Genomic DNA, 57,671 nt, shown 5'->3' with positions numbered 1-57,671 from the left:
CATTGCAGGAGGGAGCCATGGAGGGGACGTATACATCAACGCACGGGCTTGACGGTTGCAGGGAACGCCTTCGTTATGAACAGCAACTCGTTTCGGATTTGGAACGGGTTGCTTTTTTTCTTCATGACCAATTTACTTCGGGAGGGAGAAAGAGGATGTCACAGAAAGTGGATGAGGGGACGATCAGCATTGTTGACCGCTGGATCATGGAGATGCAGGACGCGGAGGTGGCTACCGTTCTTCGCTTGGACCGTGGTCCGGCGGGCGACCCGGATGAGTATCGGACATTTAGTCGTACGTTCGAAAATGCATCGTCCGATCGCTTTCGTCAGCTTTGCGGCATGCGCAGGGTTCAAGTAAGCACCGTGCTTTATACGGCATGGGCCGTGTTGTTGCAGCGCTATTTGCGTACCGAGGAGGTACGGTTTGCGGCGGTCGCGCCCGAGGAAGACCGGATCGTGCTTGTCCGAATCGCAAGCGAGGCTTCGCTGCCGTTCGAATCGCTGGTCGCCCGGGCGGAGGAAACGCTGGTCCAAGGGAAAGCTTACGCGCTTACACACAGCGAGCTTCGCGACTTGAGCAGGTCCGGCTTACTGCCGCTTCCTTTCAATACAGCCGCAGCCGTGGAAGCTCCCGGTGCTGTCCGGGCGTGGCCCGTTATTCCGGGGTGCGACCTCGCGATCCGGTTCGTGCTTTCGGACGTGCTCGAAGTCCGTGCGGAGTACAAGCCGGACGTGTTTCAGTCAACGACGATCCGCAGGCTGCTGGGGCATGTGGAAAATATCGTCCTGACCTGGATCGAATCTCCCCATATGCCTGTCGGCCGCATCGCTTTGCTGAGCCAAGACGAGAGAGAGCAACTGCTCGTTGGGTTCAATCAAACGGATACGCCTTTTTCCTCGGATGCGACCATTCACCGGCTGTTTGCGGAGCAAGCGCGGGGCACGCCGGATCGCCCCGCGATCGTCGATGGGACCGACTGCTTGACTTACCGGCAGCTCGACGAACAATCGAACCGGATGGCCAGAATGTTGATCGAATGCGGAGTACAAGCAAATGCTCTTGTCGCCGTCATGACGCGCCCCACGCTGTCGATGTTCGCCGGTATTTTGGCGGTGCTGAAAGCGGGCGCGGCGTATGTGCCGATCGATCCGAATTATCCCCCGGACCGCATACGCTACATTTTAGAGGATAGCGGAGCGAAGCTGCTGCTCACGGAGGGACAATCGGCGCTTCCGTTTGCCTTTGAGGGGCAAGTCGTCGATCTCGCGGACCGGCGGATGCATGACGGGGATGCGTCCCCTTTGCCGGAGCTTGCGGAACCGTCCGGTTTGGCTTATGTCATCTATACGTCCGGCTCCACCGGTCAGCCGAAGGGCACGCTGATCGAGCATCGGTCGCTTGTCCATTTTTGCGAATGGCATTGCTCGTATTTTGGGGTCACGATGGAGGACCGCAGCAGCAAATATTGTAGTGTCGGGTTCGACGCCTCGATGGTGGAAATTTTCCCTTATCTTATTTCCGGGGCGGCGGTTTATGTCATTCCGGAGTACATCCGGCTTGATGCTGCGGAGCTTAACGGGTACTTCAACCGGCACGGCATTACGATTAGCTTATTACCGACTCAGCTCGGCGAGCAGTTCATGAAGCTTCCGAATCGCTCGCTTCGCGTGCTCGTGGCGGGCGGGGAGAAACTGAAGACATTCCATCCGCAGAGCTACCTTATTTACAACGCATACGGTCCTACCGAAAATACGATCTTCACCACGACGCATCTTGTCAAGGCGCACTCGGATAACATTCCGATTGGGAAGCCGCTGAACAATGTTCGGCTATATATTTTGGATGCCTGCGGCGAGCCGCAGCCGGTAGGGGTTCCCGGGGAATTGTGCATTTCCGGCATCGGTCTGGCCCGGGGCTACTTGAACCGGCCGGAGCTGACAGAGGAGAAATTCGTCGCCCATCCATTCTGCGAGGGGGAGCGGCTATACCGGACGGGGGACTTGGCCCGATGGCTGCCGGACGGATCCGTCGAATATGTGGGACGCCTCGATCATCAGGTGAAAATTCGCGGTTTCCGGGTCGAAACAGGCGAAATCGAGCAGCGTCTCCGGCTGCATGACCGGGTGCTCGATTGCATCGTAATCGCGCGCGAAGACGATGCTGGCCGTGCATACCTGTGCGCATACGTCGTATCCGAAGAGCCTCCCACTCACAGTGAGCTGTCGGCGTTTCTGACGGAGCAGCTGCCGGACTACATGGTTCCGTCCTGGTTCGTCATGCTTCCGAGGCTGCCTGTCAATGCGAACGGCAAGGTGGACCGGCGCGCGGCGCTACCCGAACCTGAGAGAGAGGCGGAGTCGGCTTCTTACGCGCCTCCGGCCAGCGAGGCGGAACAGGGACTGGCGGAGCTGTGGAAGGAGCTGCTCGGCTTGCGGACGGTCGGCGTTCATGACGGCTTCTTTGACGCCGGGGGTCATTCGCTGCATGTCGCCGTTCTGCGCGGACAGATCGAACGGCGCTTCGGGGTCCGGCTGTCGATCGCGGAGTTGTTCGAGCATGCGACCATCCGTAAGCAAGCGGAGCGGATCGGTCAAGCGGGCAAACCGGCCGGAGGTGGTCAGGCGATTGAAAAGGCGCCCGAGCGGGAGCATTACCCCCTTCATCCGGCGCAAAAGCGCCTCTTCTTCATCGGGCAGATGGAGCAGGTGGGGACGGCCTATAACACTCCGCTGCTGCTCAAGATCGAAGGGAGCGTCGACCGGCGGCGGATGGAGCGGACTTTTGAGCAAATGATCGAGCGGCACGAATCGCTCCGTACGGCTTTTGCATGGGTGGACGGGGAGCTTGCGCAGACCATCTGGCCCCGTGTGGCGTTTCAAATGCAATTTCATGCGGCGGCGGAAGAAGAAGCGGAGCGGCTGATGTCCGCGTTCGTCGTCCCGTTCAATCTCGGGAAGTCGCCGTTATTCCGGGCCGGACTCATTAGCTGCTCCGAGGAGCTTCATTATCTGATGCTGGATTTCCACCATATTATTGTGGACGGCGTCTCGATGCACGTGTTTTTCGAGGAGTGGAGCCGGTTGTACCGGGGGGATGTACTGCCTCACCCGACGATCCACTTCAAAGATTATGCTTTCTGGCTGAACGGCCGCAAATCGGAGGAGGAGAAGGAGCAGCGCGAGTATTGGATGGCGGCCTTGTCCGGGGAGCTCCCGATCCTGCAACTGCCGACCGACATGGAAAGACCGGGCCTCCAAAGCTTCAAAGGCGATACTTACCCGCTTCGGCTGGATACCGATTTGACCGAGCGCTTGAAGCAGTTCGCTCTTCAGACGGACACCACCTTGTACATGATCCTGCTAGCTGCTTACAAGGTGCTGCTCTCCCGGTATTCCGGTCAGGAAGACATCATCGTTGGCGTTCCAGTCGCCAGCCGCCCGCAAGCCGAACTGCAGCCGCTGATCGGCATGTTCGTCAATACGCTGCCGATCCGAAGCTTTCCAGAGCGGACCAAGACGTTCGCCGAATATTTGCAGGAGCTGAAGTCGATTCTGCTTACCGCCTTCGAGCATCAGGACTACGATCTGGAACGGATGATGCAATCGCTGCGCATTCCCCGAGTGCCGGAACGCAGCCCGCTGTTTGATACGATATTCGTCATGCAAAATACGGGCCGCACGACGACGCCGTCGATCGACGGGAGCCGGATCACCGTTCAGCGGTACGTAGACCCGATCTCCAAATACGATCTGATACTTGATGCGGAGGAAATGGAAGAGACGCTCCGGATCGATTTCCAATACTGCACCGATCTGTTCGTGCGGGATACGGCCGAGCGGATGGCGAACCAGTATGTGCGGATATTGGAGGATGCGTTGGCTTCGGAGGAAAAGCGGCTGTCCGAGCTGCGATTGCTTTCGGAAGCAGAACTCAAGGAGCAGGTGGAGGGGCGGAATCAAACTGAATCCGAGTACGACCGCGACTTGACGATTCACGGATGGTTTGAGGAGCAAGTGCGGCAGACGCCGGACCGGCCGGCTGTCGTATTCGGGGACGAAGCGCTCACTTACCGGCAGTTGAACGACCGGGCGAACCGGCTGGCGGCCGCCTTGATTCGCCACGGCGTGCAGCCGGAGCAGCTCGTCGGACTGATGACCGAGCGGTCTCCGGACATGATTGTCGGTCTGCTTGGCATTTTGAAGGCGGGAGGGGTCTACCTTCCGATCGATCCGGATTATCCCGCCGACCGTATAAAATATATGCTTGACAACAGCCGCACCCGTGTCTTACTGACACAGACGCATTTGGCCGACCAAGTCGAATTTGACGGGATGAAGCTGTGTCTGGATACGGATGCCGTCAATGAGGTGGCGGCGGAAAACCCTCCGCCCCGCAGCCGTCCAAGCGATTTGCTGTATGTGATTTATACGTCGGGAACGACCGGAAAGCCGAAGGGCGTCATGATCGAGCACCGCAATATGGTCAATCTGCTTCACCATCAGTTTCGGCACACGAGCGTCGATTACAGCGGCAGCGTGCTGCAATTTACGACGCTCAGCTTCGATGTCAGCTCGCAGGAAATATGGTCCGCCCTGCTGGCGGGGGGCGCCTTGCATCTCGTGACGAATGAAACCCGGCGGAGCCCGGATAAGCTGCTGCGGCTTATCGAAGAACGGCAGATTCAGGTCCTGTTCCTACCCGTCTCGTACTTGAAGCTCATCCTGAACGAGAGCGCGTATGCCGACAAGCTTCCGGCGTCGGTGCGCCACATCATAACGGCTGGAGAGCTGCTGGCCGTCCCGGACAAATTCAAGGCGCATCTGCGGCGGCATCAGGTGTTCCTGCACAATCATTACGGCCCGTCGGAGACCCATGTCGCGACGGCCCATACGATCGACCCGGGCGGCCCGATCCCGGAGCTTCCGCCCATCGGAAGGCCGATTGCGAACACGCGCATCTACCTGTTGAACGACCGCTTGCAGGTTCAGCCGCCCGGCGTGCCGGGAGAGCTGTACATCGCCGGGGAGGGCGTAGGCAGGGGCTATTTCAACGACGAGCGCTTGACGGAGGAGAAATTCGTGCCCGACCCGTTCGCCGGGGAGGGACGCATGTACAAGACGGGCGACCTCGCGCGCTGGACGCCGGAGGGCACGCTGGAATTTTTGGGCCGCTTGGACCATCAGGTGAAAATCCGCGGGTTTCGGATCGAGCTCGGAGAGATTGAGAATGCGCTGCTGAACCATCCTTCGATCCGGGAAGCGGTCGTGGTCGCCCGGGAGGACGGTAGCGGCGGCAAGGAGTTGTGCGCTTACTTCGCCGGGACGGAAGAGCTCCCGGTTAAGGCCGTCAAGGAGCACTTGTCCAAGGCGCTGCCGGAGTATATGCTGCCCTCGTATTTCGTCCCGTTAAAGAACATGCCGCTCACGCCCAACGGCAAAATCGACCGCAGGGCGCTGCCCGAGCCCGATCCGGGCGAGCGTACCGTAGCGGGGCGCGACCGCGTCGCTCCGCGCACGGACATTGAGAGAAAGATCGCAGTCGTATGGGAGCAGCTTCTGAACGTTCCGGACATAGGCGTTCACGACAATTTCTTCGAGCTCGGCGGACATTCGCTGAAGGCGGCTGCGATGACCGCAAGGCTGCAGCAGGACTTGGATATCGGGGTCAACGACGTCTTCGAGCACCAGACGATTGCGTCTTTGTCCGCCAAGGTAAAGCCGAAGGCCAACTATTTGACCGCCAAGCTGGAGCAGGTGAAGACAGCCCGCCGTGACGACGCGATGGAGCGATTCGATGAAGAGACCGCCGCATACCGGGCGAGAAATGAACGGTACGCTCGGCTCGACCTGACGCAGGATAGCGGGTACAGCGATATTTTGCTGACGGGAGCCACCGGGTATTTGGGCATCCATTTGCTGCGGGAGCTGTTAGCCGGAACCGCGGCCACGGTTCACGTTCTGGTGCGTGCGGCGACGGAGGCGGAAGCGCGGGAACGATTGCTTGCGAAGCTGGCCTTTTATTTCGCAGGCGATGCCATGGAAGCGCAATTCGACCGCCGAATTCGGATTTACCGGGGGGATTTGTCGCAGGATAGCTTGGGGCTGGATGAGGAAACGTATCTGGAGCTCGCGCGCACCGTCGACTGCATTGTGCATTCGGCGGCGACCGTGAAGCATTACGGCAGCTACTCGCACTTCGAAACCCACAATATCGCTTCGACCGAGCGACTGCTGGCGTTTGCCGGCATGCACCGGGCCAAAGACGTGCACCATATTTCCACCCTGGGCGTCGCGACCGGACATATTCCGGGACAGTCTGCGGCTTATTTTACCGAATACGATTTGGACCGGGGGCAGCAGTACGAGAACTATTACGTCAAATCCAAATTCGAAGCGGAGAAGCGGGTCGTGCAGGCGCGGGCTCAAGGGCTCCGCACAAGCATTTACCGGATAGGGAACCTTGTCTTTCAATCGGATACGGGCAAGTTCCAGCAAAACATCGAGGAAAACGCCTTTTACGCGACGCTCAAATCGTTTGTCCGCCTCGGCATGGTGCCCCGGCTGGAGGCCGATATCGATTTTTCCTGCGTCGATCGGGTCAGCCAAGCGATCGTTCACCTCATGAAGCCTGCTGCGCTGCGGGACGAAATATTTCATTTGTACAACCCGCACTACGATAGTATGCACCGCGTACTGGGGAACGGCCGCTCGGGAGAAAGAATGGCAGCGGGGACGCTAGACGAGTTCATTGATTATATGAAGAACAGGTACGAAGAAGGCTTTTGCCGGGAGGAGATCGAGAGCTTGATGCTTCATTACGGCTGGCTGGAGCAGCAGGAGCAGACCCGGTTTACGCTGGCTTCGGAGAAAACGATCCTGCTGCTGAAGAAGCTCGGGTTCGAATGGCGGGCGATCAGCGATAAGCAGATGGACGATATGCTGCGATATTGCCGGGAAGTCGGATTTATTTAAACTGGAAAAAAGGTGAGCTTGGACGAACGAAGAAATAGTTATGTAGAAACGCTATTATTCATTTGAGATGAGGGAGGAAATACGATGGAGAGAGCAGCGGAACGTTTAAAGTATTGGCTGCGTACGGTTCCGGAGCAGTTCGGCCGGTTGTCCGAAGCCGAAGTATCCGAGAGGCCCATGCCGGGCAAATGGTCTCCAAAAGAAGCGCTAGGACACTTATGTGATTCGGCCGTCAATAATCTTCACAGATTTATTAAAATTCAATACGAAAAGCAGCCGTATGTCCTCATCCCTTACGATCAGGACCAATGGGTGGCATTGCAGGATTACCAGAACACTCCAGCGGAAGAAATCCTGAATTTATGGTCCGGATTAAATAACCGGATCTTGAAGGTCATTGAAAAAATACCGGCCGAAAAGCTGTCATCCCCATGTGTCACTGGCAATCAGGAAACGAAAAGCTTGCAATGGCTCATTGACGATTATGTTGAACATATGGAATACCATCTGAATCGTCAAATTTTGAAGAACAACGTTTAATTAGCCGCTAATTTTGGCATCAATATAAAATACGCTTAGCTGCTGGAGGTTCTGGAATGAAGCTGTATGTCATTCTCTCGTTCAATGAAGACGGGATGGAAAATGTGTATGTGGGCGAGGACGAGGAGAAAGCTCTCTCGTTCAAGCCGTCCGATTTTGAGCATTGCGACGCCTTGTTCGTTGAGGTGTGGGAAGACGGGGAGAAGATCGACGATTACCGTCTGGAGTAACGTGTGAAGCCGATAGCCGGTCATCCTTGCGGGATGGTCGGCTTTTCTTCCGTACCCTATCCTCGTCGTATCATCGACAAATCATGATAAAATTGTGAAATAAAGCTATTCAGACGCAGTGGAGTTTATTATAATAGAATTGGTTATGGGAATTTTCACGAAAGTTTAACAATTGTTCCAATCCGTTCCTTCGATGAGCTGCAAGATCAAATACGTAAGCGCATACAAAACAGTGCGTCCGAAGGCGGCAGGTCGCGGGAAGCTTCTCTTCCCACATCCCTGTTCGTCCGGTCCAAGGACGCCGATGAAGGGAGACGAGTATGGATTACGATAAAGACACGGTTTACGTGGTCGGCGATGCGCAGACATCGCTCAATAATCCGATTACTCAGCAGTACAGCGCATTTTTCATCGGACTTGTCGTGGATACGACCAACCACAAAATCGTGGATGCGGGCTGCTCGTCCACCATTCCGCTAACCTCACAATTTGTCCGCTCCTTATTCGTCGGGCAGAGCATTCTGGCGTTCGAGCCGATCGCCGACGAAATTAAGCGAAGGTACCACGGCTCGTCGCAGAAAGCGATCATCGTCGCCTTCAAGGATGCGCAAAAAAAATACCAAATGGCCTTGAACGGCCGGGATTGCGATTCCGGTGCGTCAGGGGCCGGATAACGCTGCTTTGTTTATTAGTATGGCGACATACGCGTAAATAAAATCCAGCAAACGATACGCTTGGAAGCCTTGCGGCTGCCGGTTGTCGTTTGCTGGATTTTTTTATCTACAAATCGAATTGGAGGATGGAGCGATGAAACTGTACATTTCGATCGATATGGAAGGCATTACCGGACTGGTCGATGCGACGTTTGTCGATTCCGGCAAGCACAACTACGAAAGAGGCCGGCTCATTATGACCGCGGAAGCCAATCATGTCATTGAAACGGCATTCCAAGAGGGATGCGGGGAAGTTGTAGTCAACGACAGCCACTCCAAAATGAACAACTTGCTGATCGAGAAGCTTCATCCGGAGACGCAGCTGATTTCGGGGGACGTCAAGCCGTTTTCGATGGTGCAGGGGCTTGACGCCAGCTTCGCCGGGGCCGCTTTTCTGGGCTATCATACACGGGCTGCGAGAAAGGGCGTGCTCAGCCACACGATGATTTTCGGCGTGCGGAACATGTACATCAACGATACGGCAATCGGAGAGCTCGGCTTCAATGCGTTCGTCGCGGGTCATTACGGCGTGCCGGTGCTGCTCGTGGCGGGAGACGACGAGACGGCGGAGGAAGCGGAGGCGTTGATCCCGGGGGTGACGACGGCCATCGTCAAACGGCGCATATCGCGGACAGCGGCGCTCTGCTTGACGCCGGAGAAGAGCGGGCAGCTGCTGCGCGAGAAAACGAGGGAAGCGCTTGAGGCACGCAGCCGCGTAAAGCCCTTAACGCCCCCGGAGAGTCCGGTGCTGTCGATCGAATTCGCCAATTACGGTCAGGCGGAATGGGCGCATCTGATGCCGGGAACGACGATCGAGCAGGGCTCGCCGGTCGTTTCCTTTCAAGCCAAAAACATTCTGGAGGCGTACCAAGCTATGCTGGTGATGACGGAACTGGCCATGCGAACTTCATTTTGTTAAGAAGCGGGTGATCGAGTGGCGACGTACCTATTGAAAAGATTCGTGTCCATGCTGGTGACGCTTTGGCTCATCGTCACGATTACGTTTTTCCTGATGCATACGATTCCGGGCTCGCCGTTCGACCGGGACGGCAAGGAGGCCAATCCGGCCGTTGTCCAGAACATGATGGCGTTCTACCATTTGGATAAGCCGGTGTACGTTCAGTATGGGCTTTACTTGAAGTCGCTGCTTACGCTGGATCTCGGGCCGTCGATCTCGCATTATCCGGAAAGCGTGAACGCGATGATCGAGCGCGGCTTCCCGGTCTCGTTCCAGCTTGGCATCGTGGCGCTGCTCCTTGCAATCGCATCGGGCATTGCGCTCGGAACGGCGGCCGCGCTCCGGCAAAACGGCCTGATCGACTACATCGCCATGGTGCTCGCCGTCGTCGGCATCGCGGTGCCCAATTTCGTCGTGGCTCCGCTGCTGATCAAATACATCGCGGTGGAATGGGAGCTGCTGCCGGTGGCGACGTGGGGGACATGGAAGCATGTCGTGCTGCCTGCGGTCGCGCTGTCCACCGGACCGATTGCGATCATTGCAAGACTGACGCGGGCCAATATGGTCGAAGTGTTGACGCAGGACTACATCGAGACGGCAAGAGCCAAAGGGCTTTCTCCGGCGACGATTGTGTTCAAGCACGCCCTGCGCAATGCGGTGCTGCCGGTGGTTACGTTAGTCGGCGCATTGCTTGCGAACGTGCTGACGGGCAGCTTTGTCATCGAGAAAATTTTTGCGATTCCGGGTATGGGGAAATATTTTGTGGACGGGATCAACAACCGGGATTATGCGGTCATCATGGGAACGACGGTGTTCTACAGCACCCTGCTCATCTTCATGATGTTCCTGGTCGATATCGCGTACAGCCTGATCGATCCCCGCATCAAGCTGCATAGAAAGGATGCATAGAAAGGATGCATAGAAAGGAGGGGTGAGGATGTCGGTTCCCGATCACTTGTTTGTGCCGATGCAAAAACGCGTCGGCCCCATGGAAGCGATCGTCCGGCCGCAGCTGACGTTCTGGCAGCAGGCGCGCATCCGGCTGTTCAAGAACAAGCTGGCTCTGCTCGGACTTATTTTCATCGTCGCGCTTGCGGCGCTTTCGATCGTCGGGCCTTGGCTGACGGACCAGAGCTACTCCAAGCAAAACCTGCTGAACGGCAATCAGGCTCCGTCGGCCGAGCATTGGTTCGGCACCGACGAGCTCGGCCGGGATGTGTTCGCACGCATCCTGTTCGGCTCCCGCATATCGCTGACCGTTGGCGTCGTCGCCGCACTCATCGATTTTCTCATCGGCGTCGTTTACGGGGGCATTGCGGGTTATTTTGGCGGGCGGGTCGATAACATCATGATGCGGATCGTCGATATCCTGTACGGTCTTCCGTACCTGCTGATCGTAATCCTGCTGATGGTCGTCATGGGCCCGGGCTTGTTCACCATCATCATCGCGCTAACGGCGACCGGCTGGATCGGTATGGCCCGGATCGTACGAGGGCAGGTGCTTCAGCTGGCGTCGTCCGAGTACGTGCTGGCTTCGCGGACGCTCGGAGCGAGTCCTTGGAGCGTGATCCGCAGACATCTGCTGCCTAACGCTTTCGGCGTCATTATCGTGCAGGTGACGTTCTCCGTCCCGTCGGCGATCTTCGCGGAAGCGTTCCTCAGCTTCCTCGGTCTTGGCATCCAGCCTCCGCTGGCCAGTTGGGGCACGATGGCGAACGATGCGCTGCCGACGATTTTATCCGGTTATTGGTGGCGACTGTTCTTTCCGGCGTTCTTCATCTCGCTGACGATGCTGGCGTTCAACCTGCTCGGCGACGGGCTGCAAAACACATTTAATCCGAAGCAGAGGAGGTAGCTCCATGAATGGACCCGATTCATTGTCTTCCTCGGACGTACTGCTCGAAGTGAAAGACCTGCATGTCTCCTTCGCCACGTACGGCGGCGAGGTGCAGGCGGTCCGCGGCGTGAGCTTGACGCTTCGCCGCGGCGAGACGCTCGCCATCGTGGGCGAATCCGGCTGCGGCAAAAGCGTTACCGCCCGCAGCTTAATGCGGCTGCTGCCCCCGCATACCTCGCAGATCAAGCAGGGCAGCATCCGGTTTCAAGGACGGGAGCTGACCGGGCTGACGGAAAAGCAGATGCGGGAGATCAGGGGCTCGGCCATCACGATGATTTTCCAGGATGCAATGACCGCGCTCAATCCGACGATCACCATCGGCGAGCAGATTATGGAGGGCATCATCCGCCATCAGAAGCTGTCGCGGTCCGAAGCCCGCAAGCAGGCGATAGAGATGCTGGAGTTGGTCGGCATTTCCAATCCGGAAAGCCGGCTCAAGCAGCATCTGCACCAGTTCAGCGGCGGCATGAGGCAGCGCATCATGATCGCGATCGCAGCCGTCGGCAAGCCGTCGGTGCTCATTGCCGACGAACCGACCACGGCGCTCGATGTGACGATTCAGGCGCAGATTCTCGATCTGTTCAAGCTGCTGCAGCGCAAAACCGGCGTATCCATCATCATGATCACCCACGACCTGGGCGTGGTGGCGAATATCGCGGACCGCGTGAACGTCATGTACGCCGGCAAGGTGGTCGAGTCGGGCACGGTGGACGAGGTGTTCCAGCATCCGCAGCATCCTTATACGAAAGGGCTGCTCGCTTCCATGCCGCGTCTGGATAGCGACCGGAATACCCCGCTGCAATCGATACCGGGGACTCCGCCGGATCTGTTCGCGCCGCCCAAAGGCTGCGCATTCGCAGCCCGGTGTCCTTACGCCATGGAAGTGTGCGCCGACTTCCAGCCGGAAACGTCCTGCTTGCCCGGCGGGCACGGCGTTGCCTGTTGGCTTCAGGACACGCGCGCCAAGCAGAGTGACTCGCCGAGCACGAATACTTTTACCCGATCGGCGATAGGTTAGCGAATCCTATCATACAATGTAAAGGAGAGACGTTGCATGAAGAAAAGAACGGCTTTACTCCTCGGCTGTATCCTGTTGTCCGGCACGGCGCTGGCAGGGTGCAGCGGCAAAGAAGGGGCAGGCACCGGCTCGGCCCGGAACGAACAGCAGGCCAAAATCCTGCTGTACAACAATCTGAGGGAGCCTACGTCGCTGGACCCGCCGGTCGGGTTCGACCAAGTGTCGTACGACATCCTGAACAACGCCATGGAAGGCTTGACGCGCCTTGGCAAAAGCCAAACCCCTGAGCCCGCGATGGCCAAGGAATGGAAGATGAGTCCCGACGGCAAGCAGTATACGTTTACGCTGAGGGACGGCATCAAGTGGTCCAACGGGGACGCGGTGAAGGCGTCCGATTTCGAATTCGCTTGGAAGCGGATGCTCGATCCGAAGAAGCCTTCGCCGGCCGCGCCTCTGGCTTACGTCATCGAAGGAGCCGAAGCGTACAATTCGGATAAAGGCCCGGCCGACGGCGTCAAAATTAAAGCGACGGACGACAAGACGCTGGAGGTCGTGTTGACCAAGCCGGCCCCGTGGCTGCTCGGGATGGTGTCCAACCCGGCATTTTTCCCGGTGCATAAGGCAACCGTGGAGAAAAACGACAAATGGGCAAGCGAAGCCGCGACGATCGTAAGCAACGGTCCGTTCAAGATCACCGAATGGAAGCACGATTCCGAGCTGAAGATGGTCAAAAACGACCAGTACTGGGATGCGGCGAGCGTCAAGCTGGACGGCGTTACGTTCAAAATGGTCAACGACACGAATACGGAGTATCAGCTGTATCAGAGCGGAGGGCTGCATATTGACGGCATCATTCCGGCCGATTTGAGCCAGAAGCTGTTCGCGGAAGGCAAGGTCAAGGTGGAGGATTCGGCGGGAACGTATTTTTACCGGTTCAACACCAAGATGCCGCCGTTCGATAACGTCAATATCCGCAAAGCGTTCCAGATGGCTGTGGATAGCCAGAAAATCGTCGACCTCGTCGTCAAGCAGAAGCAAAAGGTGGCTGACGGGTTCGTCTCGTACGGTCTCAAAGATCCAGCAGGGGATGACTTCCGCAAAGTCGGCGGAAAGCTGGTGAAATTCGACGCCGCAGAAGCGAAAAAGCTGCTGGAGAAAGGAATGGCCGAGGCGGGCTACAAAACGCTCCCGCAGGTGACGCTGACCTACAATACGAACGACCTGCACCAGAAAATTGCCGAGGCGACTCAAGCAATGTTCAAAGAAAGCTTGGGCGTCGACGTGAAAATCGAGAGCAAGGAAGGCAAGGTGCTGACGGCCGAGCAGAAAAAGCTGCAATTGCAATTTTCCCGTTCGTCTTGGTTACCGGATTTTGCCGATCCGATCAATTTCCTCGACATCTTCCAGACCGGCAATCCGAACAACCGGACCGGCTGGAGCAATGCGCAGTACGATAAGCTGATTCAGGACGCCTACAAGGAGCCGGACAATGCCAAGCGGTTCAAATTGCTGCACGAAGCGGAGAAAATATTGCTCGATGAAGCGCCGATCATGCCGATCTATTTTTATAACTCCGCTTATATGCAAAGCGACAAGCTGGAAGGAGTCGTCCGGCACGCCTACGGCTACATCGACTTCAAATGGGCCGATTTGAAATAGACGGTTCCTTGCGAATTCCGAAGGGAGGAAGACACCATGCGCAAGCGCATCAAACCTCCGCGTCTCGCCGCAGGCGATACGGTAGGCATTACGGCCCCGGCCAGCCAGGGCGACCGGAGCAGAATCGAGCGGGCGGCCGGTACTTTGAAGCGGATGGGCCTGAACGTCCGCTTCGGCAGCACGTTGTCCGGCCAGTACGGTTATTTGGCGGGGACGGACGAGGAGCGGACGGCGGAGCTGAACGCGATGTTCGCAGACCCGGACATTCGGGCCATCGTATGCGCGCGCGGCGGATACGGGTCGGGACGAATAGCCGATAGGCTGGATTACGACGGCATTCGCAATAACCCAAAAGTTTTCTGGGGATACAGCGACATCACGTTTCTCCACACCGCAATCGGGAACCGTTCGGGGCTTGTCACGTTTCACGGTCCTATGCTGACCTGCCTTGCCGAGGAGCCTGTCCATCCGCTAACCCTGCAGGGCTTTGAGCAGCTGTTTCATCCGAAGCCGGTTGTCTACACGGAAGACGTCTCGCCGCTTTATGCTCTGGTGGAGGGGGAAGCGTACGGTCCGCTGGTCGGAGGCAATTTGACCCTGCTTGTCAGCACGCTCGGGACGCCGTATGAATTGGATACCCGCGGACGTATTTTGTTTATAGAAGAGATTGACGAGGAGCCGTACCGCGTCGACCGGATGCTGAACCAACTGCGGCAGGCTGGAAAGCTGGCCGATGCGTCGGGAATTCTCGTCTGCGATTTTCACAACTGCGAGCCGAACAAGTACAACCTTTCACTAACGTTGGAGCAGGTCATCCGGCATTATCTCGTTCAGGCGGGGAGACCCGCACTCGCAGGGTTTAAAATCGGCCATTGCTCGCCGAATATCGCCGTGCCGTTAGGCATAGAGGCAAGGATGAATACCGCACAAAAGAAGCTGGAGTTTATCGAATCGGCTGTAGAAGCGTAAGGAGGCGCCTTAGATGCTTATTCAGAAAATAGACGTGATGCGTCAGTCGACTCCGCTCGTCAAACCGTTCAAAACCGCGCTACGGACCGTATTTCAAGCGGAATCTGTCCTGGTTCGGATCACGGCGGACGATGGCCGGGTCGGCTGGGGCGAAGCGCCGGCTACGATTGTGATTACGGGGGACAGCTTGGAAAGTATCGAATCCGCCATTGTCCATACGTTCACACCGCTGCTAATCGGCAAAAATCTGCTGGCTTATGAACAAATCATTCAATCCGTCCATCAGGCGATGGTCGGGTGCAGCAGCGGCAAAGCCGCGGTCGATATGGCGGTCTACGACCTGGTGGCACAGGCCTGCGGGGTGCCGCTGTATCAATTTCTCGGAGGCTATAAGGATCGGATCGAGACGGACTTTACCGTCAGCGTCAATTCGCCGAAAGAAATGGGCGAGGATGCGGCCCGCTATGTGGAATCCGGGTTCAACGTGCTGAAGATCAAGGTAGGGAAGGACGAGATCGGCGAAGATATCGAACGGATCAAAGAAATCCGCAGCCGCGTAGGCGACCGGGTCAAAATCAGGCTGGATGCGAACCAAGGCTGGCAGGTGAAGGACGCGGTCAAATCGATCCGGCGGATGGAAGACATGGGCCTCGACATCGAGCTTGTGGAGCAGCCGGTGAAGGCCGGAGATATCGCAGGCTTGAAGGCCGTAACGGACGCGGTCGAAACGCTCATTATGGCGGACGAAAGCGTGTTCTCTCCGGTTCAGGCGCTTGAAGTGCTGCAGCGGCGCGCGGCCGATCTGATCAATATCAAGCTGATGAAATCGGGCGGGATCTACAAGGCGCAAATCATCAACCAAATTGCGGAGGAATACGGCGTGGAATGCATGGTGGGCAGCATGATCGAATCCCGTCTTGCTGTAACGGCGGCGGCTCATTTTGCGGCGAGTAAAAAGAACATTACCCGCTTCGACTTCGATGCGCCGCTGATGATGCTTCACGATATTGTCGACGGCGGTGTCCGATACGACGGGCGGGTCATGACGTTTCCGGACGAGGCCGGACTCGGCATCCGGAACGTACGCTGTCAGGACGGGAAGGGAGCCGTATCATGAGCGGACCGAAGCGAGTGAGAGCGGCGGTGTCCGTCGCCACTGTATGGACGTCTCCTGATTCCCCGCGGCCGCTGGACGAACCGGCGCTGCGGCATCCGGCGGCCATAACAGAATGGCTCGGTGCTATGACCGTTAAGGATAAGCTGGATTTATACGGTGCCAATCGGATTCAGACGCAAATGCTGTACGGAGCCGAGGCGGTCGTTGCCGAAGAAAGCGGCGAGTGGGTCAAGGTGTTCATTCCCGAGCAAACCACCCGGAAGGAGGGAGCAGGCTATCCCGGATGGGTGCCAAGGCGCCAGCTGACGGAAGCAAGCGCGGAAGTCGCTGCTGACCGATGGGCGGAGGTAAGCGCTCCCCGGGCGCGGTTGACCCTCCGTTCGCCAAAAGCCGAGATCGAACTGAGCTTCTTATCCCGGCTGCCCGTCATCGAAGAGACAAACGACGGCGTTGTGGTGGATACCCCGCACGGAACGGGCTTCTTGCCGAAGGAGCAGGTGCGGATCGTCGGTAGTCCGGCATCGTCCGGCGCGGAAGAAGAGCATGCGGGCCAGCAACTGGTCCGGCAGGGGATGCGGTTTATCGGTCTGCCTTATTTGTGGGGAGGCATGTCTTCCTTCGGCTATGACTGCTCCGGCTTTGCTTATAGTATGCACAAATCGCAAGGCATTCTCATTCCACGGGACGCTTCCGATCAAGCCGTTCGGGGGCAGATGGTGGAGCGGGACAGTCTGGAACCGGGGGATCTGCTCTTCTTCGCCTACGAAGAAGGCAAGGGGCGCGTGCATCATGTCGGAATCTATGCAGGGGAAAACCGGATGCTCCATTCTCCCGATTCCGAAGGGTGCATCGAGCTTGTCGAGCTGGACGGCTACAGGCTGGCGAAGGAGCATTGTATTTCCAGAAGAAATTGGTAAAATGTTCACCCGAAAAAAAGGGGCTCTCCCATTAGGTCCGATACCGACCTGGAGAGAGCCCCTTTTTCTTCGTTCAATGTTCCCGCATGTGCTGCTTGGCTTCCAAATAAAGTACCTGAATGAATTTCTTGACGTTGATCCGCACTTGCGAGACGGCATCCCCGCTTTCGTCCTCCAGCTCCAGCATCCGCTTGCGAACCTCCGTAAAATCAAAAAACTTCGATGCGTAATTTTCGAACTTGATATTCGAATAATCCGTCAGTCCGAGCGAAGCCAAATGGCTCAACGCTTGATGAATCGCCCGGCGCAAGCGCTGTTCGGCTGCTTTGATTTCTTTCTTGATCACCGCCTCGTCTGCCTTATCGCCCAACTTGCGCACAGCCGCTGCGCGGAACAGCTCCCGCAGCTGGGGGAAATCGCGGTGGCCTGAAGCGGCATCGTCATGCTCCGCTAAAATTTGCAGCATCGTCAGCAAATCTTTGCAGCCGATTTCCCCGGTGATGCCGAGCTCCGAGAATAAATAGCGGCCCGCCGCGCCGATTCCGGCAGAACTGCGCTCCTGCTCGCGCGGGGCCGCAGGCTTCCCTAAGCCGCCTTCGTCCAGTCCGAGCAGCGACTGGCGAATGTTCTGAATGGACCGTGCAAGTCGCATCCGCTCCTCGACCTTGCGGATGACCGACAGCACCTCCAACCGGTTGATCGGCTTCGTTATGTAATATTCGACACCCAAGGCGTATGCCTCGCCGATCATGTCCTTCGATTCGACCTGCGACAGCATGATGATTTTGCCGGGAAACGACGGGGCGATCTCCCGCACCGTCTCGATGCCGTCCCGCATCGGCATCAGCAGGTCGATGAGCCAAATATCGGTCCGCGTGACCGCCAGCAGTCCGGCATCTACATCCGCCCCGTCCGCGGCCTCGCCGGCCACCTCGCCGAGGTCTTCGTCTTCGATCAGCTGCGCCAGCATGCGGCGTACCGCCGGGTCATCATCGGTTATAAAAAATCGCACTCCTTGTTCACCCGTCCTTATTCGTCGTTAAACTTGCTAACGGCAATTGTATGATAAATTCCGTTCCTTTTCCATCGATTCCTTCCTGAATTGTGATCGTTCCGCCGAGTCGCTCCACCGTTTCCTGCACGTAGGAGAGGCCGATGCCCGTCGACGGAACACCGGAAGCATCGTATTTGGTCGTATAGCCGGGATGAAAAACGATATCCCGCGAATGCTCCGGAATGCCCGGGCCGTCGTCCCGGACGCGCAGCTCCGTCGTCCGCTCATCCGTGCGGTCGATGGCGATTTCGATAACCCCGTCCTTCGCAATCGCTTCTACGGCGTTCGAGACGAGATTGTTCAGCAGTGACAGCAGCGTGTAGGCGTGATAAGGGGGATGTCCCCCTTTGACCTTCAACGCAATGCGGATCGATTTGCTGTGCAGGCGGGCGTATTTTTCGTTCGATCGGACCACCACGCTGCCAAGCTCTTCCGCCAGGCCGAAATCGGCCCGCTGCTCGCTTGTAATGAGCTGCGACAACCCGGCGTAGATACGTTGATTGTCCTTCTTGATTTCATGCACTTGTCCGGCGAGGCCTAAGGCTTGCCGGGCGAAATCGGGCTCGGCTGCGTCTTTCAGCTCCCGGTACAGTTCGTAGGACGAGCGGGTGATCTGCTCGGCCTGCTGCAGAGTTTTTTGCAAATGCACCGATTCCTCATACAGCGTCGAGATCAGCATCAGCCGATGCTCGTTCTCCAGCCGCTCCCGCTCCTGCAGCGCACGCACCTGTCGAAGCTGGATGATGTTGAAGATCGCAAGGACGAATGAGCTTCGGAACACGGCGATCACGATAATTTGCTCCAGCTCGTGCACAATGATCGTGCGGCCAGGAAGCGAGTAGCGAAAAAACAGCTCCGCCGCATTGGAGCCGATCTCCAATCCCATGCCGATCAGACCGATCAGCAGCGGACTTTGGCGGTACTTGTTGACCTGCGCGGCGGCGAACAAGGCCCCAAAAGAGAAATAGAAAAAGAAAGCAGGAGCATGCTGATAGAACGAAGCTTCAAGCGCCGCCCCGCCCAGCGCATCCAGTCCGATCCGAAAGGCCGGCACGCTGAGGCCGGTCACGAATCCTGCCGCCAGCGGCGTTAACCCGCGAAGCCACAGCAAACTGAAAAAAAGCACGGGAGGCCCCATGCCGACGCGGAACGTATCCGAGAACGGATAAAATTTCAGCTCAGCGGCCAACGGTACGAGAATGGCGACAAGGGCAAACGGGAGCAGGCGGTTTTGCCAAGAGACAGCCTGTTTCAAAATTCGCATCAACTCGCAATTGTAGGTTTTTGTAGTTTAGTGTAGCCGGTCCATATCATAATATTCAAACCTATTATTTCACAGACGCCCCTAATTTGGAAGCGCTTTTAGTAGCAAAAAAGGAGGAAACTAACATGAAAAAATTCGGATTGGCTCTGCAAATCGTGATCGGCTTGATGCTCGGGATCGCCGTCGGAGCCATCTTTTACGGAAATCCCGCCGTCGAGACCTACCTGAAGCCGGTGGGGGACATCTTCATCCGCTTGATCAAAATGATCGTCGTGCCGATCGTCATCTCTTCGCTTATTGTTGGCATCGCCGGGGTAGGAGATATCAAGAAGCTGGGCAGGCTCGGCGGTAAAACGATTTTGTATTTTGAAATCGTTACCACGATTGCCATTATCGTCGGTCTGCTATTTGCCAACATCTTCGAGCCGGGTGCCGGCATCGATATGTCGGGGCTTGCGAAAACCGATATCAAGACGTATGTCGATACGGCAGAGAAAGCAAGCCACAGCATCGCCAGCACATTTGTGAATATCGTACCGAAAAACATCTTCGAATCTTTGATGAACGGCGATATGCTCGCGATCATTTTCTTCTCCGTCATGTTCGGACTTGGCGTGGCGGCCATCGGAGAACGCGGCAAGCCGGTGCTTAGTTTCTTCCATGGCGTTGCCGACACGATGTTCTGGGTCACGAATCAAGTGATGAAGTTCGCACCGTTCGGGGTATTCGCCTTGATCGGCGTCACGGTGGCCAAATTCGGCGTAGACTCGCTAATTCCGCTTGGCAAGCTCATCCTTGTCGTATATGCCAGCATGCTGTTCTTTATTTTCATCGTGCTCGGGACCATCGCCAAACTATCCGGCACCAGCATTTGGACGATCATCAAGCTGCTTAAGGACGAAATCATTCTCGCCTACTCCACGGCCAGCTCCGAATCGGTGATGCCGAAAGTGATGGAGAAGATGGAAAAGTTCGGTTGTCCTAAAGCGATTACGTCGTTTGTCGTCCCGACCGGCTATTCGTTCAATCTCGACGGGTCGACCTTGTATCAGGCGCTTGCAGCGCTGTTCATCGCCCAGATGTACGGTATCCACATGCCGATCAGCTCGCAGATTACGTTGATGCTCGTGCTGATGGTGACGTCGAAAGGCATCGCCGGTGTGCCGGGAGTTTCGTTCGTTGTTCTGCTTGCGACGCTCGGTTCAGTGGGGATTCCGGTTGAGGGACTCGCTTTCATTGCCGGGGTCGACCGCCTTCTCGACATGGCCCGCACGGTCGTTAACGTCCTTGGCAACTCGCTGGCCGCGGTGGTCATGTCCAAGTGGGAAGGCCAATACGATAAGCAAAAAGGATTAGCTTACGCCGCTACGGTCAAAGAAACGGCGAAGCATGCGCTGAAGCCGACGGCTTAAAGTCTGCTAGTGCCGCATTTTCCGGATTGAGCCGATAAGAGGTACACAAAAGCCGCGTCTCCGATTAATCAGAGGGCGCGGCTTTTTCGATGAATTACTGGCCGTTTATTTTGGCCATCAACTGCTCAAGGGTAATAACGTCTTTCGGGATGCCGATTTTGAATTCCGGCTTCTCGTTGATCTTGGAATACTCCGCCTTGATGTTCCCGCCGAATTGAACCGGTTTGCCTTTGTCTTTGAGCTCGAGGTCTACGTTGACATCATGGTATGCCGGGAACCCTTTTTTGTTGACGGCTGTCGTGATTTGCAGGTCCTTAATTTTCAGGTCTTCCTTCATTTTAGCCACTGCGGTTTTGAGCTTGTCTCCGGAATTGGCTGTCAAATCTTTCTTCGTTTTCTCCAGGTCCTCTTTCTTGAAGGTGACAACGCCTGCATATTTGTCGTTCATCAGCAGATCGAGCACTTCCGGCAGCGCCTTCTCGGCGAAGGTGATGATGAACGGCTCCAGGTTTTCGTTCGTAACCGCGAATTTAACGATCTGGTTCGCTTCAACCGCTTCCGGCAGCTTGGCGTCCTTCTTATCCACAGAGGAGAGAAACGTTTTTTCGTCCATGTGTTTGAAGAAGACTTTGCCGATTTCTTGGCCCAGCTCTTGCTGTTTCTTCATGGTAGCGGCGTCGAAAGTTACTTTCTCGCCCGATTTCTCCGCCAGTTCCTTCGGATCAAGCTCTACAAATTTGCCTACTACATCCTTCGGCAGTGGCAGCATCGGAATGTTCGGCACCTTCACCCAAATTTTTTGATCGGTCATGACGATCGGCAGATTGATGTTCATCGCCATATCGCCTTTGAGCTTGGCTTCGATGTTCATTTCCATCTGGAACGGTTCTTGCTGGTAAGCGCCGGATACGGCCAATTCCATGTTTTTGAGCATTTGTGCTGATACGGCAAGCTGCGGATTTTCGGCTATAGCGTCGGCAGGGAAGTCCATGTTCATTGCGAAGGTCATTTTGTAATCCGCCGATTTCATTTCCGTAGCCTTTTGGAACGCCTTCTCCAGCGTTTCCTTCGGTGCCGGCTTTGCTCCGCAACCGGCGAGGACTGCCATCACAACCAGCAGCGCGCAGAGTGCAAGTGCAATTTTCTTTCTGTACATCTGAGTGATCCCCTCTCCAAAATCTGACTCTATTTTTACAACATTGCCTATTCTATTACAAAAAAATAGATTTGAAAAGGAAAGATTGGTAAATCGTATCGATTTCCTAAAAGAAATTTCGATGCCGTAACCTGATTGGTAGGCGCTTCATATTAATATAGAAGAGACAAAAAAAATTGTCTGAAATTTGATCAAAAATTGAATTTTGTATGAACAAAATCGCAAAAGTGTGGTATACTATTGGAAGATAAAGCACTTTCATTGGTTTAGGAGTGATTGCTATGACGACGAAAACGGCAGTTTTGGCCGAAGGAACCGGAAACGAGCGCAATGTGGGCAGATTGGTAGCTTTGATGACGGCAACAGCATGGGTGCTGCTTGGGATCGGATTGCTGCTTAGTTTATTAAACCTGCATGACTTCAACGATCGTAACACGTCCCTTATGGTCGGGTTCGGGTTCATGGTCGGCAGCGTTCATATTTATGTGATCCGTACGGCAATCCACCTCGTTCATTCCAGAGCGAAAACAGAAGACGACAGTAAATAAATGGCATAATGCATAATTTTAGCCCCTTTGGGATCTCCCGAAGGGGTTTTTGGTGTTTGTCCGAGGCAGCATAATTTTAACAAGTGCAAAATATTTGTCAGACTCGTGAAAATTATTTTGCAGAAAAATGACGAAACATTGACGTATTTGTTAAGTACCGCGAACATTTCGTCGTAATCTGTTATGGTGTTGCTATAGAGTGATCTGGCTCACAGTCAGAACAATCAAAGCATTCGGAGAGCTTGGGAGAGGATCGACATGAGAAAACCGGTAAAGATCGGCCGAATTTCGCTGGCGCTGCTGTTCATCCTGATGATGGCGCTGCTAACCGGCTGCGGACAAGAAATGATGGTGTTTGACCCGAAGGGGCCGATTGCCCAAGGCCAGCGAGATCTGATCATGATCTCGATCGTGCTATGCCTGATCGTGCTGGTGCCCGTGCTGGCCATGACGGCAGTCATCGTATGGCGGTACCGCGATTCGAAAGGAAACAAGGCGGCCTACAAGCCGAATTGGTCGCACAGCACCAAGTTGGAGATGATCTGGTGGGGGATCCCGATTGTGATCATCATTATTCTGGCTAGCGTGACGGTAAAATATACGTATGCGCTGGAGCCTACCAAGCCGATCGAATCGGACCAGAAGCCGATGGTCGTTCAAGCGACGTCGCTGGATTGGAAATGGCTGTTTACTTACCCGGAGCAGGGAATTGCGACGGTGAACTATTTGCAAATTCCGAAGGGCGTGCCGATCAAGTTCGAATTGACGTCCGACGCTCCGATGAACTCGTTCTGGATCCCGCAGCTTGGCGGACAAATGTATACGATGTCCGGCATGGCGATGGTCTTGCACCTGCAAGCGGACGAGGTAGGCAAATATTTTGGCACCGCGTCGAACTTTAGCGGACAGCATTTTACAGATATGAAATTCGACGTTCACGCGACGTCGCGGGAAGAGTTCGACAAGTGGGCCGCAGGGGTCAAAAAGTCGGCAAGTCCGTTGACACAAGCCGGCTATGACGCATTGGCCAAGCCGGGCCGTTCCAGCGAGCAGTTCTACTCGTCGTACCCGGATAACCTGTTCTACAATATCGTTACGAAATATGCGGTCGGCGGCTCGCATGGTGCTCATGGCGGTCACGGGGCGATATCCGGCGGCAGCGGAAACGAATCCGGCGGAAAGCAGGGCGCTGAAGCAAGCGACAGCAACAAGATGGAGGACGTCACCGCGGGCCAAGGCCACGGGGCTCACAGCGCCTCCAGAAAATAAAACAACGTTAGATTGATTTCATATGGAAAAGAGGCCCACTCATGCTGGATACCATTAAACAATTCGCATCGGAGTTTTTCGTCACCGGGGATCCGCTAATTCTCGGGGCACAGGTAAGCATCGGGCTTGCGTCGGTAGCCATCGTCTTCGTGCTTACGTTTTTCAAAAAATGGGGCTGGCTGTGGCGCGAATGGCTGACGACTGTCGACCATAAGCGGATCGGCATCATGTATATTATTTGTTCCATTTTGATGCTGTTCCGCGGCGGCATCGACGCGCTGCTCATGCGGCTGCAGCTGGCGATGCCTGGCGTCGAATTTTTGCAGGCGGATCACTATAACGCCATCTTCACTACGCACGGCGTCATCATGATTTTGTTCATGGCGATGCCGCTTATGTTCGGTTTGTTCAATGTCGTCGTCCCGTTGCAAATCGGCGCGCGCGACGTTGCGTTTCCGTTTTTGAACTCGCTCAGCTTCTGGATGTTTTTCTTCGGGGCGATGCTGTTCAACATTTCGTTCGTCATCGGCGGTTCGCCGGATACGGGCTGGCTGGCCTATCCGCCGCTGTCGGAGCTGTCCCACAGCCCGGGCGTCGGTCAAAACTTCTACATCTGGGGTATCCAAATCTCGGGGATCGGGAGCTTGGCGACGGGGATCAACTTTATCGTGACGATTCTCAAAATGCGCGCGCCCGGCATGAAGCTGATGAAAATGCCGATGTTTTCCTGGTCGGTGCTGTCCAGCTGTATCATGATCATTTTCGCGTTCCCGATTCTGACTGTCACGTTGTTCCTGCTGTTCCTTGACCGCTTCGCAGGAGCGCATTTCTTCACGCTCGACGGCGGCGGCAACCCGATGATGTATATCAACTTGATCTGGATGTGGGGGCACCCCGAAGTATATATCGTCGTTGTTCCTGCGTTCGGCATTTTCTCCGAGGTGGTTGCGACCTTCTCCAGGAAAAAGCTGTTCGGCTACCCTTCGATGGTATTTGCCATGATCGGGATCAGCGTCCTGTCGTTCTTTACATGGGTTCACCACTTCTTCACGATGGGCTCCGGCGCGGATGTCAATGCGTTCTTCGCGGTCACGACCATGCTGATCGCCATACCGACAGGGGTCAAAGTGTTCAACTGGCTGTTTACGATGTTCCGCGGCCGAATCCGGTTCACGACACCGATGATGTGGGCGGTCGCGTTCATTCCGTGCTTCGTCATCGGCGGGATGACCGGGGTGCTGCTGTCCGTTGCTCCGGCTGACTTCCAATTTCACAACAGCTACTTCTTGATTGCGCACTTCCACCAAGTACTCATCGGCGGCGTTGTGTTCGGATTCTTTGCAGGTCTGTATTACTGGTGGCCGAAAATGTTCGGCTTCAAGCTGAACGAGCGTCTCGGCAAATGGGCGTTCTGGTTCTGGAACATCGGCTTCTACGTGTGCTTCATGCCGCAATATTTCCTCGGACTGGACGGTATGGTACGCCGTACGTATACGTACGATTTCGACATGGGCTGGGGACCGCTCAACTTGGTTTCGACGATCGGCGGCTTCCTGATGGGGATTGCGTTCATTTTCCAAGTATGGCAGATCGCTTACAGCATCAAGCATCATGAGAAAGACACAACAGGCGATATCTGGGACGGCCGCACGCTGGAATGGACGATTCCGTCGCCGGCGCCGATGTACAACTTCGCTATCACACCGACTGTGCAGGAAACTGACGACTGGTGGGAGCGGAAGCAGAGAGGCGAGAAGCCGCTCGCTCCGATTCCGGAGGCGAAGCTGGAGCCGATTCATATGCCGAAAAACTCGGCGATTCCGTTCATCAAGTCTGCACTATGGTTCTTCGCCGGCTTCGGGTTCGTATGGAACTGGATGTGGCTGACGATTCCGGCGCTTGTCGGCATCGCGATCTGCATGCTGGTGCGTTCGTTCTCCTACGATACCGACTATTACATTCCGGTCGATGAAGTGAAGCGGACTGAGCAATTGGCAAGGGGGGCAAAAGCTTAATGGCACACACGTCGGCAAATCACGGACATGACGCTCACGACCACGGTCATCACGATCAGGAGTCGATGAAGACGTTCGGCTTTTGGCTCTTTCTGATTACGGACGTTATTTTATTCGGCACGTTGTTTGCCACCTATATCGTTCTTCGCGGCAATACGAATGCGGGACCGACGCCTGAGGAACTGTTTCAAATGCCGGGCATTATTGCCGAAACGTTCATCCTGTTGACGAGCAGCTTTACGAGCGGGCTTGCGGTGCTTGCGATGCATCGCGGCAACAAGCAGCAACTGCTCGGCTGGCTTGCGGTTACGGCACTGCTCGGCGCGGCGTTCATCACGCTGGAAGTGATGGAGTTCGTGCACATGGTGAATGAGGGCGCGACGATTACCACGAGCGCTTTTCTATCCGCGTTCTACACCTTGGTAGGAACGCACGGCTTGCACGTATCGCTTGGCTTGGTGTGGATGATTGGGCTCATGCTTCAGCTCCGCAAACGCGGTATTACTCCCGTCACCAAGCGCAAAGTGGAAAATCTCAGCTTGTACTGGCACTTTCTTGACGTCGTCTGGATTTTCGTCCTCACGGTCGTCTACTTGATGGGGGTGATGTAAGATGGGGAATTCGCATGGAGCTTCTTCGCATGATCAGCACGGCTCCCATGGCTCGCTGAAGTCTTATACGATCGGGTTCGTGCTTTCGATCATCTTGACGATCATTCCGATTACCATCGTGATGAACAGCATGCTGAGCAAGACGGCGACACTGGTCATTATTCTTGTGATGGCGATCCTTCAGTTCGCCGTGCAGCTTATCTTCTTCATGCACTTGCGCGAAGGCGAGAATGCCCGCTGGAACATGATGGCGCTGCTGCTGGGCATGATCATTCTGCTGACGATCGTCGCAGGCTCGATCTGGATTATGACTTACAATGCGGTAGCGCATTGAGGCAAGGGGCGAGAAATCGCCTCTTTTTTCTATGTAATCACAATAGAATGACGCGATTTATCCAAGACAAAAAGAAATAGACCGCCCTATGTATAGGCTGCGGTCGATTCATGATCAATTCTTATTCTGCTTAGCCACCGCCCTTAAAAGCGGCTATTGTGTGGGAGTCGTGTTGGCGCACGGCTCTCTTTTTATTATACAGTATCACGCCCCGCATTTCGGGGCGTGATTGGCGATGAAACACCGTCTACTTTACTTTTCCGATGGCAAGGTTAACCTTGTAATTACCGTACTGGAGGATCGCATCCAGCAAAACGTTCAAAGCGGCGGAGTCCAGTACGGCAGCTTTAACCGTATAGCACCCTTCGCCGCTGACGCGGTAAGCTTCGATCACCGCCTCTTGTTCCTGAAGAAAGCTCTCGAAGCCGCTGTGATTCGTTGATTTCATAAATACGGTGATGAAGGCAAGAACGGGGCGGCCCATTTTTTCCTCGTTCAACTGAACGGTATAGGCTTGAATGATTCCCAGGTCTTCCAGCCGTTTGATCCGGTTTCCGACCGCTTGCCCCGAAAGAAATACGTTTTCCCCGATCTCCTTCCACTGGATACGGGCATTTTGTCGGAGAAGGCGGATAATCTCAATATCGGTTTGATCCAGTTCCATGAATACACCTGCTTGTTATGGAAGTTTGCTCAAACCGATTGTACCGTGTCCGTCCGCCAGAAACAAGGCTTCCTCTATTACGTGTGCGAGGAGGACGGATGGAAGCGGATGGACTCTCCATCCTCCGGAACACGGACTCTTTCTGAGAGACCGAGCCCGGCAACATACGCTCTTAAATCCTCTCTCCGCAGAAGGCAGTGGTTCAGAGCCTCCATATGAGCCACGATAACTTGAGCGTCCGGTACGGTGCTCGCGACCTTCGCCACATCCGCTTCGTTCATTGTAATCGGTCCGCCCTGCAGGAACTCCGCGCTGCCTCCGAACAGCACGACGACGTCTGGCTTATGCTGTATCAAGGCTTGCTCCACCTCCGGGCACCAGATTGTATCGCCGGCAATATAAAGAACGGGCTCGCCAGGCGCATTCAACACAAAGCCGGACACCGGCCCTATCTGCTTGGCGATCTCGCCCGTGCCATGCTGACCGGAGGTGCGTACGATGCTGACGGAATCCCACTCTACGCCCGTTTCAACGGGCCGCACGTCCCGAAAGCCCTGATCCCGAATCATCCCGGCATCCTCAGGCTGGCAGAAAAAGACGATATCCTTCGGCAGCAAGGCCGCCGCGACGGCGTCGAAATGATCCGGGTGGCTATGGGTAAGCAGGACGGCGTCGGCTTGCAGCAGATGGGATATGGAAACTTTTAGATTCACGGTTGGGTTTGGAAAAGAATTCGGCGTATTCGGGAAGGGAGGCATAGCTCCGGCCGGACTTAGCATCGGATCGATAAGCAGCTTCTTTCCGCCGAATTCGATATAATGCGTTGCGTTTCGAATGAGTTGAATTTCCATGGGAATGGTACCTCCATTGTTTTCTGCATTTGCTTACTAACGTATTATAAAGCCAAACGGCCATGCTGCAAAATAATTCGGCGAAAGAGAAAAGCGTTTTTTGCTTTCGTGGCGGAAGAAAATGATGGCAGCCCGTCTTCCGCTCGATCACTGCACTGCTTAGCGGGTGGTCCGACAGGCGCGGTGCTGTCCAACGACCGGATCATTCAAAAAACACATTGCTATCGAAGGGGGAGGATGGTAATATAGGTTTACAAAAGTAAAGTATTGTTATATTTTCCTTAAATATATGTCATTTCATGCCGACATCCAGCGATACGATTTGCCTATTCCAAAAGTTAAAGCGGTTTAATTTTTACAGCGCGTATCGGAAGGAGCCTGCCCCATGAAAGCAAGCATATACGACGTGGCCAGACATTGCGGATTGTCGGTGGTGACCGTATCCCGGGTGTTAAACAATACGGCCAACGTACGGGAGAAAAACCGGCGAAAGGTGCTGGACGCCATCGAGGCTTTGGATTACCGGCCTCATGCCGCCGCGCAAAGTCTGGCCCGGGGTCATACCCGCATCATCGGTTTGATCATGACTGCGCTGCATGATCGCTTTTTTGAGTCGGTCGTCAACGAAATCAACCGCACGCTTGCCCGGTATGGTTATTTTCTGGCGCTTTCCGTCTCGAACGATGTTCGTTCCAGCGAAAGACACGATTTGATGCACGAAGACCGGGTCGATGGCCTGATTCTGATGTCTTTGCCGGAAGAGGAGCAATATATCGCCCAATTGAAAAAACGGAGTATTCCGTTCGTGCTCATCGATAATCAAAGACGGGATCACATGGTCCCTTCGGTGTTGACGGATAATTATTACGGAGGCTACGAAGCGGCGAAGCACTTGCTCTCGCTAGGCCATACCTCGATCGCCCACGTATGCGGGCCGGAATATTTTTTGAGTACGCGGGAGCGAAAGAGAGGCTTTTTGGATGCGCTCCGGGAGGAGGGACTTTCTCCGTTCGCCGTGGTGCAAGGGGAATACGAAATCGGTTTCGGCTACGATACGGCAAAGTCATGGATCGAGAGCGGGAAGCTGCCTACGGCCGTATTCGCCGGCGACGATTATATCGCGGTCGGGATCGTAAACGCTTTGGCGGAGAAAGGGATGAGGGTGCCGGAAGCGATGTCGGTTGTCGGATATGACGATCAATATATTGCGTCCCGTCTTCGTCCCTACTTGACGACCGTTCGCCAGCCGGCGGAAAGCATCGGTCAGAGCTCCGTAGAACTGTTGTTGAAATGGATCGGAGACGGCTCGACGGCCAGCGTGACGGTCGAATGGAAGCCCGAGCTGGTCGTCAGGGAATCGACGGCTGCGCTTAAGGCGTGAGGATCGGAATTGTGCAGCAGCGGCATCCGACCGGGTGCTGTTTTTCATTTATATGTGTTAATTTACGGGCAGGAAAGGTATCTCGAATGATCGTTGATGAGGAGAGGCGGCTGCCAGGTGCAATGGGTCCTGAGGGGAGAAGTCCTGTGGACCCATTTTGCGGCAGCCGGGATGCCTGGTTTTAAGCGGTTTGTTTCGTTTTCGTCAACCGGCATTGATCGCTTCTTTCACGGCTCTGGTCAGCTTGCGGTATACAAGCTGGTACGATTCCTCCAGCATGTCCAGTACTTCGGTATCCGGAACTTGGCCGTTCAGCACGACCGTGTTCCAGTGCCGCTTGTTCATATGATAGCCGGGAAGCACGGCGGTCGGATACGTTTGCCGTACGATCCAGACGTTGTCGGGATCGCATTTCAGACTGATGCTCGGGATGCCTTGATGGGTGCCGAGCAGAGCGAACATTTTGTCGCCGACGAACAGAACGGGCAGGTCCGGGTCGAAAGGATGCTTGAGGCTCGTTCCGGGCTTCTTCAGTCCGTATTCTGTAAGACGGGCATGATCGATCATAAGTTAACCACTCCTTGAGACACGCTGTTTACTCTTTATTGTAACGTATGACCCCGGGGTCTTGCCAGATGGATAAAGGAAGGTGGAATAAGAGTTATAGGCATGGGACGAAGCTCGCAGGGTGACCTGCGGGCTGTTTGCCGTTGGACGGGCAAAAAGCGCTCATAGAGCCTCTGATAAATCATTTTTATCTGCAACGCAAAATAGGGATGCTGGGATACGTGCCCCCATATACTTGAAAAGACGGGAGTCGCGACGCTTTGGGAGAGGAAGGTGGCATAATGGCCATTAGACCGCCTGCGCTGCAAAGAGGCGATACCATCGGAGTCGTTGCCATGGGCAGTCCGCTGGAGGCCGATGTGATCGATGCGCGCGTTCAAGTGTTGAGAGGGATGGGGTTTCAGGTCGTATTGGGACGGTATGCGTATACCCGTAACGGTTTTCTTGCCGGTACCGACCAAGAGCGCGCGTATGACTTAATGATGATGTTCGCCAATCCGCAGATTAATATGATTCTTCCCACCCGCGGCGGCGTAGGGGTAGCGGGTATGCTTCCTTACCTCGATTTCGGCATCATCCAAAGCAATCCGAAAATTATTACCGGCTACAGCGACGTGACGTTTCTTCTGAACGCACTGTATTACTATAGCGGGCTTATCGCTTTTCACAGCCTCATGCTGATTGATTTCAAACCGGAAACCCCCGCGTATAATTTCGACCAGTTTTTTACTGCCGTATCGTCCTTGTCTTCTTACCGTCCCATTCTGAATCCGCCGAATGTTCCACTCGTCAGCCGTGTGCCGGGGAATGTCACCGGACCAATCGTCGGCGGCAATCTGACCTCCGTGGTCGATACGTTGGGTACGCCTTACGAGATCGATACAAGGGGAAAGGTGCTGTTTCTGGAAGAAACCCACGAGCCGGCTAATACGGTATACAGGTACCTGAACCATTTGAAGCTGGCCGGGAAGTTTCAGGACTGTCTTGGCATCGTGATGGGCGAATGCACGGATTGTCCGGCCGCCTACGGCAAGTCCTACGAAGATGTGATCAGCGAATTCGTCGTTCCTCTCGGCAAGCCCCTTCTGACGAATCTCGCGACCGGACACGGTCACTATAAGGCCGCTATTCCTATTGGGGCGATGGTAAACCTGAATACGTTCAACAATACGCTAACTGTGCTTGAACCTGCGGTTGGCATTCGGCACATATGAAAGGTCATTTCAGTGTGATAGACCTGGCAAAATTGCCGGTGTCTTATTAAATCGTAGACGATGAGTCCCAGGCTCCGGATCAGAGCGATCCGGAGTTTTTCGTATTCCTGGCAGTGAATCGGGGTGCTTGGCGTCCGGTTAATAAAGTTTTAATGATTTGTTTAGAAACGGCTAATCTCCGTTTTCTAGAATGTTTAGCTCTTCCGGTTAGGATGGAATTATGGAAGCCGGAGATGCTTTCAGACCCCAATCCCAAGGAGGAAGAACCCATGAACAAACGAATCGCATTAACCGGAGTCAGCGTAGCCGTCGGAAGCTTGCTTCTGATCGGTTCCGCCTATGCGGGGCTTGGAGACGCCCCAGGGTACGACGCTTACAAGTCGGCCGTCAAGCAAACGTTCGCGGTACAAAATGTGACGAAGCAAATGAATGTGTCGGTGAAGGATAACGGAACGAAGCTGCTCGACGTACAGTCGACCGTCAAAGACGATAAGGCGAAGAACGAAATGAGCGCGGAAATTAGCCTGAGCGGCGGCGGAGCAAGTCAAGGAATTAATCTCTACCGGCAGGATGGCAAGCAAATCGTCAAAGCGAGCGACAACGACGTTTACAACGTCATAGAAGGAAAGCAATGGAAGGGGAAAGCGGGCGAACACCGGGGGCAAGCTCCTGATGGCATTAGCGCCGAAGTCGAGAATGTCGTCGATGCGTTGGTCGGCAATCTGAAGGATTATGTCACCTTGTCGCCGCAGACGGACGGGACGAAGAACATCGCGATACAGCTGAGCGGAAGCCAAATTCCGGCAGTGGCGAATGCGATCGGATCGCTTGTGGTGAAGCAGGCTGCAAACGCAGAGGGGCATCATAAAGGCGTTCAAGAGCCTTTCGGCGATAAGCTCCAGGGACTCCACGACAGCATGCCGAAGCTGACGCAGGACGTGAAGATCGACAAGTTCGATCTGGCGGCCAAAGTCAACGCAGACAACCGGATCGAGAAGCAGCAGATGACGCTGACGATCAGCGGTAAGGATGCGCAAGGCGCTTCCCACGAAGTCGTCGTTGCCGCCGATTTCGGCCTGTCCGACTTCAACGGCACGACGCCGGACCACATCGATCTGAACGGCAAGCAAGTGAAGACACTCGATGTGAAAAAACACGAACAATAAGCGCGATTGCCGCAGCGGGACGAGGGGCGGCCTGACAGCCGTCCTTCGCCGTTCGTGCAAAAGCTTGAGCTTCGATGAATAAGGAGATGAGCCGATGGAAGCTGTCCTGGAGCTAAACGGATTGACCAAAATTTACGCCAATCGGCGCGGTGTGGAAAATATTACGCTGCAAGTGCAGCGCGGAGATATTTACGGATTTTTCGGGCCGAACGGAGCCGGCAAAACGACCGTGATGAAAATCATTACCGGACTGTGCCGGGCGGACCGGGGGCAGGTGCGCTTGTTCGGGCAAGATGCGGCCGCCGACTTCGTGAAAGCGATGAGCAGGGTGGGCGTGCTTATCGAAACGGCGGACGCTTACGATTACATGAGCGGCTACAAAAATTTGGAGCTCGCCGCCCGGTTTTACCCGCAGCTGCCCCGCAAACGAATCGACGAGGTGCTGGAGCTGGTCGGGCTCGCCGCCTTCAAGCACGAGAAAGTAAGCCAATACTCGCTGGGCATGAAGCAGCGTTTGGGCGTGGCCGCGGCGATCCTGTCCGAGCCGGAGCTGCTTATACTGGATGAACCGACGAACGGGCTCGATATTGAGGGCATGGTGGAGATGCGCGAATTGATCGCCCGGTTGGCCCGCGAGCAGCACATTACGTTTTTCTTATCCAGTCATCTGATTACGGAGATGGAGCAGCTGTGCAGCCGGATCGGCATTTTGTATAACGGAAGGCTGATTCGGGAAGATTTCGTAGCGGATATTGTCCGCGGCGCGAATCCGACGACGCTGGAGAACTATTTTATGGAGCAAGTGCGCGAAGAAAGGAGAGCGGAAGTCCATGCCTAGTTTTTATGCGAATACGGTAAACGAGCTGGCGAAGCTGATGGCCCGCCGCAAAACGCTTGTTTTTCTCGTCCTGACCGCCCTGATTCCGATAGCTGCTGCCGCTGCCGCCTCGCGGCTTCAATTCGGCTTCGGCGTAGCGGCGTTGGCCTCTGCGGATTTCCCGGTCGTCCTGCTCAGCTTTTATACCGCCGTCTACTTGCCGCTGCTGCTCTTCATGACGGCGTCCGACATGTTCGCCGGGGAAGCGGGCGACAAGACGATGAAGCTGCTCTTAACGCGGCCGATCACCAGATTTCAAGCGTTCGCGTCCAAGCTGGCCGCCATGCTCGGGTATGCGGCGCTGCATCTGGCGATCGCCCTTGTTGTATCGGTGGCAAGCCTTCTGTTTGTGGGCGGCGGGGGCACGGTTGTGGAGGGACTGGGCCGGACGGCCGCCGCTTATGTCACGGCGCTGCTGCCTCTGTTCACGCTCGGACTGGCCGCGGCTTTTATCGCCCAATTGTTCAAAAACGGCAGCGGCGCGCTGACAGTCTGCATTCTGCTGTACGCTTCGGCGAAGCTTGGCGCTTTCTTCGTGCCTGCGCTGGCGGTATACACCCCTGCGGCTTACACCGATTGGCATATGCTGTGGCTCGGAGCCTCGGTGGCGTCCGGCAAAATCCTGAACGTCTTTATGTTTCTGGCCGCTTGTTGTATATTGTTTTTTACAGGAGGCTATACCTTGTTCGAGCGAAAACAATACTAGGAGACCGTAGCGATGTCCATCAAAGTCCGGTTGGTGCTGTCCTATTTCTTGATGCTTATCGTGCCGGTCGTGCTTGCCGGCGTCGCGTTTTTGATCATTGTTGCCGCTTTTTTCGGCGACGTTCAATCGCTGTACGACGTCGATACGAAACATAATCCCGTCAAAGAAGTGCTTGAGAAGGAAGCCGCCATCAGCGCCGAATTAAAGCTCAAGACGACGGAAGATCCCGATTCGCTGCTGAACCCGGTTGTAACGGCGCAATTCGAAGAGCGGCTTCGGCCGATCAATATGGGGCTTGTCGTCCGGAAAATGGATAGCATCGTCTACGTGTCCGAGAAGTTGAACAAGCCGGAGCTGCTTGGCAAATTACCTCCATATGGGGCGGGGGATTCGGATCTCAATGCCCGGCCGATGAAGGACCGGGGCCCTTGGTCTTTATCCCGGCAGCACGATTTCCGTTTTAAGGACGGCAGTCCGGGGAGCGTCTTTATCGCGATGGATGTGAATTTTTTCGGCAAAATTTTCCGTACCTACACCTCCACGTTTTTTATTTCGCTGCTCGTTATTCTTGTGTTGACCAACGGCTTGCTGACGTATTGGGTATCGCGGAGTGTGATTCGTCCGCTTCGCCAGCTGCAGCGGGCGGCAGGCGAAATTCGCGAAGGCAATCTCGACTTTGAAGTCAAGCCGCAGGCGAAGGACGAGATTGGCGAGCTGGCGGCATCCTTCGAGCAGATGCGCCAGAGGCTGAAGCAATCCGTCGACGTGCAGCTCAGGTACGAAGAGAACCGCAAGGAGCTCATTTCCAACATTTCACACGATCTGAAAACGCCGGTGACCGCCATTAAAGGCTATGTCGAAGGCATTATGGACGGCGTATCGAATTCGCCGGACAAGCTGGACAAGTACTTGAAGACGATTTATGCCAAAGCCGTTCAGATGGATCATCTGATCGACGAGCTGTTTTTGTTTTCCAAGCTGGATCTGGGAAAGCTGCCGTTTCATTTTGAACCGGTGAACTTAAACGATTTTTTGCAGGATTGCACGCTTGACATGCAGCTGCACGCCGATATCGAAAAGAAAGGCGTCACGCTTCGGTTCGACGCTCCCATGGCGCAAGCTCCGGTGTGGGTCACGGCCGATCGGGAGAAGCTGAAGCGGGTGCTGGTCAATTTGATCGGCAACGCCATCAAATATATGGATAAGGATGAGGGACTCATCACGCTTCGGATGCGGTCCGACGGCGAACAGGTTATCGTAGAAGTAAGGGACAACGGGCAAGGCATTCCACCGGAGGCGCTGCCGCATATTTTCGACCGGTTTTACCGGGCGGACCCGTCGCGGAACAGCGGCACCGGAGGCAGCGGGCTGGGCCTTGCCATTGCGAAGCATATTATCGAGGAGCACGGCGGCGTCATTCAGGCCAAAAGTACGCTTGGCGAAGGCACGAGCATTTATTTTACGCTCCATCAAACTACGGGCGGCGGGGACTGAGCGATGAAAAACATTTTAATTATCGAGGACGAAACGAGCATTGCCGAGCTGGAAAGGGATTACTTGGAGATCAACGGGTATCGGGTCGACATGGAGCATAGCGGGGACGAAGGGTTGAAGAAGGCGCTCACGGGGAATTACGATCTGATCATTCTCGATCTGATGCTGCCCAAAGTGGACGGCTTCGAGATATGCCGGAAAATCCGCGACAAGCACGATATCCCGATTCTGATGGTATCCGCGAAAAAGGAAGAGATCGACAAAATCCGCGGCCTGGGCCTCGGCGCCGACGATTACATCATCAAGCCGTTCAGTCCAGGCGAGCTGGTCGCCCGCGTGAAGGCGCATTTGTCGCGCTACGAGCGGCTGCTCGGCAGCCGGGCTCCTCAGACGGAGGAAATCCGCATCCGCGGCCTCCTCATCGACAAGTCGTCCCGCCGCGTGTTCGTGAACAACCAGGAAGTGACGTTTACGACCCGGGAGTTCGATCTGCTGACGTTTCTCGCTTCCAACCCGAACCGCGTGTTCAGCAAGGACCAACTGTTCGAGCACATCTGGGGCTACGATTCGGTTGGCGATATCGCGACCGTCACCGTCCACATCCACAAGCTGCGGGACAAAATCGAGCAGGACCCGTCCAATCCGCAGTATATCGATACGATCTGGGGCGCGGGGTACCGGTTTAAGATTTGAGGCAAAATGAAAAGATCCCGCACATGCTCTGAAAAAGAGCAGGCGGGATCTTGTTGTTTGCGAGAGTGCGCGGGGCTGCTTTCATGAGGCTGAACGTCTGCTATGCAACTCCGTAACACCGTGGATATTCTTCAAAGCTATTTGCTTACCGGCCGGTGTTTCTTGACGGCAAGCCGCTTCCCATCGAGCAGTTTCTTCACATCGGTCTGTGCGAGAAATACGCTGAGCAGCAGCAGCGCCGCGCCGACGTACCCTCTGGACGTCAGCATTTCCCCTGCAAAAACAAAAGCGAAGATCGCGGCGAACAACGGCTCCGTTCCGAAAATCAGCGCCATTCGCGTAGGCGAGGCGTACTTTTGCGCGGAAACCTGCAGAACGAAGGCGACGGCGCTGCATAAGATGCTCAGGCCGAGAATGGACCACCACGCGTCGAACGTATCCGGCAGCTTCGGCGTCTCCATCAGGAAGGAGAAGGACAGCGCCCATAGCCCGGCAAACCCGAGCTGCAGCACGCCGAGGGCGATCGCATCCCCCTTTTTTACGACCGAGCCCGTCACGAGCATATGCACGGCGAACAGCAGCGAGCCGAGTATGCAGTACATATCCCCTTGATTGATCGTCAGCGACGAGGTCAGCGTCAACAGGCCGATCCCGACGATGGCGAGTCCGATGCACAGAAGCAAGCGCGCCTCCGGTTTTTTCCTCAGGAAAAGGATCGACAATATCGGAACGAAGATCACCGAAAGACCGACAAGAAAGCCCGCGTTCGAAGCGGAGGTCGACCGTACCCCGAAGGTGATGAACACGAAGCTGAGAAACAAGATCGAGCCCAGCACAAAAGCGGAGCTCAACGTCGACCAATCGGCGCTCCGGATGCGCTTATGAAAGACAAGCGCCGACAATAGAAATGCAATTAGCAGCCGCAAAGCAATAAGATTAAATGTATCCAACGATTGCAATCCGACTTTGGTGAACAAATACGAGGATGCCCACAGCATCGTCGCTCCCAGCATCATCAAATCCGCTCTAATTTCCGTTCTCATCTGTCTGGCTCCCAACGCAATATGTATTTACACAACGCTTAGTATAACGGTACACTATGAATAAGAAAAATGAATGTTTATCATATATTATGTGAATTTTTTTCATGAAAAGGAAGACGATCTATGTCATTGGCCAAATACGAAGTATTCAGTACAATCGTCGAACTGGGCAGTCTGACCCGGACGGCCGAGAAGCTCAGGCTGACCCAATCGGCGGTCAGCCATGCCATCGCCAGTCTGGAGTCCGAGTGGGGTTTTACCCTGCTGACCCGGGGACGCGCCGGAATCGGTCTGACGCCGAACGGCGCGTGCGTGCTAAAGCACGTCCGAGACATTCTCCAGCGAAGCGAGCTGCTCAAGCAGGAGGTCGCTTCGATTCAAGGGCTGGAGACCGGAACGGTGCGGATCGGCACCTTCACAAGCATTTCTACCCAATGGCTGCCCGGCATCATGAAGCGGTTCCAGGCGGAGCACCCGACCATCGAGATTAAGCTGCTGGAAGGCGACTACGACGAAATTAACGATTGGATTACGAGCGGCGCGGTCGATTTCGGCTTTCTCTCGTTAACGGCGGCCCGGCCTTTGGACATCATCCCGCTAACCAACGACAACCTACTTTGCATCGTGCCGGACGAGTCCCCTTACCGCGAGATGACCGTCATGTCGCTGGCCCAGCTGCAAGCGGAGGCGTTCATTATGCCGAAGTGGGGCAAGGAAAGCGACCTGCTGCGCATTATCAAAATCAACCGGCTGTCGCTGAACATCAAATATGAAGTGCTGGAAGATCAAGCGATCATGGCGATGGTGAAAAACGGGCTCGGGATCAGCATTTTGCCGGCTATGGTGCTCTATGAGGCGCTGGACGGTATTCACATGATCGGTCTCGAAGGCGACCCGTACCGCACGATCGTGCTCGCGGCCGTATCCTTCAAGCACCTTTCTCCGGCTGCGCAAAAGTTCAAAAAGCATATTACGGCATGGCTGAGCAAGCAGCACGTATCGCTTTGACGGCACGGACCCGCATGCCGAACGAAAGGCCGGCTTGCGGGCGCAGACGGCGGTGTCGGCCGTGGTCGCAGACGAGGCAGTGGTGACGGTCGAGGTTCACGACGGCGTGCTGACGTTCGAGGCGGAAGGCGGGCGGACGTACGTGCTGAAAGGATAGAGGACGTGTTGCTGCCGAAGCGAAGGGAAGATGGTCAACCGCAAGAGATCATAGTAAAGGGCAAGGGACGAATTCCGGAATCACCGGAAGCGTACCTTGCCCTTTTCATTTCACAGGTGCTGATTCGTCGTACAGGCGTCGTGCTAAGCGTAAGCCTTGCCTTTGGTCAGGATGCACGGAACCCCGTTGCCGACAGCGCCCGGCTGGGACATTTTCTCGAGATACCGCAGTCCGCGCTCGCATTTGCGGCAGCGGGCGCACACGTCCGAGGTCACCACCTTCATGTTGAACTTGGTTTTGTCGATGGACGACGCCGGGACTTTCTTTTTGGCAGTTTTCGCTTTGCTCACAGTCTTCATCTCCCGCGGCTTGGATGATGCATTCTATGAACGGCCCGCCTGTTTGGTCACCGTGCAGGCGGGCAAATGTCATTTTCACATCGTCTATCGAACCGCAATCGATTCTATGATATTTTGGTTTTTTTGGAAATTATGATAGAATAGTTTAACCGAATGCTTTGTTTGCATGCATGTGCCTCGATATGGATTTTTCGATATCGGGGCTTTCTTCTTTTGATGCGTTTTAATTAAAACATAGGAAGAAAAGAGGAGAACGGTTGTGAAACAGAACATTTACGACAATGAAACTTTTTTTTGAAGGCTATAGACAGCTAAGGGAAACGGAATCCGGATTGAACGAGGTTCTGGAGCAACCGGCTCTTAGGGAGCTACTTCCGGCGCTAAAGGACCTGTCTATTCTGGAATTGGGCTGCGGGATGGGGCATTTTTCAAAATGATGCTGATACTTTTGAATGTATTAATCTCGATAATTTGGATTTGCACAGAGCGATGTTAGCTGAAGAAAATTTGACCGGAGCAAGCTTTGTTGGGACAATTCTGCGAAATGCACAATTGAACGGTGCAATAATGAGTGGAGTTGATCTAACTAATGCACGGGCAATGGTGGCTTCATTCGAGGGAGCGATTTTACAATCGGCAAAATTAATTCATTGTCAATTAAACGGAGCAAGTTTAAAAAATGCCGACCTCACAGGGGCAGACTTAACGGGTGCAGATGTCTGGCAAACAGATTTTTCCGGAGCTAAGCTATAAGGCGCAGTGATGCTATGTTCCAGGATTGAAGAGGCACAACTGTCCGAGGCTTTGTACGACGAGACGACCGTATGGCCGCAAGGATTCAAGCCTTCAAAGTAAATTGGAACAGAGCCTGACATACTAGCGAACAAACAAGAATTGGTTGAATTATACGATCAGATCCGCAATCGAAAGATGCAAATACATTTGTGATGGGAAGATTTAACGAATGATCGGAATTCGTCCCGCTAGATTTGGCAATCATACTCTTTACGAATAAGGTTGTATCCTATATATTAATAATACGTATTAATTAAAGCTTTTTCTGCTATATGTGATATAATGTTAAAATGTCGATCCACTTGCAGGGGATATCGGGGGAGGAGAATTTGTCATGGGAGTTCAAACAAGCGGGAGCTATACGATTATTTTGCGGATGGAGTCTGGACCGAATGTTCCGTTCATTCATATCGCGAATGCGATTCACGAAACCGGGGGCGAGATTGTCGCCGTCGATAACGTGAACCGAAGTAAAAATGTGACGATCCGCGATATTACGGTGAACGTGTCCAATGCGGAAAACGAAGCCTCCTTGATTAACAATGTGACCAAAGTGCCGGGAATTAAAATCATTAACTTCTCCGACCGCACCTTCTTGATGCACTTAGGCGGCAAGCTTGAGGTTCATTCGAAAGTACCGATCAAGAATCGGGACGATCTCTCCCATGTGTATACCCCCGGTGTAGCCCGCGTCTGTATGGCACTGCACGAAGACCCTGCCAAGGCCTATTCGCTGACAATCAAAAGAAATACGGTCGCGGTTGTCAGCGACGGGACGGCTGTCCTCGGGCTCGGTGATATCGGGCCGATCGCGGCGATGCCGGTGATGGAAGGAAAAGCGATGCTGTTCAAGGAAATGGCGGGTATCGACTCGTTTCCGATTTGCTTGGATACGAAAGATACGGAAGAAATCATCCGGATTGTAAAAGCCATTGCGCCCGCGTTCGGCGGAATCAACCTGGAGGATATTTCCTCTCCGCGCTGCTTTGAAATTGAGGAACGGTTGAAGCAGGAGCTGGATATTCCGGTATTTCATGACGATCAGCATGGGACGGCCGTCGTCATGCTGGCGGGACTGATTAACGCATTGAAATTGGTCGGCAAAAAGCTGACGGATATTAAAGTCGTCTTCAGCGGGGTCGGCGCGGCCGGGGTGGCGTGCACCAAGATGCTGATGGCTGCCGGGGTGACGAATATCATCGGCGCTTCGCGGTCCGTTGGGATCGTACGTCGGGGAGAAACGTACAGCAATCCCATGTTTCAATGGTATGCCGAGCATACGAACCCGGATAACGTTGCGGGCACTTTAACGGACGCGATGCAGGATGCGGATGTATTTATCGGCCTGTCCGGTCCGGGCGTGATCGGGGTCGAGGATTTGAAAAAAATGGCCAAAGATCCGATCGTATTTGCCATGGCTAATCCGACGCCGGAGATTCTGCCGGAAATTGCGGAACCGTACGTTCGCGTGATGGCAACCGGAAGGTCGGATTACCCGAACCAACTCAATAACGTGCTGTGCTTCCCCGGCATTTTCAGAGGGGCGTTGGATTGCCAGGCGACGACGATTAACGAGGAAATGAAGCTCGCCGCCGCTTACGCGATCGCCTCCACCGTGGAGGACGACGAATTGAACGAGCAGTATATCATTCCAAGCGTGTTTAACAGCCGTGTAGTGGAAGCGGTTAGAAAAAAAGTAACCCAGGCCGCAGTGGAAACCGGCGTGGCGCGCAAAATTCCGCACGAGTTTGCTTAACGAACTACCATTTCAAAATCGGCTCTTTCTTCGGAAAGCGCGACTATCTTTGTAATCCCCCACGAACCGCGGCAACTGCCATCCGTCACCGGGTTGGCTGATCGTCGCGGTTTTTTGTCAATTGTCGACAAATTTCATCTTTGGTATGTCATATTTTGCATGATACAATATGTTTCGATGGCGATTCCTTGAAACCGAGGTTTTGACGGGTTCCATCATTCTAGAGAAAGGGCTGATGTTGTGCGTAATAAGCTAAAATCGGGCTTGATTATCTTTATCGCCATAACGCTGTGGTTTACGGGATTCGCCTACCCATTGCCGGAGACATCGGCAGCGAGCGCGAATTCGGGAGCCACCCGCGCTTCCAGCGTTACTTATGGAGGGCGCGAATGGAAACCGACCTCTATCGATAAGAGATGGTCGTTCGAAAGCGGCGGACATCCATGGAACGAAATTAACGCGACGTGGGAGAGCAATCCCCACAATGCGGCTAATCCCGCGCTTGCCGTCACCATAGGAGACGCAAGCACCGCTTACAAGAGCGCGGTCGGCTCTCTTGGATTTACTTCTTCAGAGCTGGCGGAGTTTGTGAATAAGCCCGATCGGCTCGTACGGGTGCAATTCAGACGTTGGCAGCCAGAGGGATGGGGCGGTGGGCAAGGTTCCCGAATATATTGGTCGACGAATTCGACGGCAGGGGTTCAGTGGACCGACGGCAGCGCAGATACGTTATCCAACACGCAAAAAAACGGAGACCTCGAGACGTTTTATTATTTCGGGACGGACAGCCGTTTTCAACCGAAGAACGGAGGGACTATCAACGATATCCGCTTTGAGATACAGGCGTTGAACTTCGCTGGAAAACAGCCATCCGGAACTAAGGTGTTTTTTGACGACATTACCGTTACGGTATTGGAGCCATCGGACGGATCGGACTCTACGCTGTGGAGAATCGGTAAAAACGACGGGAGTTCGGCTGAATTTTCGAATTATAAAGCACAAACAGCTCCTTTTCCGATTCCTTCCGATTGGAAATCAAAGACAGATTGGACAAGCGTATCCAAAGGCTTGAACGCAAGTGTAAGCCCGGCATTATCGGTTTCGTTTACATTAAATGAAGTGCCATGCGAAGGAGCGGAGCTTCATTTCCGCATTCTGGACGCCTACAGGTCCATACCCCAAGTGGCGGTTTTCTCCAACCAGATCATGGCAGGACTCATCCAAGTCGCCGGCATAAACGGCAGCGGGGCTGTAGATTCGGCCGAAAAGCCGCTGGCGTACAAGAATACTTACCGTTTGTTTATCCCGTCGTCGCTTTTGCAAAAAGGAACGAACACTCTAAGGCTGGAAGCATACAGGGGGCATTTGGCCGATTCGACCGGCGATGCTTACCTTTGGTGGGTTTGGGATTACTTACAGCTTGATGCCTTGCAACAGCCAGCAGTGGAGCCTATTCATGGCAGATACGTTCATCTTGGGACGAATATGCTAAATAATTTTGCGTACAACGACGACGTGATCCGACAGTATCCCCAACTTACCAAGTGGATGGGGATCGCGTACAGCGGCAACTGGATGAGAATAGGCTTCTGGTCCGACACCCAATCCAAGTGGCGACCCCATGCCAGATCCGTATTGGAGACGATGAAGCAGCTTAATTTGACTCCGTTGGTCGATATTTTCGGAAGCGACATCACGGTAAGAGATCCGGATATCGCCGCCGGTAATGTCCCACCCTGGGTGAAACAATACTATGAAGGGTTTATTACGGATTTCGGAGATTTGTTTCAGTACGTCGAAGTCGATAACGAACCCGGAGGATATAATCATACCCTGGCTGGCACGATCGCCTTGGCTAAGTTTTTGAAAGAACATCGGGACTCACCGGGGGGGAAGAAGAATCTGAAAATTGTCGCGCCCGGCTGGTCCTATAACGAGAAAAACGGGATTCCGGCAGGATGGGAAAGAGATCCGAAATACCGCAGACAAGTCGAAGATTACACGGATTTGACCAACGGCCACAGCTACGGAACGACCGGAGTCGGTGCTCTGGGCAAAAGGGGAGGAGCGCTGATCGAGAATTTGCGGACCTATGGTGATTATACCGGGGACGGGTTGGAGAAAGAGATGGTCATGAGCGAAACGGGAGCGAACGACACGCATTTTGACGGCGATCCGCGATTCGGCACACACAGCGGCGGGAATAAATATAAGGCCATCTTTGACCGGGAGCTCCGGAGCGATATCGGGTATGCGGATCATATTATGCAGCATGCCGCGTTTTATATCGACTCGAGTCGCGTTTCCTACAGTCTGTTCAAACCCACTGTCGACTGGAATATATTGCAGCCCGAACAGGTGGTTGCCTGGCAGAACGTCAACGAAGCGAACGATTACCGTCTTGCGACATTCCGCAGACTTGCTCTCGCTTATGCCACACATGGACGGCCTCTGGCATACGACTATGTAAACCGGACGGGCGTTGCTGACAAGAAGGTATACTTTCGAGCGGTCGATACTTCATCTTTACCTGCATCCGCAGTGGGAGCGAAAGCGGATAAAGTTTTGCTGAATTTTGTCAATTTCGATAAAACCCCCCAGACGATGCAGATACGCGTGAGGCTGCCGCAATCGGGGACTTATGTCGGAGAGAGATTTGGACCGGGGGCCTCTTATGCATCGGCATATTCGAAGGTTACTCTACAGGCAAATCCGGTTGTGCTCTTAACCGAAACGCTGCAACCGGGCGAGGCGGTTCAGTATATTCTGAACGTGCCGCATACGGTGAATGTCGTAGACGATTCGTTGAACAAATTCGCGCTCGAAAACGATGTTACGGTGACGACGCCGTCCGCAGCGATTCGTTGAGGAAACAGAGGACATTTATCCGAAGAGCCGAGAGGAGGGCTTATGATCTATGAAGAAGACTGTGGTTGTTTTGATCGTTTGTTTAGTATTGTTTTATAGCTTTCCAATCCCGCAGGCCAAAGCGATGGATGCGGATTATTTCGGAGTGAACGAGCATCCGCACCGCTATGCGGATTATCCGGCCTTAATCGACCAAATTACCGCTTCCCAAGTCAAATGGATTCGCATTTCGCCCGAGTGGGGAGCCATCGAACCGGCGAAAGGGAAGCACGATCCTAACGTATTGGCCAAAATGGACGATATCGTCAAGCGGTTAACGGACAAAGGCATCAACATCGTTTGGATATTGGCTTATACTGCGCCTTGGGCTTCCTCCAAGCCGAGCGATCCGGAGAGCACGCGCTATAAGCCGGCGAACTGGGCAGATTGGGAAAGCTATGTGAAATTTATTACGGCCAGGTATAAAGGCGTCATTCATCATTGGGAGGTATGGAATGAGCCCGATTATTCGCTATTTTGGAAAAGTGGTACAAGCGATTATTTTACTTTGCTGCAAAAGGCTTATAACCAGATCAAAGCGACCGACCCAACCAACCAAGTGCTGATGGGAGGGCTCGCTCTGTCGTACGGGCGGGATGCCAACTACGGAGTGGGCGCTTGGTTCGATCAACTGATGGATCTGGGTGCAGGGAACTATTTCGACGTTATCAATTATCATGCCTACGGACCGGCGCAAGAGCTTGTGAAAAAATATAACGGCATGATGGAAATCGTGCGCAAGCACAGCTCCAGCCTGAGCGGCAAACCGATCTGGATCACGGAAACCGGCTTAACCTCCGAGGGGACGAAGCTTTACGAGCAAGCGAATTATGTGGATCAAGTCTATGTGATGAATAAGAGATGGCCGAACATCGCCAAAGTCTTTTGGTACAATTTCCGGAATGCGAATGTGGGCGACGTCACGGAAGACAACTACGGACTTGTCAAGCAAGACTTAACTCCGCTGAAGGCATTTTATCATTATCAAGCTTTAAACGGAGCGGAAACCTTCTTCGGAACCGAAATGAACCAGGCGCTTACCTTGTCTTTGAATACCTCCCCGGGGGATAGCGGAGTAAAGAATTACGGTTCGCATATCGAGATTGACTCGGGCAAATACGCTTATTTTCGATTAAACGATCTATGGCTGCGCAATGCGAACGAAGGTCTCGATCCGACCGTTCAAGTGGAAGTAACTTATCTGGATAGCGGCAGCGGGTCGTGGTTCCTCCAGTATGACGGCCAAAAGGGGGCTTACACTCAGACCGGTCAGGTCGTCTTGGGAAATACGGGAGAGTGGAAGACGCAAAGCTTTACACTGAACGACGCGAAATTCGACAATCGGCAAAACGTTTCCTCCGATTTTCGTATATGGTCGAGAAGCGGAGTCATCCATATCAGTAAAATAAAGGTAAAAAAACAAAGTAACAGAGCGAAGGTCATTCTGAAAAAAGACAACCTGTACACGCTGATGGAACAAATTCAGTCCGATGATCCGAAAGAAGAGACTTATTCCGAGGCTGAAACCGTCGGAGGCCTGGAAGCCAGAAAAATAATAGCGGACAATAAATATTTGTATTTTCAAGTATCCGATGGATTCGTTCGCGAAGGCGACACGCAATTAACGATCAAAGTGTCTTATTTTGATGCCGGAGAAGATAAGATCCTGATTCAGTACAATGCTGTCGACCATGATTACAAAGGGCTAGAGATTCAAAAAGAGGGAACCGGTACGTGGAAGGAAGCGGTTTTTAAAGTAACGGACGCGAAATTTACACATCGACAAAATTATTATGGCGATTTAAGAATAGGCAACGGTTACGATAACAGCGTTGAGTACATCCGCTCCGTCGAAATTATCAAATAAAGCCATGCTATGAAGGACAGCTTGTTTGGTAATTAACCAACCGGCTGTCCTTTTTTGGAGGTCCCCATTGACAGTAGCTCCAGAATCCCCTATCCTGAAATTATTTAGCCGACAAACTAAAAGGGGGACTTCCCATGTCGCATGACGATTCGCTGACCCGCTTGATGCGGCATGTGCTCAAGCTTCACCGGCACAGCGTCGATCTGATGATTCAGAAATACGACGTCTTTCCCGGACAGCCTCCGCTGCTCATGCGGTTGTCGGAGCGGGACGGGCAAAGCCAGAAGGAGCTGGCGGACAGCATGCTCATCAAGCCGCCTACGTTAACCGTGATGATCAACCGCATGGAGAAGACGGGGCTCGTCGAGAGGAAGCCGGACCCGGACGATCAGCGCGTATCCCGCGTCTACTTGACCGGGAAAGGGCGGCAAGCCGCCGCCGGCGTTAGGGAAGCGCTGCAGGTATTGGAGGCGAAATGCTTCGAGCATTTCAGCCCTGAGGAAAAAATGCTGTTCCGCCGGCTGCTGTGGCAGGTTCGCGACGACTTGGAGACGTTTCAACGACATTTCAAAGATGAATAGTTAGCCGACAAACAAGCGGAGGACAACTCAATCGGAGGAAATTAAAAAGTGTGGAAGCTTAGAAGCTACTTGAAGCCTTATACATGGGCAGCGCTGCTTGCGCCCCTGTTTATGGTGCTGGAGGTGTGCATGGATCTGCTGCAGCCGAAGCTGATGGCGAGCGTCATCAATGAAGGTGTCGTGCGCAGCGATCTGGCGCACATTTGGCATACGGGCCTGCTGATGATCGGCGCTGCGCTCGTCGGACTGCTCGGTGGTGCAGGCTGCACGATTTATTCCAGCCGGGCGGCGCTCGGGTTTGGGGCGGATCTGCGTCTCAGCCTGTTTCAAAAAGTACAGACCTTTTCGTTCGACAACTTGGACCGGCTGACGATGGGATCGCTTGTCACCCGGCTGACGGGGGATGTCATGCAGGTGCAGAACCAGGTTCAGATGCTGCTGCGCGTCATGGTTCGCAGCACGTCGCTGGCGATCGGCAGCATCGCAATGATGATCGCACTCAGTCCTCGCCTCTCGCTGATGCTGCTTGCGGTGGTGCCGCTCCTGATTGTCATTTTGTACACGCTGATCCGGCTATCCGTTCCGCTGTTCGGTCGGGTGCAGGAAAAGCTGGACGGGCTGAACACGGTGCTTCAGGAGAACCTCAAGGGCATCCGCGTGGTGAAAGCGTTCGTCCGGTCGGCCGTGGAGCGCGAACGCTACGGGAAGGCGAATCGGGATCACCTGGAGGTCGCTCTGAAAGCGGCACGGATCGTTGCCGCCAATATGCCGCTCCTGATGCTGGTGCTGAACGCAGGCATCGTGGCCGTGCTCTGGTACGGAGGCGCGCAGACGTGGGAAGGCGCGATGCCGGTCGGCGACCTGATCGCGTACCTCAGCTATATGGCGCAGCTCCTCTTTTCCCTGCTATCCGTCGGCATGCTGCTGATTTCGTTCTCCCGGGCCAAAGCGTCCGCGGACCGCATTCGCGAAGTGTTGGAGACGCAGCTGGGCATCGCGGAAGCTGAGCAGGCCAACGCCGGAGCGATCCGGGCCGGACACGTGAGGTTCGACCGGGTATCGTTCTCGTTCGATCCGGGGAAGACCGACTTCGTGCTGAAAGACATCAGCTTTGCCGTCGAGCCGGGCCAGACGGTCGGCATTCTCGGTGCGACCGGCTCGGGCAAATCGTCCTTGGTCGGCCTGATTCCAAGGCTGTTCGATGCGACGGAGGGCCGGGTATTAATCGACGGTACCGATGTGAGAGCCATCGACTCCAAGCATTTGCGCAGTCAAGTCGGCATCGTGCTGCAGCAAGCGGTCTTGTTCAGCGGCACGATTCGCGACAACATCCGCTACGGACGGCCGGGCGCTTCGCAGGAGGAAGTCGAGGCGGCGGCCAGGGCGGCGCAGGCTTATGAATTTATCGAGCGCATGCCGGACGGCTACGATACGGAGCTGGGCCAGCGGGGCGTAAATCTGTCGGGCGGCCAAAAGCAGCGTCTATCCATCGCGCGGGCGCTGCTGCTCAGGCCCAAAATTCTTATTCTCGACGACAGTACGAGCGCCGTCGATTTGGTGACGGAAGCCCGCATCCGCGAGTCTCTGGAAGCTTTGAAGAGCGAAACGACCTGCATCGTCATCGCCCAGCGCATTGCGTCGGTGACAGAGACGGATCTGATCCTCGTGCTGGAGGACGGCGCGATTGCCGCCCGGGGCACGCATCAGGAGCTGCTGCGGAGCAGCGCAATCTACCGCGATATTTATCGCTCCCAGCACGGAAAGGAGGAGAGCGTCCGTGACACCCCAAGCTCAACCCTCAGTCCGTCCTGACGGTAAAAAAAACGCGGACCTTCCGGCGGCCGCGTTCGGATTCGGACGCCGGGGCGAACCGGCGCCCAGGGTAAGGGCCAAGAACACCCGGGCTGCCATTCGGCGGCTGTGGGGCTATCTGAAACGGCAGCGGGCCGCCTTGACCGGCGTCATCGCGCTTGTGCTGATTGGGCTCGCGCTGTCGCTTGCGGGACCATATCTGATCGGGACGGCAATCGACCGCTATATTACGCTTCACGATCCGAACGGCCTGCTGTGGCTGTGCCTCCTTCTGCTGGCCGTCTATATCGGCGGCAGCGCCGTTTCGTGGCTGCAAACGTACGTCATGTCCGGCATTGCCGGGCGGACGGTGTGGGAGCTGCGGCGCGACCTGTTTGCCCATATGCAGGAACTCCCGGTGCGCTTCTTCGACAAGACGCCGCACGGAGAGCTGATGAGCCGCACGACGAACGACATCGACAACGTCTCCAACACGCTGAACCAAAGCTTGCTGCAGCTCATCACGAGCGTCGTCATGCTGCTCGGCTCGCTGACGATGATGCTGCTGCTGAACGGATGGCTGACGCTTGTGGCGCTCGTGATCATTCCGCTTGCCACCTTGGTTGCCCGACAAATCGGCAAGCGCACCAAAAGCCAATTCAAGGAACAGCAGCGCCATCTCGGCGAGCTGAACGGCTTCATCGAAGAGACGATATCCGGACAGAAGGTCGTCAAAATCTACAACCGCGAGGAGCTGGCGGCGCAGCAGTTCCAAGAGATAAACGCCAGGCTGCGGCAGGCGGGGACGCGGGCGCAAATTTTTTCCGGCATGATGGGCCCGTTCATGAACCTGTTGAACCATACGAGCTTCATTTTGCTGGCGGTCGCCGGGGGCTGGATGGCGTACAACGGCTGGACGACGATCGGAGTCATCGTCAGCTTTCTGAATTACTCCAAGCAGTTCAGCGGCCCGGTCAACGAGCTGGCGAACCAGTACAATATGATTCAATCCGGCGTCGCCGGAGCGGAACGAGTGTTTGAAATTTTGGATACCGACACGGAATTCGGCAACGAGGGCGGCCGGAAGCTGCAAGAAGCCATCCGCGGGGAAGTCGAGTTCGACCGGGTGACGTTCGGTTACGGCGACACGCCGGTTTTGCGGGACGTATCGTTCGCTGTTCAACCGGGGCAAGTTGTCGCCTTGGTCGGTCCGACCGGCTCGGGCAAGACGACGATCATGAACCTGCTCACCCGCTTCTACGATATTTCAGCAGGGACGATCCGGATCGACGGGAAAGATATCCGGGAATGGGACAAAAACAGCCTCAGAAGCCGTCTCGGCATGGTGCTGCAGGACGCGCATCTGTTCTCCGGCACGATTCGCGACAACATCCGGTACGGGAGGCTGGACGCGACGGAGGAGGAGATTCGGTCGGCGGCCAAGCTGGCGAACGCGGACGGCTTCATCCGCAAGCTGCCCCAAGGGTACGACACGCCGCTCTCAGCGGAAGGCGGTAATCTGAGTCACGGGCAGCGGCAACTGCTTACGATTGCCAGAGCGATTCTATCCGATCCGTCCATTCTGGTATTGGACGAAGCGACCAGCAGCGTCGATACACGCACGGAGATGCACATTCAGGAAGCGATGAAGGCACTCATGCAAGGGCGGACCAGCTTCGTCATCGCCCACCGGCTCAGCACGATTCAGGAGGCCGACCTGATTCTCGTCGTGCGCGGAGGCGAGATCGTCGAGCGGGGCACACACGAGCAGCTTTTGGCGCTGCAAGGGTTGTATGCCGAGATGCATGCCAATCCGTCGGCCGACGCCGATTAAAAAAAGCCTTAATCTTCGACATTTTTTGGAGATTGAGGCTTTTTTTATACAAACATCGAATAAACTTTAATTCTAAAAATTTTCATTGAAAAACATCGACTTCTATACTGTTCGGCTGGGACGGCCGTAGCACGCTTGCTGAAGCGGCCGCACCCGACTCGCTGATGCCGCTCGTCGGCGGAGCGCTGGTTCATGCGGGCGAGCACAAGTGGCAGGAAACGGCTGCGGAGCTGGAGAAGTTCGAGGCGGAATGGCGCAAGCTGAACGCCCTCTCCGGCGAAGCGGCAGATAGCGTCGCGTCGGCCTTGGCCGACGCGAAGAAGGCGGTGACCGATGCCGCTTCCAAGCCCAACGAGGCCTACCAGTCCGTGTCCAAGCTGACCAAGGCGGTCGGCCGTTTCGCGGGGGCCGGAGCGAAAAAGGAGTCGAAAGCGGACGGGAAACAAGCAGCTGGCGCGCTGCTTCCCATCCTGCGGCAAACGCAAGCGGATATCCAGAATAGCGACTGGGACAAAGCCCGGAGCCGCTACAAGCAGTTCGACAGCCAGTGGTCCAAGAGCGAAGCGGCCATCCGGTCGGACTCGTCCGGCGTGTACGGACAGATCGAGACGAAGCTAAGCCTGATCCGGATCGCGCTGCAAGCGGAGCCCCCGAAGGCGGAAGCGGCCGACAAGGGCGTTCGCGAATTGATCCAGCTGATCGACGATTACGTCAGCGGCAAGCTCCGGGAGGACACCGCCGCTTCCGGCAAGCAATCGGTATCCGACGCGCTGGCGATTTTGCAAAAAGCCGCGGACGCCATCAGTGCAGGCCGTAACGCGGAAGCGGCCGATCAGCTTCAGGCCTTTATCCAGATCTGGCCTTCCGTGGAAGGAGAGGTCCGCACGAGAGCCCCGGACACGTATGACCGGATCGAACGGGAGATGACGGAGGCGGCTAGCCGGTTGCTGTCCAATCCCCCGCAGCCGGAGGAAGCGGGCCGCATCGTTTCGGAGATGCAGACGGAGCTTCAGCCGTTCACGGCGCAAACGAGCTATTCGGCTTGGGATGCCGCGATTATCCTGCTGCGCGAAGGGCTTGAAGCGCTGCTCGCCTTTTTGCGCCGGACCGGCAACGCCTCCAAGCAAGTATGGGTATGGAGCGGCGGAGCGGCAGGGCTGCTCGCCAGCGGCGGCTTGGCCGTCGTGCTTACTTTCACGATTGCCAATGTGGCTTCCGGGAGCACTCGCGAGCTGTTGGAGGGCATCATGGGCCTAGTATCCGTGTTCCTGATGCTGACCGTGGGCGCATGGCTTCACCGCAAATCCCATGTCGATACGTGGAATCGGTACATTAATAATCAGGTCGGCGTGGCTCTGGCCAGCGGAAACCTGTGGTCGCTCTTCTTGGTTGCGGCGCTTTCGATTTTGCGGGAGGGCGCGGAGACGGCCATCTTCTATATCGGGATGGCTCCCTCCATCGATCCGGCACAGCTTGCGCTGGGCATCGGATCGGCCGCCGTGCTGCTGTTTCTGCTCGGCTTCGTCATTGTCCGGGGAAGCGTCCTGCTGCCGCTCCGCCCGTTTTTTCTGGGAGCCACGGTACTGATCTATTATCTGGTCCTCAAATTTTTGGGCCAGAGCATTCACGCTCTGCAAATTGCGGGACAGATTCCTGCGCATGTGCCAGGCTATCTTCCTTCCTGGAATTGGCTCGGCGCCTACCCGACTTGGGAAACGTTCGTTCCGCAAGTGCTCGTGCTTCTCTTTATCGTGTTCCAATGGGCCCGTCAAGAGCGGAAAATGCGGGGAAACGTTCAAAAAATAACGAAACTTTTGTCTCGTAGCCGGTTGGAAAAAAGCAGGAGTTTGGACGCAGAATGTCGAATTCGTCATAGGAAACGGGGGCACATCACTGCAGAGTAACGATCAGCTTCGCCCCTGCCGGAGGAGGATGGCAATGAAATATGCGATTTGCCAAACAGTCAAAATTGTAGACATGAACGAAGAAATTATGTCTGAGGTGCTGTTCGACCACGGAGAGCACGAGGCGCCGGCCTTATCGATCGGCTGCTCCGTCGTTTCGTACCAGCTTGGGTTAAAAGAGTTCGAAGTGGTTTACGACAAGCGCGAAGGCAAGCAGGAGCGGTTCAAGGTCATCGACATTGAGTTTGACTTGCTCAAGCAGCCTGCGATCACCCGCGTCTTTCTGGAGCCCGTTACGCTGATCGTCGGCCAGCACGATATCGGCCAATTGTAATGCCGCATCCATCATTCGAATAACGTAAGAAGTCCTGCTGACAAAGCCGAATTCGGCGAGAAGGCAGGACTTATTTTGTTCATTTGGCAGTGGGGAAAAAATACTATATCATGAAAGAGAGGTGAAGTTGATGAACAGAACGTTTGTGGCTCTTGGCGGCATTTGCGCATTTCTGTCGGTGGCGCTCGGAGCATTCGGCGCACATGCGCTGAAAGGAAAGCTCACAGCGGATATGCTGGCTAATTTCCAGACTGGCGTCCAGTACCAGATGATGCATTCGCTCGGGCTGATCGCCATTGGACTTGCTGCCTCCCTGCTTCCGGCCAGCGCCAGCGGACATGTACGCCGGGCCGGCTGGTCGATGTTTGTCGGGATCGTTGTATTTTCCGGTAGTTTGTATGTTCTAAGTATAACGGGGATAAAGCAGCTGGGCGCGATTACGCCAATCGGCGGGGTGGCCTTTTTGTTCGGTTGGCTGTCCTTGGTCCTGGCCCTCCGGGCAAAATAACTCCTAAGTCTCTTTCACTACATTCGGCAGGTCTTCATGCCGAATTTTTTTATGCCTACCCTTCTGGAAGTACTCGCTTTTTTTGTCGAATTAGCAGGAAAAATACAGCTGTACGTAGAATTTCTACGGGCAAGATGTGAGAATGGAATACTCTGACAAACGAACCTATCCGGGAAAGGAGGCCCGCATGCCTAGGACCGACGGATCAGCAAATGGAACACAACCGCGCAATGAAAAAAGAACGATGCTGTTCGCATGCGGAGGGACGGCGGTCGGATTCCTCGTCTGCTGGTGGGTCGGAGGGGCTTTCCTATGGGGATTCGGCATCGCCGTCTTCCTGTTGATGGCTTATTCGTGGGAACGTATTATTCGGCTGTCCCGGGCTGTGTCCGAATCGGACGCCAGAAGCCGTACGGCGGAGAAACGGCTTCGCAGGGCGGACAGCCAATTGAACGCGTTGTTCCATCACCATCCGGGCGCCGTAGGGCTGATCGATCCGGGGGGATGTTTTCTGTACTGGAATCCGGCTGCGGAACGCACGTTCGGATACCGGGAGGAAGAGCTGAGAGGGAAGCATTTGCGCACCCTGTTTCCGGAAGAGTTGTCCGGCGGGATCAACAACTTTTTCGCAGAAGCGCTGCATGGCTTGCCGCTCTCGTTCAAAACGTCGCTTCTGCATAAAGACGGATACCGCGTCGATCTCGATACGACGGTCGTCCCGGTGAAGGAGCAGGGGATCGCGACAGGGGTTCTGATCGTTTGCCAGGACATTACGTCCGCTACGCGTACCGAAGAGCAGATTCGGCATCTTGCCTACTATGACGACATGACGGGGCTCCCGAACCGCAGACTGTTCGTGCAGCATTTGAACGCAGCCATGGCGGCCGCGTCCCGCCACGAACGAAAGCTAGCCGTCCTGTTCGTCGATATCGACCGTTTTAAGATCGTCAACGATTGCTTCGGGCACGATTACGGAGATATGCTGCTGCTGCAGGTAGCGGAACGGTTTTCCCGCTGCTTGGGCCCGGACGATTATCTCGCGCGTACGGAAGGAGACGAGTTTGCGCTTTTCTTCCAAGTGGCTGATCAAGAGGCGGAGCCGGTGGGAACGATCGCAAAGGAGATTTTCGACGTGCTGGAGGAGCCCTTCGTCCTGGGGCAAAATCTGGTTCACCTGACGGTCAGTATCGGCATATCGCTGCTGTCGCGGGAGGACGAGTCGGCGGATTTGCTTATGAAATGCGCGGATATGGCATTGACCCGGGCCAAGGAAAAAGGCAAAAACAACTATCAACTGTTTAATAGCGAGATGAAATCTGTATCATTGAAACGCTTAACTCTGGAAAGCGAGCTTCGTCGGGCTTTGGCCAAGAACGAACTGCTGCTGCATTACCAGCCCCAGATGGATATTACGACCGGCCGCATTGTCGGGTTCGAGGCGCTCGTCCGGTGGCAGCATCCGGAGCGCGGGCTGGTTGCGCCGGGGGAGTTCATTCCGTTCGCGGAAGAAAGCGGTCTGATCGTACCGATCGGCGAATGGGCGCTGAAGGAAGCCTGCCGGCAGAACAAGCAGTGGCAAGATGCCGGGCTGGAGGTCGTGCCGGTTTCGGTCAACTTGTCGATCCGGCAGTTCATGCAGCATCAGCTGTGCGTCGGAATCGGCAGGATACTTCGGGAAACGGGGCTCGATCCCGCCTTGCTGGAGCTTGAAATTACGGAGAGCTGCACGATGGATGTCGATTATGCCTGCGGTCTGCTGCATGAGCTTAAGCAGCTTGGGGTTAAAATCAGCATCGACGATTTCGGCACCGGCTACAGCTCGTTGTCCTACTTGAAAAAATTCCCGATCGACAAATTAAAAATCGACCGCTCTTTCGTGCGCGACATTTTGACCGATCCGAACGATGCGGCCATCGTCGCTTCGATCATCGCCATGACCCGGCATTTGAACATGGAAGTGATCGCAGAAGGCGTCGAAATCGAGGAACAGCTCCGATTTTTGCATGACAACGACTGCCATCTCATTCAAGGCTTTTATCTGAGCCCGCCCCTTGCCGTTCCCGACGCGGAGCGTCTGATGAAGCTTTACTCTACGCAGGCAGCAGCCGAAGAGGAGCGTCCCCCTGTTAATTAAAAAAGGCCCGCTTCAGCGGGCCTGAAAATCGTCAATTTCGTTAATTTTAAGTAGGTACACTTTCTTCTCGTCGACATGATAGACCGTGAGGTTTCCGCTGGCCGGGTCCGTATTGATAATACGGCACGGCATGCTGAGCTTGACCCCTTTCTCTTTCACGATGGACAAACGCACAAGCGTATTGCTTTGTTGAAATACATTCATTTCATCCCAGATCTGCTTGAACGGATCGACTTTCGGGCGTTTTGGCTCCGCAGCATTGGCCTCTTTAACGTGCGAAGCGGATGGGGTTTTCGGGGCGATTTCCGCAGGATCGGTGTTCGGCTGGCTTTTCGTCAGTTCGGCAGAGGTGTCGATTTTTTTGAGAATGGCTTCTTTCAGCGAGGCCTCAATCGTTTTACCTAATTCGACCCCTTGCTTGATTTGATAATCGGTTACAAATTCCGAATTGAGCTGATGCAGCAGCTTCTCCAAGGCTCGCCCGTTGGTATCTTCCTCAATCATGATGTCTACATTGAACAAAAACTTTCGTTTTTGCGGTTTGTTGGCTTCCACAGGCGGCTCCTCCTCATTTGATGCTCGCATAATCTTTACTATATCATTTTTTGCTATAGGAAAATAGAAGTAAACAGACTGGAATTATTATTTTCTAAACTGTTCGTACGCGGTGGAAATAACTTGAAGGTCGAAAACGACGCATGGTACGAAATTGGCTTGCTGCCGTTGCGGTATGTTGGAACTAGGTTCAAGATAAAAATAGTAGGTCTTACTAACTAAACATGATGCGAGGATACTACATCTAAAGGAGTTAGTCAAATTTTTTGCACTCTTCAGTAATTATGGATGGATTTGCAATTGTACGGTAAATTGTCTGAGTAGTGGAAAGCGCTGGACTATATCGAGATGCTATTTAGTCGCTGCCCGATCGTTTGAGGGACTATACGAATTGGAGTTGATCGGAAATTATCGAATCTTTTTATCTCTGCGGAATCTATATAGATGAAATATCATAAAAATCAATTAATTGTAAAATAGAACATGCTCTGCTATAATTAACCATTGTATAATATTGAATCAAAGGAAGGTACGGTATTATGGTGGATACTAAGTATCGGAATAACACCATCGCAGATTTCATCTTCCAACTTAGAAAAGAGAATAACTTGACATACGCAGAACTTGGGGAATTAACGGGGGTAAGCAGAAGTGTACTAAATCGAATAGAGCGCGGGGAAACGAAACGGCTGGAATTTAAGAATTTGAAGGCTGTAGCCATAGCTTTTCCTGCACACTATTCCGAGATTATGGAGTGTTACCTTGAAGAAGAAAGCCGCATCAACACTTTGTTTGAAGTGCTCGAAGAGGTAACATCCTGTGAAGAGTGCTTTTTGCTGGTTCCGAAAGTGGCAGTACGCATACTGGAATCGCATAGTGTAGAAACGGAGGAATCGCTTCAACGATTGTTTGACTTTACCCAAACAGTAACTGATAATTCACTGAAAGTAACACTCTATACGTCAATTATTAAGTTTTCCAGAGAACGCGGAGTGCCGCATTATGTAGCCAAAGGGCTGCTGCAAAAGTATTTGATTGAAAGGAACGATTTGAAACAACTGGAAGAGTCGTTTCGGATGGGACAAGAAGTTTTGTACTACACTAAATTTTTATCACATGAGGAGAAAATTACGTTTTACTTTAGAATGGCTTTGCATGCGAAAAACATAAACAAATACAATGAATGTATTGAACTTTGTGAGTTGGGTCTCCCTTTGGAGACAGAAGATACGGAACTAAAGGCAAGAGCATATCTGATGATGATAAATTCATATTCACAATTAAAAGACTACAATGCGGTTGAGAAGCATCTGGACACTTTTGAAAAGATGAAGAACGACTTTGTTGTCGAACCAGCCAAGATTACTCGGGCCTTAACAAAAGCTAGAAAGAAAGAATTTGACACAGCTTTACCTATGCTTCAGAAATATTTGGACGAAGTTAGCTTGGATCACAGGATACATATTGCTGATGAACTTCTAGAAATCTATCTTCAATTAGGACATTTGGAGTCAATTACTCAAACTTCGCAGAGTAAAATTGGCCATGGACCCTTGATAAATAAAGCTGCATCAGGATAAAGATCTATCCCTTGCAAAAATAGAAAAACACCGCTTTTGTTTGGTATAGTGATTGTGTCGAGCAACCCATACCATACAGAAGAGGTGTCCTCTATATGATAAAGCAAAAAGAGTCGTGCAATCAACTACCAAAAGAAATTAAACCGGCTTTCCAAGAATTGAACGTCCTCAAGCATTTAAAAGACGCAAAAATCAACAAGAAATTTGGATTTACGGCGGCATACCTTTTTCAGCTTGTTTTCGTGCTTTTGTTTCATCAGAAAAATTGGTTTCGCCTGCTCGAAAGTACG

The 57,671-nt window shown here is 54.3% G+C and carries 47 protein-coding genes and 1 pseudogene; 39 read left to right on the top strand and 9 right to left on the bottom strand.

The genetic code is table 11. The features are described from left to right. The first annotated feature begins 155 nt into the window (after positions 1 to 155). The 12 genes from BLO51_RS21010 (at position 156) to BLO51_RS20960 (ending at position 16,992) form a co-directional block, all read left to right on the top strand. The gene (locus BLO51_RS21010; protein WP_090674963.1) at positions 156 to 6,974 is read left to right on the top strand and encodes a non-ribosomal peptide synthetase; all 6,819 of its coding nucleotides are present in this window, start codon (positions 156 to 158) and stop codon (positions 6,972 to 6,974) included. Positions 6,975 to 7,058: 84 nt separating this feature from the next. Then, positions 7,059 to 7,514 (top strand): DinB family protein, encoded by a 456-nt coding sequence (locus tag BLO51_RS21005; protein WP_090674962.1) that lies wholly within the window; start codon positions 7,059 to 7,061, stop codon positions 7,512 to 7,514. A 56-nt stretch (positions 7,515 to 7,570) separates the two neighbouring features. After that, on the top strand, positions 7,571 to 7,744 hold the full coding sequence (locus BLO51_RS29360) for a hypothetical protein (protein WP_167670274.1): 174 nt from the start codon (positions 7,571 to 7,573) through the stop codon (positions 7,742 to 7,744). A 320-nt stretch (positions 7,745 to 8,064) separates the two neighbouring features. Then, positions 8,065 to 8,418: a DUF3870 domain-containing protein gene (locus BLO51_RS21000; RefSeq protein WP_090674960.1), complete on the top strand. Its 354-nt coding sequence runs from the start codon at positions 8,065 to 8,067 to the stop codon at positions 8,416 to 8,418. A gap of 133 nt (positions 8,419 to 8,551) precedes the next feature. Next, a complete protein-coding gene (locus BLO51_RS20995; protein WP_090674958.1) occupies positions 8,552 to 9,376 on the top strand; it encodes a M55 family metallopeptidase in 825 nt (274 codons plus the stop codon). A 15-nt stretch (positions 9,377 to 9,391) separates the two neighbouring features. Then, the gene (locus BLO51_RS20990) at positions 9,392 to 10,324 is read left to right on the top strand and encodes an ABC transporter permease (protein WP_090674957.1); all 933 of its coding nucleotides are present in this window, start codon (positions 9,392 to 9,394) and stop codon (positions 10,322 to 10,324) included. A 28-nt stretch (positions 10,325 to 10,352) separates the two neighbouring features. Further along, positions 10,353 to 11,270, top strand: coding sequence for an ABC transporter permease (locus BLO51_RS20985; protein WP_090674955.1), 918 nt, complete (start codon positions 10,353 to 10,355; stop codon positions 11,268 to 11,270). A gap of 4 nt (positions 11,271 to 11,274) precedes the next feature. Next, complete coding sequence (locus BLO51_RS20980; RefSeq protein WP_167670273.1) at positions 11,275 to 12,330, top strand: ABC transporter ATP-binding protein; 1,056 nt, start codon at positions 11,275 to 11,277, stop codon at positions 12,328 to 12,330. Positions 12,331 to 12,366: 36 nt separating this feature from the next. Further along, positions 12,367 to 13,989 carry a peptide ABC transporter substrate-binding protein gene (locus BLO51_RS20975; protein WP_090674954.1) on the top strand — a complete coding sequence of 541 codons (1,623 nt, stop codon included), beginning with the start codon at positions 12,367 to 12,369 and terminating at the stop codon, positions 13,987 to 13,989. A 36-nt stretch (positions 13,990 to 14,025) separates the two neighbouring features. Next, positions 14,026 to 14,958, top strand: coding sequence for a S66 peptidase family protein (locus BLO51_RS20970; RefSeq protein WP_090674952.1), 933 nt, complete (start codon positions 14,026 to 14,028; stop codon positions 14,956 to 14,958). 13 nt (positions 14,959 to 14,971) lie between these two features. Beyond that, on the top strand, positions 14,972 to 16,075 hold the full coding sequence (locus BLO51_RS20965; RefSeq protein WP_090674951.1) for a mandelate racemase/muconate lactonizing enzyme family protein: 1,104 nt from the start codon (positions 14,972 to 14,974) through the stop codon (positions 16,073 to 16,075). After that, a complete protein-coding gene (locus BLO51_RS20960) occupies positions 16,072 to 16,992 on the top strand; it encodes a C40 family peptidase (RefSeq protein WP_090674949.1) in 921 nt (306 codons plus the stop codon). Before BLO51_RS20965 ends, BLO51_RS20960 begins: the two co-directional genes overlap by 4 nt. A 73-nt stretch (positions 16,993 to 17,065) precedes the next feature. Here BLO51_RS20960 and BLO51_RS20955 read toward each other — a convergent pair whose 3' ends face one another. Both BLO51_RS20955 and BLO51_RS20950 read right to left on the bottom strand, forming a co-directional pair. After that, positions 17,066 to 18,004, bottom strand: coding sequence for a response regulator (locus tag BLO51_RS20955; RefSeq protein WP_090674948.1), 939 nt, complete (start codon positions 18,002 to 18,004; stop codon positions 17,066 to 17,068). Between the two features lie 7 nt (positions 18,005 to 18,011). After that, positions 18,012 to 19,310: a sensor histidine kinase gene (locus BLO51_RS20950; RefSeq protein ID WP_090674946.1), complete on the bottom strand. Its 1,299-nt coding sequence runs from the start codon at positions 19,308 to 19,310 to the stop codon at positions 18,012 to 18,014. Between the two features lie 125 nt (positions 19,311 to 19,435). Between BLO51_RS20950 and BLO51_RS20945 the strand changes: the two genes are divergently transcribed. Further along, a complete protein-coding gene (locus BLO51_RS20945; protein ID WP_090674944.1) occupies positions 19,436 to 20,722 on the top strand; it encodes a cation:dicarboxylate symporter family transporter in 1,287 nt (428 codons plus the stop codon). 94 nt (positions 20,723 to 20,816) lie between these two features. On the opposite strand, the gene BLO51_RS20940 is transcribed toward BLO51_RS20945, so the two are convergent. Further along, positions 20,817 to 21,878 (bottom strand): DUF6612 family protein, encoded by a 1,062-nt coding sequence (locus tag BLO51_RS20940; RefSeq protein WP_090674942.1) that lies wholly within the window; start codon positions 21,876 to 21,878, stop codon positions 20,817 to 20,819. Positions 21,879 to 22,159: 281 nt separating this feature from the next. On the opposite strand from BLO51_RS20940, the gene BLO51_RS20935 reads away from it, so the two are divergent. The 5 genes from BLO51_RS20935 to cyoD all read left to right on the top strand — a co-directional run bounded on the left by BLO51_RS20935 (position 22,160) and on the right by cyoD (position 26,655). Continuing rightward, complete coding sequence (locus BLO51_RS20935; RefSeq protein WP_090674940.1) at positions 22,160 to 22,426, top strand: hypothetical protein; 267 nt, start codon at positions 22,160 to 22,162, stop codon at positions 22,424 to 22,426. 258 nt (positions 22,427 to 22,684) lie between these two features. Then, positions 22,685 to 23,695: a ubiquinol oxidase subunit II gene (gene cyoA, locus BLO51_RS20930; protein ID WP_090674938.1), complete on the top strand. Its 1,011-nt coding sequence runs from the start codon at positions 22,685 to 22,687 to the stop codon at positions 23,693 to 23,695. Between the two features lie 41 nt (positions 23,696 to 23,736). Next, positions 23,737 to 25,710, top strand: a complete 1,974-nt coding sequence (locus BLO51_RS20925) for a cbb3-type cytochrome c oxidase subunit I (protein WP_090674937.1) — start codon at positions 23,737 to 23,739, stop codon at positions 25,708 to 25,710. Then, positions 25,710 to 26,321 (top strand): cytochrome o ubiquinol oxidase subunit III, encoded by a 612-nt coding sequence (gene cyoC, locus BLO51_RS20920; protein WP_090674935.1) that lies wholly within the window; start codon positions 25,710 to 25,712, stop codon positions 26,319 to 26,321. The genes BLO51_RS20925 and cyoC overlap by 1 nt, the downstream gene beginning before the upstream one ends. A 1-nt stretch (position 26,322) precedes the next feature. Continuing rightward, entirely contained in the window at positions 26,323 to 26,655 is a 333-nt protein-coding gene (cyoD, locus tag BLO51_RS20915; protein ID WP_090674934.1) for a cytochrome o ubiquinol oxidase subunit IV, read from the top strand. 247 nt (positions 26,656 to 26,902) lie between these two features. Here cyoD and BLO51_RS20910 read toward each other — a convergent pair whose 3' ends face one another. Then, positions 26,903 to 27,319 carry an Lrp/AsnC family transcriptional regulator gene (locus tag BLO51_RS20910; RefSeq protein WP_090674932.1) on the bottom strand — a complete coding sequence of 139 codons (417 nt, stop codon included), beginning with the start codon at positions 27,317 to 27,319 and terminating at the stop codon, positions 26,903 to 26,905. 77 nt (positions 27,320 to 27,396) lie between these two features. Next, positions 27,397 to 28,170, bottom strand: coding sequence for an MBL fold metallo-hydrolase (locus BLO51_RS20905; protein ID WP_090674931.1), 774 nt, complete (start codon positions 28,168 to 28,170; stop codon positions 27,397 to 27,399). 385 nt (positions 28,171 to 28,555) lie between these two features. Between BLO51_RS20905 and BLO51_RS20900 the strand changes: the two genes are divergently transcribed. Beyond that, a complete protein-coding gene (locus BLO51_RS20900) occupies positions 28,556 to 29,551 on the top strand; it encodes a LacI family DNA-binding transcriptional regulator (RefSeq protein WP_090674929.1) in 996 nt (331 codons plus the stop codon). Positions 29,552 to 29,755: 204 nt separating this feature from the next. Here BLO51_RS20900 and BLO51_RS20895 read toward each other — a convergent pair whose 3' ends face one another. Continuing rightward, positions 29,756 to 30,118 (bottom strand): MmcQ/YjbR family DNA-binding protein, encoded by a 363-nt coding sequence (locus tag BLO51_RS20895; RefSeq protein ID WP_174551289.1) that lies wholly within the window; start codon positions 30,116 to 30,118, stop codon positions 29,756 to 29,758. A 281-nt stretch (positions 30,119 to 30,399) separates the two neighbouring features. Here BLO51_RS20895 and BLO51_RS20890 point away from each other — a divergent pair, with 281 nt between their 5' ends. The 6 genes from BLO51_RS20890 (at position 30,400) to BLO51_RS20865 (ending at position 36,268) form a co-directional block, all read left to right on the top strand. After that, on the top strand, positions 30,400 to 31,332 hold the full coding sequence (locus tag BLO51_RS20890) for a S66 peptidase family protein (protein WP_090674927.1): 933 nt from the start codon (positions 30,400 to 30,402) through the stop codon (positions 31,330 to 31,332). A gap of 269 nt (positions 31,333 to 31,601) precedes the next feature. After that, positions 31,602 to 32,498 carry a hypothetical protein gene (locus BLO51_RS20885; RefSeq protein WP_090674925.1) on the top strand — a complete coding sequence of 299 codons (897 nt, stop codon included), beginning with the start codon at positions 31,602 to 31,604 and terminating at the stop codon, positions 32,496 to 32,498. Between the two features lie 94 nt (positions 32,499 to 32,592). Continuing rightward, positions 32,593 to 33,336, top strand: coding sequence for an ABC transporter ATP-binding protein (locus tag BLO51_RS20880; RefSeq protein WP_090674923.1), 744 nt, complete (start codon positions 32,593 to 32,595; stop codon positions 33,334 to 33,336). Beyond that, positions 33,329 to 34,081: an ABC transporter permease gene (locus tag BLO51_RS20875; protein WP_090674922.1), complete on the top strand. Its 753-nt coding sequence runs from the start codon at positions 33,329 to 33,331 to the stop codon at positions 34,079 to 34,081. Before BLO51_RS20880 ends, BLO51_RS20875 begins: the two co-directional genes overlap by 8 nt. 12 nt (positions 34,082 to 34,093) lie before the next feature. After that, on the top strand, positions 34,094 to 35,575 hold the full coding sequence (locus BLO51_RS20870; RefSeq protein WP_090674920.1) for a sensor histidine kinase: 1,482 nt from the start codon (positions 34,094 to 34,096) through the stop codon (positions 35,573 to 35,575). Positions 35,576 to 35,578: 3 nt separating this feature from the next. Further along, entirely contained in the window at positions 35,579 to 36,268 is a 690-nt protein-coding gene (locus BLO51_RS20865) for a response regulator transcription factor (RefSeq protein WP_090674918.1), read from the top strand. A 137-nt stretch (positions 36,269 to 36,405) separates the two neighbouring features. Here the strand turns inward: BLO51_RS20865 and BLO51_RS20860 are convergent, their stop codons facing one another. Then, complete coding sequence (locus BLO51_RS20860) at positions 36,406 to 37,311, bottom strand: DMT family transporter (protein ID WP_090674916.1); 906 nt, start codon at positions 37,309 to 37,311, stop codon at positions 36,406 to 36,408. Positions 37,312 to 37,434: 123 nt separating this feature from the next. Between BLO51_RS20860 and BLO51_RS20855 the strand changes: the two genes are divergently transcribed. Next, entirely contained in the window at positions 37,435 to 38,319 is an 885-nt protein-coding gene (locus BLO51_RS20855; RefSeq protein WP_090674914.1) for a LysR family transcriptional regulator, read from the top strand. A 300-nt stretch (positions 38,320 to 38,619) separates the two neighbouring features. Here BLO51_RS20855 and BLO51_RS20850 read toward each other — a convergent pair whose 3' ends face one another. After that, positions 38,620 to 38,835, bottom strand: a complete 216-nt coding sequence (locus tag BLO51_RS20850; protein ID WP_090674912.1) for a hypothetical protein — start codon at positions 38,833 to 38,835, stop codon at positions 38,620 to 38,622. A 471-nt stretch (positions 38,836 to 39,306) separates the two neighbouring features. Here BLO51_RS20850 and BLO51_RS20845 point away from each other — a divergent pair, with 471 nt between their 5' ends. The 11 genes from BLO51_RS20845 (at position 39,307) to BLO51_RS20795 (ending at position 55,246) form a co-directional block, all read left to right on the top strand. Next, positions 39,307 to 39,588 (top strand): pentapeptide repeat-containing protein, encoded by a 282-nt coding sequence (locus BLO51_RS20845; RefSeq protein ID WP_281180408.1) that lies wholly within the window; start codon positions 39,307 to 39,309, stop codon positions 39,586 to 39,588. A gap of 418 nt (positions 39,589 to 40,006) precedes the next feature. Next, positions 40,007 to 41,386 (top strand): NAD-dependent malic enzyme, encoded by a 1,380-nt coding sequence (locus tag BLO51_RS20840; RefSeq protein WP_425415822.1) that lies wholly within the window; start codon positions 40,007 to 40,009, stop codon positions 41,384 to 41,386. Between the two features lie 240 nt (positions 41,387 to 41,626). After that, positions 41,627 to 44,254 carry a polysaccharide lyase family protein gene (locus BLO51_RS20835; protein WP_090674907.1) on the top strand — a complete coding sequence of 876 codons (2,628 nt, stop codon included), beginning with the start codon at positions 41,627 to 41,629 and terminating at the stop codon, positions 44,252 to 44,254. Positions 44,255 to 44,303: 49 nt separating this feature from the next. Continuing rightward, on the top strand, positions 44,304 to 46,160 hold the full coding sequence (locus BLO51_RS20830) for a cellulase family glycosylhydrolase (RefSeq protein WP_090674905.1): 1,857 nt from the start codon (positions 44,304 to 44,306) through the stop codon (positions 46,158 to 46,160). Between the two features lie 134 nt (positions 46,161 to 46,294). Then, positions 46,295 to 46,741 (top strand): MarR family winged helix-turn-helix transcriptional regulator, encoded by a 447-nt coding sequence (locus BLO51_RS20825; protein ID WP_090674903.1) that lies wholly within the window; start codon positions 46,295 to 46,297, stop codon positions 46,739 to 46,741. Between the two features lie 48 nt (positions 46,742 to 46,789). Beyond that, positions 46,790 to 48,553 carry an ABC transporter ATP-binding protein gene (locus tag BLO51_RS20820; RefSeq protein ID WP_090674901.1) on the top strand — a complete coding sequence of 588 codons (1,764 nt, stop codon included), beginning with the start codon at positions 46,790 to 46,792 and terminating at the stop codon, positions 48,551 to 48,553. Further along, positions 48,519 to 50,366 carry an ABC transporter ATP-binding protein gene (locus BLO51_RS20815; RefSeq protein ID WP_090674899.1) on the top strand — a complete coding sequence of 616 codons (1,848 nt, stop codon included), beginning with the start codon at positions 48,519 to 48,521 and terminating at the stop codon, positions 50,364 to 50,366. The genes BLO51_RS20820 and BLO51_RS20815 overlap by 35 nt, the downstream gene beginning before the upstream one ends. Before the next feature lie 164 nt (positions 50,367 to 50,530). Then, the gene (locus tag BLO51_RS20810; protein WP_245719759.1) at positions 50,531 to 52,270 is read left to right on the top strand and encodes an FTR1 family iron permease; all 1,740 of its coding nucleotides are present in this window, start codon (positions 50,531 to 50,533) and stop codon (positions 52,268 to 52,270) included. A 34-nt stretch (positions 52,271 to 52,304) separates the two neighbouring features. Next, complete coding sequence (locus BLO51_RS20805; RefSeq protein ID WP_090674897.1) at positions 52,305 to 52,604, top strand: hypothetical protein; 300 nt, start codon at positions 52,305 to 52,307, stop codon at positions 52,602 to 52,604. Positions 52,605 to 52,734: 130 nt separating this feature from the next. After that, positions 52,735 to 53,112 (top strand): DUF423 domain-containing protein, encoded by a 378-nt coding sequence (locus BLO51_RS20800; protein WP_090674896.1) that lies wholly within the window; start codon positions 52,735 to 52,737, stop codon positions 53,110 to 53,112. Positions 53,113 to 53,299: 187 nt separating this feature from the next. Continuing rightward, positions 53,300 to 55,246, top strand: a complete 1,947-nt coding sequence (locus tag BLO51_RS20795; protein WP_090674894.1) for a putative bifunctional diguanylate cyclase/phosphodiesterase — start codon at positions 53,300 to 53,302, stop codon at positions 55,244 to 55,246. A 12-nt stretch (positions 55,247 to 55,258) separates the two neighbouring features. Here BLO51_RS20795 and BLO51_RS20790 read toward each other — a convergent pair whose 3' ends face one another. Further along, on the bottom strand, positions 55,259 to 55,801 hold the full coding sequence (locus BLO51_RS20790; protein WP_090674893.1) for a hypothetical protein: 543 nt from the start codon (positions 55,799 to 55,801) through the stop codon (positions 55,259 to 55,261). Positions 55,802 to 56,340: 539 nt separating this feature from the next. Here BLO51_RS20790 and BLO51_RS20785 point away from each other — a divergent pair. Together BLO51_RS20785 and BLO51_RS20780 are read left to right on the top strand one after the other, a co-directional pair. After that, positions 56,341 to 57,381, top strand: coding sequence for a helix-turn-helix domain-containing protein (locus BLO51_RS20785; protein ID WP_245719758.1), 1,041 nt, complete (start codon positions 56,341 to 56,343; stop codon positions 57,379 to 57,381). 95 nt (positions 57,382 to 57,476) lie between these two features. Then, positions 57,477 to 57,671: pseudogene (locus tag BLO51_RS20780) on the top strand (IS4 family transposase); the annotation flags it as partial.

Origin of the sequence: Paenibacillus tianmuensis (genome assembly GCF_900100345.1) — a bacterium.
GTDB lineage: Bacteria > Bacillota > Bacilli > Paenibacillales > NBRC-103111 > Paenibacillus_G > Paenibacillus_G tianmuensis.
Note: the sequence above shows the minus strand (reverse complement) of the source record. Positions and strands in the feature narration are given on the sequence as shown.

Bases quoted from the DNA above. Each gene is read 5' to 3' on its own strand.
- BLO51_RS20925 (WP_090674937.1), top strand. From the start codon at position 23,737: ATGCTGGATACCATTAAACAATTCGCATCGGAGTTTTTCGTCACCGGG.
- BLO51_RS20975 (WP_090674954.1), top strand. From the start codon at position 12,367: ATGAAGAAAAGAACGGCTTTACTCCTCGGCTGTATCCTGTTGTCCGGC.
- BLO51_RS21000 (WP_090674960.1), top strand. From the start codon at position 8,065: ATGGATTACGATAAAGACACGGTTTACGTGGTCGGCGATGCGCAGACA.
- BLO51_RS20810 (WP_245719759.1), top strand. From the start codon at position 50,531: ATGCCGCTCGTCGGCGGAGCGCTGGTTCATGCGGGCGAGCACAAGTGG.
- cyoA (WP_090674938.1), top strand. From the start codon at position 22,685: ATGAGAAAACCGGTAAAGATCGGCCGAATTTCGCTGGCGCTGCTGTTC.
- BLO51_RS20840 (WP_425415822.1), top strand. From the start codon at position 40,007: ATGGAGTCTGGACCGAATGTTCCGTTCATTCATATCGCGAATGCGATT.
- BLO51_RS20870 (WP_090674920.1), top strand. From the start codon at position 34,094: ATGTCCATCAAAGTCCGGTTGGTGCTGTCCTATTTCTTGATGCTTATC.
- BLO51_RS20850 (WP_090674912.1), bottom strand. From the start codon at position 38,835: ATGAAGACTGTGAGCAAAGCGAAAACTGCCAAAAAGAAAGTCCCGGCG.
- BLO51_RS20995 (WP_090674958.1), top strand. From the start codon at position 8,552: ATGAAACTGTACATTTCGATCGATATGGAAGGCATTACCGGACTGGTC.
- BLO51_RS21010 (WP_090674963.1), top strand. From the start codon at position 156: ATGTCACAGAAAGTGGATGAGGGGACGATCAGCATTGTTGACCGCTGG.
- BLO51_RS20825 (WP_090674903.1), top strand. From the start codon at position 46,295: ATGTCGCATGACGATTCGCTGACCCGCTTGATGCGGCATGTGCTCAAG.
- BLO51_RS20910 (WP_090674932.1), bottom strand. From the start codon at position 27,319: ATGGAACTGGATCAAACCGATATTGAGATTATCCGCCTTCTCCGACAA.
- BLO51_RS20855 (WP_090674914.1), top strand. From the start codon at position 37,435: ATGTCATTGGCCAAATACGAAGTATTCAGTACAATCGTCGAACTGGGC.
- BLO51_RS20805 (WP_090674897.1), top strand. From the start codon at position 52,305: ATGAAATATGCGATTTGCCAAACAGTCAAAATTGTAGACATGAACGAA.
- BLO51_RS20960 (WP_090674949.1), top strand. From the start codon at position 16,072: ATGAGCGGACCGAAGCGAGTGAGAGCGGCGGTGTCCGTCGCCACTGTA.
- BLO51_RS20830 (WP_090674905.1), top strand. From the start codon at position 44,304: ATGAAGAAGACTGTGGTTGTTTTGATCGTTTGTTTAGTATTGTTTTAT.
- BLO51_RS20970 (WP_090674952.1), top strand. From the start codon at position 14,026: ATGCGCAAGCGCATCAAACCTCCGCGTCTCGCCGCAGGCGATACGGTA.
- BLO51_RS21005 (WP_090674962.1), top strand. From the start codon at position 7,059: ATGGAGAGAGCAGCGGAACGTTTAAAGTATTGGCTGCGTACGGTTCCG.
- BLO51_RS20900 (WP_090674929.1), top strand. From the start codon at position 28,556: ATGAAAGCAAGCATATACGACGTGGCCAGACATTGCGGATTGTCGGTG.
- BLO51_RS20945 (WP_090674944.1), top strand. From the start codon at position 19,436: ATGAAAAAATTCGGATTGGCTCTGCAAATCGTGATCGGCTTGATGCTC.
- BLO51_RS20860 (WP_090674916.1), bottom strand. From the start codon at position 37,311: ATGAGAACGGAAATTAGAGCGGATTTGATGATGCTGGGAGCGACGATG.
- BLO51_RS20795 (WP_090674894.1), top strand. From the start codon at position 53,300: ATGCCTAGGACCGACGGATCAGCAAATGGAACACAACCGCGCAATGAA.
- BLO51_RS20880 (WP_090674923.1), top strand. From the start codon at position 32,593: ATGGAAGCTGTCCTGGAGCTAAACGGATTGACCAAAATTTACGCCAAT.
- BLO51_RS20935 (WP_090674940.1), top strand. From the start codon at position 22,160: ATGACGACGAAAACGGCAGTTTTGGCCGAAGGAACCGGAAACGAGCGC.
- BLO51_RS20800 (WP_090674896.1), top strand. From the start codon at position 52,735: ATGAACAGAACGTTTGTGGCTCTTGGCGGCATTTGCGCATTTCTGTCG.
- BLO51_RS20865 (WP_090674918.1), top strand. From the start codon at position 35,579: ATGAAAAACATTTTAATTATCGAGGACGAAACGAGCATTGCCGAGCTG.
- BLO51_RS20940 (WP_090674942.1), bottom strand. From the start codon at position 21,878: ATGTACAGAAAGAAAATTGCACTTGCACTCTGCGCGCTGCTGGTTGTG.
- BLO51_RS20885 (WP_090674925.1), top strand. From the start codon at position 31,602: ATGAACAAACGAATCGCATTAACCGGAGTCAGCGTAGCCGTCGGAAGC.
- BLO51_RS20965 (WP_090674951.1), top strand. From the start codon at position 14,972: ATGCTTATTCAGAAAATAGACGTGATGCGTCAGTCGACTCCGCTCGTC.
- BLO51_RS20890 (WP_090674927.1), top strand. From the start codon at position 30,400: ATGGCCATTAGACCGCCTGCGCTGCAAAGAGGCGATACCATCGGAGTC.
- BLO51_RS20980 (WP_167670273.1), top strand. From the start codon at position 11,275: ATGAATGGACCCGATTCATTGTCTTCCTCGGACGTACTGCTCGAAGTG.
- BLO51_RS29360 (WP_167670274.1), top strand. From the start codon at position 7,571: ATGAAGCTGTATGTCATTCTCTCGTTCAATGAAGACGGGATGGAAAAT.
- cyoC (WP_090674935.1), top strand. From the start codon at position 25,710: ATGGCACACACGTCGGCAAATCACGGACATGACGCTCACGACCACGGT.
- cyoD (WP_090674934.1), top strand. From the start codon at position 26,323: ATGGGGAATTCGCATGGAGCTTCTTCGCATGATCAGCACGGCTCCCAT.
- BLO51_RS20985 (WP_090674955.1), top strand. From the start codon at position 10,353: ATGTCGGTTCCCGATCACTTGTTTGTGCCGATGCAAAAACGCGTCGGC.
- BLO51_RS20875 (WP_090674922.1), top strand. From the start codon at position 33,329: ATGCCTAGTTTTTATGCGAATACGGTAAACGAGCTGGCGAAGCTGATG.
- BLO51_RS20950 (WP_090674946.1), bottom strand. From the start codon at position 19,310: ATGCGAATTTTGAAACAGGCTGTCTCTTGGCAAAACCGCCTGCTCCCG.
- BLO51_RS20905 (WP_090674931.1), bottom strand. From the start codon at position 28,170: ATGGAAATTCAACTCATTCGAAACGCAACGCATTATATCGAATTCGGC.
- BLO51_RS20785 (WP_245719758.1), top strand. From the start codon at position 56,341: ATGGTGGATACTAAGTATCGGAATAACACCATCGCAGATTTCATCTTC.
- BLO51_RS20895 (WP_174551289.1), bottom strand. From the start codon at position 30,118: ATGATCGATCATGCCCGTCTTACAGAATACGGACTGAAGAAGCCCGGA.